Origin of the sequence: Pseudomonas sp. MWU16-30323 (assembly GCF_020515595.1) — a bacterium.
In the GTDB taxonomy this organism is placed as follows: Bacteria; Pseudomonadota; Gammaproteobacteria; order Pseudomonadales; family Pseudomonadaceae; genus Aquipseudomonas; species Aquipseudomonas yamanorum.
This window is the reverse complement of record NZ_JAIWYM010000005.1, coordinates 1-57671: the sequence shown is the minus strand read 5'-3', so window position 1 is coordinate 57671 and position 57671 is coordinate 1. Positions and strand designations below refer to the sequence as shown.

The following is a 57671-nucleotide window of genomic DNA, read 5'->3' as shown; positions in this document are numbered from 1 at the left end:
CGTGCCGCTGATCAAGCGCATCGTGTACATGGGCGGCGCCCTGGAGATTCCGGGCAACACCACGCCGGCGGCGGAGTTCAACTGGTGGTTCGACCCGGAGGCCGCGAAGATCGTGTTGCGCTCACCCATCGAACACGTGATTTTTCCCAACGATGTCTGTGAGAAAGTCACCTTCGACAAGTCGGTGTATGAGCGGGTGATTGCCCACAAAGGCCCGATTGCCGACCTGTACAAGCACGAGTTCGGGCCGCTGTTCGACAAGGACCCGGCCTACCACAGCTTCACCTGGGACAGCCTGCCGGCGCTGTTTCTCGTGAACCCCGGGATCGTCACCGAATCCCGCGAGCTGTGGGTGGACGTGGACGCCACCTTCGGCGCCGACTACGGTCGGGCACTGGGCTACAAGAAAGGCGCGCCGCTCGGCACGCAAAAGGCCAAGGTGGTGTTCGCGGTGGACCAGAAGCAGTTCTGGGACGGGTATGTAGGGTTGGTGACGCTGCCGACGCCGGTCAACATCTTCCGCTGACTGCGCCGGAACTTGAGGGGCTGTGGTTTAATTGCGCGCATTTGCCCAGCCCTTCAAGGAATCCGTTGTCGATGAATCAGCCCGCCACCAAAGTCCTGGTCATTGGCTACGTCTGGCCAGAGCCCCGCTCCTCGGCGGCCGGCGGGCACATGATGCAGATTCTGGAGAGTTTCCTGGCCCAAGGCTGGGACATCACCTTCAGCAGCCCGGCCGTCACCGGCGAACACAAGGCCGACCTGCCCGCCCTGGGCATTCGCGAATGCACGATCGAGTTGAATAACAGCAGTTTCGATGACTTCATCACGGAACTGGCCCCCGATATCGTGCTGTTCGACCGTTTCATGATGGAAGAACAGTTCGGCTGGCGCGTAGAGAAATGCTGCCCGAATGCCCTTCGCGTACTGGAAAGCTCGGACCTGCAAAGCCTGCGGGACGCCCGTCAACAGCGCCTCAAGGACTTCCTGAAGACGCAACCGGAGGCTGACGACTTCAGCCCTTTGTTCAGCCAGGACCTCGCCGCCGAATTCGCTTACATGGCCGACACCGACCTCGCCAAGCGGGAGCTCGCCGCGATCTACCGCTGCGACATCAGCCTGATGATCTCCGATGTGGAGATCCGGTTGCTGACCGAACACTTCAAGGTGCCCGCCGCCCTGCTCCACTGGTGCCCGTTGATGGTCGACCTGCCAACCGTCGACTTCGCCCCGTTTGAAGACCGAGCGCACTTTTTGAGTATCGGTAACTTCCGCCATGCGCCGAACTGGGATGCGGTGTTATGGATGAAAAACAGCGTTTGGCCGCGGATCCGCCAGCAACTGCCCGGCGCACAGTTGCATGTGTATGGCGCCTACACACCGCCCAAGGCCACGGCGCTGCATAATCCCGCGCAGGGTTTTCATGTGATGAACTGGGCCGAAGACGCTTTGCAGGTGATGACCGCCGCGCGCATTTGCCTGGCGCCTCTGCGCTTTGGTGCCGGTATCAAGGGCAAGCTGGTGGACGCCATGCTCTGCGGCACGCCAAGTGTCACCACGCCGGTGGGCGCCGAAGCCATGGGCGAACCCTGGCCCGGCGCGATTGAACAGAGCGCAAGCGCCCTGGCTGACGCAGCAGTGGCACTGTATCAGGACCGCGAACGCTGGACTCGCGCCCAGGAAGATGGCCGCCCATTACTCGCCCGGCGCTATGCCCGGCAAGTCCACGGCCCGGCCTTGACCCACTGCCTGGAACACTGCCGCAACCACCTGGCCGAACACCGCCGCCACAACTTTACCGGCAGCATGTTGCGCCACCATCTGCACAAAAGTACCCAGTACATGTCCCAGTGGATCGAGGCAAAAAACCGCAACCTTTAAACGCTTGACGCTGGCGAGGTTGCGTACAAGGGGGCATTATCTTGAGCGCAATCACAATAAAGCGACGGCAGCATGACCCGAGCAACGCGAATCACCGACCCTTCCTACGAGCTGATGGACGATCACAACGGTCTGTCCATCATCTATCGCCAACATGGCTTCCCGTGCCCGTTGGTGCGCTGGCATTTCCACAAGGAATACGAGCTGCACCTGATCGTCGCCAGCTCCGGCAAGGTGTTCATCGGCGACTACATCGGCAACTTCTACCCGGAAAGCCTGTTCCTCACCGGCCCCAACCTGCCTCACAACTGGATCAGCCAGGTGGCCGAGGACGAAGTGGTGCCCAAGCGCGACATGCTGGTGAACTTCACCGATGAACTGCTGGAAAACGGCAGCCACATCTTCACCGAACTCAAGACCCTCGCACCGCTGCTGGAGCGCGCGCAGTACGGCATCGAATTTCGCTGCAAGAAGACCATCGCCCAGGCCATGACCCTGATGCAGCGCATCGAAGACGCCCAGGGCATGGCGCGCCTGGGGCACTTCTTCATCCTGATGGAGGTGCTCAGTGCCTGCGAGGATTACCAACTGCTCTCCGGCGTGACCACCCCGCAACTGGCGGACGAACACAGCATCGACCGCACCAACCGCGCGGTGGACTACATCTTTGCCCACTACGCGCGGGAGTTGTCCCTGGAAGAAGTGGCCGAATACCTCGGGATGAAGCCCACCTACTTCTCCCGCGTATTCAAACAAGCCACCGGTCGCACCTTCATCGAATTCGTTAATCGGCTGCGCATCAGCAAGTCCTGTGAACTGTTGGCCGATGGCGACAAGGCCGTGACCGATGTGTGTTTTGAGTCGGGTTTCAACAACATTTCCAACTTCAACCGCCGCTTCCAGCAGCTCAAGGGCATGACCCCGTCCCACTACCGGCGTTTGGCCGTGCAGCGCCTGACTGAGCAGAACCTGGCTTGATGCCCCCCAGTACACGCTCTTACAACTAACCTCGCCCTTTCGCTCCGATACTGGAACGTCGCCAACTGCTCGGCCACACACTGAAGGTCCGCCCCGTACCCGGCCCTTCTCAATCCCTGAGCGTCGCGAAATCCCTATGATCACTGTCCAATCGTTACACGCCCCTTCCGCCATTACCACACCCGATCAGGCGCCGCCTACAACATCCCCGACGCCAGTGACTTCTCAAGTTATCGAGATCTTTCATAAACCTTCAACGCAGATTCAAAGTGAAATACCGTTGCAAGCCCGACAGCGCACCGAACAGTTGCTCCGGTACGCAGTGACAAAAGAACAGCCCAGTGTGGCCGAGCAAATTTCCCGGTTGATTGAAAACGCCCATGCGCCGCTCACAGACGCGACGCTGAGAGATGAAGTCAACCAACTGCTGGACCAGCCGAGCGCACTCAATCCGCAAAAGACCTATGCTCAGCTTGTTCAGGAAATACTCGACGATAGAGCCAGCACTCGCCCTGTCCTGTCTCGTGCTACCCGACATCTTCTTGAAAATGACACGGCAAGCACTTCACCCAATGCAGTGGTCGGTCAGTTTGCCGAGGGTTTGATCGACAATGGCGACCGACAATTGGCCATAGGTGTCGCCAACAGTTTGATCCGCCAGCGGCTGGCGGCCGAGCAAGGCAGTTCCCCTGTCAGCGAAGACAAGGTGCTCGTACCGCGTGACTCCACCTTCGGCCAGGCCTGGAACGAACTGGCTGACGCGCTGGACTCGGAACCCTTCAAGTCATTCGCTCAGGACCGTCTGATCGATACCTCCAAACTGTCCATCGACACCACCGGCATACTGACCGAACACAGAGATACCCGGCCCGTCACCTTCGACCCGAACCTGGATCCCCAGTGGGCGGCCGCTTCAGCAGCGATTATGGCAGCCGTCAAAAAAATCACTGCAGGCCGCCCGTACACCCTGATAGGACTCCAGGGCCGAGACCATGCGTCGGCTTCTGACATCGCGAGCTTCTACGGCCTGAATTTGGGCCGCATCGAAGATTCCGACACGCTGTTCACCATCGGACAACTGTTTCGCGACGGCAACTTCAGCGCACTCACCAGCGAGGACCCGCTCTACGCGACGCCGTACGCGCCGATCAAGCGACGACAAAAAGAAGCCATTGCGCGGGTCGTGAATTTACCGCCAGACCAACTGAAACAGCGCCTGGAAAACTTTGCACCTTCGACTGTGGCCCAGAAAGTTAAAGACGCCGACCAGACGCTGGCACAGCAATCGAGCCAGGCACTGATAAAACTGACAGGCGAGCCCCGAGCCAGAGACTATGAGTTCCCGGTGATGCTCAAGGAAGTTCCGGAGTATTCGACATTCAACCAGGTGCGCAAAAACCTGCTGACGGCATTGACTGGTAATACATTTTCAACGTTTGTCCGGAACAACAACATTGACCCCCGCAGCATCACCATAAATCCCGTTACCGGTGATTTAACCGCCAAGGTGAACGGCGTTGATACCGCCTTCAACGCGAACGACCTGTCGGGTTGGAGCGCTGTCTGGGATGAAATAAAGGATGCCGTCCAACAGATGAACAATAACTCGGGGGGCAGCGTTACCTTCCCGACGCCCCCTGCTGCAGAGCTGTATCAAGTCCTGAACTTTTATAACGAAGGGGTTCCCGAGCAACAAGACATACGCCAAGCCGACTATCAGCAACGCCGGCTTCAATCGTTGCTGGGCAAAAGTGCAGAGATGGCCAGTCACAACGGCTTCAAGGCGTTGATCAACCCAAACGCAAATGACCCCCGATCCGCCGCTGTACTCGCGCTACAGCAGGCCGTTACGCAGCAACTCAAGGATGCTCCCGTACCTCTCTCCAGCCTTGAAACCCTGGCGGCGGCTGTCAACGCCGGCCAGGGCGCGCCAGTGCAAAGCGTGGACTCGCCTCAGGACGAGCTGGCACGCGGCGACAGCGCGCTGGCCGCCACAGTGCACCGTGTGATGCTAGAGCTGAAAACCAACGCGACCCAGGCCTCCTCGAAAATCATCGAGCCCATACCGGCGAACAGCCTGTTCGGCCAGTGGTGGGACCTCCTGGGCAAAGCCCTGAAAGGGCGCGGCTTCACCGAATGGGCCCGACAGCAGAATGTCGACCTGACCTCTCTGCGCTTCGATCCGGCCGGCATGGTCTTGATCGCTAAGGTCAACGGCGTGGATCAGCGGTTTGAAGCCAAGGATTTCGCGCAAAAGTACCCCGAACACTTCGACGCACTCTCATTTGTCGTGAACGCGGCACAGGCGCTGGTTCCACACAACAAGTCGATCATGCTGTCCTACACCGCCGCCGACCGGGCGCCTTATGAGCTCGTTGCTCATTTTTATGGCATTGATAACGCCGACTACAGTAGCGAGCAATTCGCCAACACGGCCGCGCTGATGGGCCGCACACAGCGCTTTCCCGAGCAACCGGAAAATCCGACGCAACACGTGAACCGACTGACCCGCCACAAAACCGCTTTAGGCGACAGCAACGATCGTTACGCGTTAATCGACCAGCTCAAGCGCGGCATCATCAACAGGAACCTGTCGGAAAACTCCACACGCTTTGCCGTCGACCCGGATTCCTCTCACCAGCCTAAAGGCGTTACAAATGCCAATGCCTTCATCGCAGAAAACGGCTGGTACCCCGTAAAGTCGGCGGCGGACCATGACAACTTACAGTTGGCACTGAGCACCCCCGTGCCGCAAGCGCCTGCCCTCGGCAACAGGTGGGGGTTTCTTTCCACCGACCTCTCGCTGAGTCCCGCCCAACGTCGAGCGGTAACGTCTTACCTGGAAATGACCGGCTCCGCTAACAGACTCTTCAACATCATGAACGCCCGTGTCCCGCACCTCAGCTCGGATCCCGATCAAGCGCTGGAACAACTTCTGTCCAGTGCCAGGGGCCATGACATGGCCACGGATCTGCAGGAGCATATGAAAGGTGCAGCGACCCCATACAGTCTGAAGCAGTGGTTGCTGACCGCGATCGTGCTTGATCTGGATCCGGCAGCCGGTACGAAGCGTACCAGCGTGGCAGGTTATGACTTTACGAAACCGGGCAACTGGGGGCGCCCTGCCAGTGAAATATCACAGGACGTGACAGAACACCTCGTCGCCAGCAAAAAGATGTCGCCTGCACACGCAGCGATAGCCGCGCGGGTGCTTATGGCAGGCTTTGCACCGCAGTTTCTTGTAAAGGAGTTACCGACAAGCCTGCTTTACGGAACGCATCAATGGGCAGCCTTTCATACGGCAGTGAACCGTATTGAACAGATAGCGCCTGGGGCCGCCTCCAGCATGACTTACAAGCAGGTCATGGATTTCAATCAGGTCAAGCCTATCTCCAGGACTGAACAGCTGCATCTGATCAGGGCCCAGACAAACCCCGTGATCGATTGGGGGATCGCCAATCGCGTCATTGATAAAAACGAAACGGACAACTACTCCAACGAAGAAGTGGAGAAGTGTCGCCAGGCCCTGACCAGGCAGACCAATGAGGTGGGCACTGCCAACCGCTATTTGCGCTCGCACCCTATTCCCACTCGCACATCCCTGGCGCTTGAGAACCTCAGGGCACAGTTCGGAACAGAGATTCCTTATGAAGACAAGGTGCTTAGAAGGAAAGACAGAAAGTCGGTAAAACCCTATAGCGTGGTCGACCTCTATGTGGCCGGAGAACTGGGTAACCTTCACAACTACAACTTGAAACCTAGCTCGAGCGACTCTGCCTGGCCCAACGGCGACAGCGGTATTCCCGTCAAGACACTGCAGGAAGGAGCCGACAAATTACCCGACGTTAATGCTCAGTACGAGCGCGCCTTCGACGAAGACTATGCCCCGCGTCGAGAGCATTCCATCGTCAGAATCAGAGACATGTTGTCCAGACTTCCAGTCGAGGACCGTAACAGGCTGGCTTATGGCAGTGTGGAGTACTTCAGCGTCCGGGAAACAGACACCAGCTTTTGGACTCACTTGAAGGCCGAGAAAGGTACGAAAGGCCGACACGGCATCATCATTCGTGCAACCGGTGCCGATGGAAAAACCAGTGACATTGGCATCTTCCCCGATGCCGACACGGTAAAAAAACTGCCGGGGTTGCCCAACCCCATGCCCATCGGGGGCTCCAGGCCTTTTTTTGGCAAATTCACCGACAGAGGCGACGAAGGCCCGCGTTCATTACCCCTGGACTTTGCTGCCTTCAGTTCTTCGGCAGCCCCACGAACCGGGGTTCACTCCAACGTTATTGTCGATCGCATTACACCGGACACCATGATCGACGGGGAGTTGGTCAGCACCGGCATGGTCACGTTCGGCAACATCAACCCAAACAGCGCACCCGCCTACGCAAGTGAGCAACTTAAGAACATCGCTACAACCACCGTCGATTCTCTGTTCCTGCGTAAAGATGAGTTCAAGGCAATAAACCGTGGATATGACGGGTTGGAGCATTTGGATAAAGCGTCTACGCCCCTTGAAAAGCTCAACTTCCTGGCACGCATGGTCCCTGGCGTCTCGTCAATCGAAGACCTGTACCAAGGCCATTATGTGGAGGCCGGCAAGGACCTTTTCTTTGATGCGCTGGGCCTCGTCCTTCCTGGCGTACTGGGAAAGGTATGGTCATTCGAAGCGGAGGGTGTTGAGCGCGCGGCCGTAAGCATCGGGGAAGAGATCGCCGAATCGGGCGTTGAAAACGTGGCCCGCTCTGTAGCGGTCAATGATGTGACCAGTACCAGCACGTCAAAATCGCTCACTTCGCTCAATCGCATGCAAGGCGGCGCCCTGAGTGATCGGGTGGCTTTAGAACGTCCCCCGACCTCCGACATGGCTAATGGCATTATCCCGGGCTCCGCCGGTTCGGCCCCGTTCAGAGGCACAGCCGTGCGCCAGGGCGAAAACTGGTATGCCTACGACGCCAAGACCATGACGGCTTATGGTCCGCCGCTGGAAGGTTTTCGCTCGGAAACGTCCGTTGCATTAAAATCGCAGAGGCTGCCGGACGGCACCGACGTCGTGATGCCCGATCGGTTATTTGCAGAAGACGCTCAGGTCATCAATCGCGCCACCTACTCCGACGTGAAGATCGGCGACAAGGTATATCGCTATGACCCCAAGGAACCGGGTGTTCTAACTGATCTTGACTCGGCTGATCACTTCAAGAGCAGTGCAAAGGACCTCGAAGCCTTTTGCCCCCCCGCAGGGCCAAGGAAAAAACGCGCGACCGACGGCCTGTGCTTCACAAAGGTCGTAGCGGACCTCAACGGCAATACCGCGAAGTTGGTGCAAGGCCTGGAGCACATGCGGCTGCATCCTTCGCCCGAGGTTGCCGGAAAACCCCAAACCCTTATTTATGAGCGGCGCCTCTTCGATGTCGTCGAAAAAGACGGCGTTTACACAACAGTACAACGCAGCCAGCAGACGCCTATTGAATATCTTCCCACCACAACCGGCACCCTCATCAAAGACCCGAACTTTGGTTTATTTGATACGGAAACCTTTGCCAACCTTGAGCAAAATACCCGGATTGTCAAACTGGATGCTATCAGCGGCCTAAGCAACGACAAACGCGAGCTACGTGGCACAATAGCCCTGGTTCAAACATCCACGGGCGCAACCGAACGGTACCTTGTTGTGGAAGCCGATCCTTTAACGTTTTACTACAGCCGGTTCGAGGCAAACTCGACGGTACTCAACTTCAAGAAAGTCGAAGAGCTGGCTTCACCCTTTGAAGTCGCGCTGGTTAAGAAACACGTCGATGAAACCAAAGGTCTTCTTGAACTGGCGGGTGTGCCCTCGCGAAAAGAGTTCGTCTCGCTTCCCTCCATGGACTCAGCCTTCTCAAAACTTGAAGCCGCTGGATATACACCGACCGAAGTCAACAATCTGAAAGCCAGCATCGCGTCCTTCAGCAACGAGAAAAAGCGCGAGTTTGTTTATCAGTTGATGAACAAACTGAACAACTCAAATAATCAGCTTGTTCTCAAATCGGTGGACATCGAGGCGCTGGATAAGCCGGCGGATTTCGCGAGCTTGACCGCGGAGCAACAAAACAAATTCTACGCCGACGGCGCCAAGCAATCCGTTGACTCACAGGTCAAGGCTACAGGCGTAGGGGCCGTCAACAAGCTCGCCCCAAATGAAGCTGATGATTCTTACCGAATGGCAGTCGCTGAACAGATCGTCACGTGGATGAGAAGCTCAGCCGTACAGGTTAAAAACATCCTGAAATACGGCGCCGGCAATTGCGGGGAAATGGCAGAAGCCAGCGCTGAAATCATCAGAAAAAGTGGCGGAACAGCGAGGACGTGGTACGTCGACGGTGGAGACCATGTCTTTACAGTGGTCGGAGGGCCACCCGCCGTAGGCAAAAGTACCGTGGATTTTTCAGAGGCCGAGTGGAAAGACGCCTGGATCGTGGACCCTTGGGCGGATATTTCTTGCAAGGCGTCAGAGTACACCGGCGAGTTGAAGAAAAAGATGGCCGAGTGGGCCGCCAAGGGTCAACAGATCTACACCGCCGGAGACTGGCGTAGCCCTCTGTACCCGAGGTGGATAAGTGAGCTGACCACGCTGAAAAAAAGGCCCGATATCTAATAAAAAACACGGGCGGCCCAGCAACCGCTCTGCATCGGGCAATGCCGCACATTGATTGTGCGGCATTGCCTTTTTTATGACACGCCGATAAACCCTTTCATCGACCCTAGGTGCGAGTGCAAAAAAGTATCAGTAAGAGTGCTCCCAAGGATTTGTCAGCACGCCAATTGAAGGCTGTAATCAACGCACACTCTTCCAGCTGTCGTGGAAGACACAACAACAATAACTGTCCTTCTGTAGCCCCTGGGCGCAGAAATGGAGTGCGCGATGAAGTTCACAGCTAAAGCTCTGCTTGCCTGTACCTGCATGACCCTCAGCGCCGTCAGTCTTGGCGCGCAAACCCTGACCATTGCCACCGTCAACAACAGCGACATGATTCGCATGCAAAAGCTCTCGAAAACCTTCGAGACCGAGCATCCGGAGATCAAGCTGAACTGGGTGGTACTCGAAGAAAACGTCCTGCGCCAACGCCTCACTACCGACATCGCCACCCAGGGCGGGCAGTTCGACGTGTTGACCATCGGCATGTACGAAGCTGCACTCTGGGGCGCCAAAGGCTGGCTGGAACCGATGAAGGACCTGCCTGCTGCCTACGACCTGGACGACGTTTTCCCATCCGTGCGTGACGGCCTTTCCGTCAAGGGCTCGCTGTACGCCCTGCCGTTCTACGCCGAAAGCTCCATCACCTATTACCGCACCGACCTGTTCAAGGACGCCGGGCTGACCATGCCCGAGCGCCCCACCTGGACCCAGATCGGTGAATTCGCCGCGAAGCTCACCAACAGGGACAAGGAACAGTACGGCCTGTGCCTGCGGGGCAAAGCCGGTTGGGGCGAGAACATGGCCCTGATCACCACCCTGGCCAACGGCTACGGTGCACGCTGGTTCGATGAGAAGTGGCAGCCGGAATTCAACGGGCCTGAGTGGAAAGACGCGCTGAACTTCTACGTCGACAACATGAAGAAGTCCGGCCCGCCGGGCGCTTCCAGCAACGGTTTCAACGAAAACCTGGCGCTGTTCAACAGCGGCAAGTGTGCGATCTGGGTCGACGCCAGCGTCGCCGGCTCGTTCGTCACCGACAAGACCCAAAGCAAGGTGGCTGACCACGTCGGCTTCACCTTTGCCCCCCACGAAAAAACCGAGAAAGGGACTTCGTGGCTGTACTCCTGGTCCCTGGGGATTCCAACCAGTTCCAAAGCCAAGGACGCCGCCAAGGTCTTCACCACCTGGGCCACCTCCAAGGAATACAGCCAGTTGGTCGCCAAGACCGACGGGATTGCCAACGTACCGCCAGGTACCCGCAAGTCGACCTACAGCGACGAATACATGAAGGCCGCGCCGTTTGCCAAGGTGACGCTGGAATCGCTGAAAGTCGCCGACCCGAAAGACCCGTCGGCCAAGCCGGTGCCGTATGTGGGCATCCAGCTGGTGACCATTCCTGAATTCCAGGCGATTGGTACCCAGGTCGGCAAGTTCTTCTCCAGCGCACTGACCGGTGGCTCCACTGCCGAAAAAGCCCTGGCGGATGCACAGACCTTCACCGAACGCGAAATGAAGCGGGCTGGTTATCCCAAGTAAAGCGGGCACACCACCGTAAATGCTTTATGTGGAAGGCTCTTGGTGGGAGCTGGCTTGCCTGCGATGCAGACACCTCGGTCTGTCAGTTAAACCGGGGGGATGCCATCGCAGGCAAGCCAGCTCCCACACAAGCCAGCTCCCACATTGACCGCGCTTCGACTCTCGCTCTGCATGTACCTGACTGGTCCTGATCACCATGAATACCACCACTGCCCAAGTGCAAACCGCTTCGCCGGACAAGCCGCGTAAAAGCCGCTTGATCAACCCCGGCTGGTTCCTCGTCAGCCCCTCGGTGGCCTTGTTGCTGCTGTGGATGATCGTGCCGCTGGGCATGACCCTGTACTTCTCGCTGATTCGCTACAACCTGCTCTACCCCGGCGAAAACCAGTTCGTGGGGCTGGAGAACTTCACCTACTTCATCACCGACTCGGGCTTCTTGCCCGGCGCCACCAACACCTTGTTGCTGGTGGGCAGCGTCTTGCTGATCAGCGTGGTGTTTGGCGTACTGATCAGCGCCCTGCTGGAAGCCAGCGAGTTCTTCGGCCGCGGCCTGGTGCGGGTGTTGCTGATTTCACCGTTCTTCATCATGCCCACCGTCGGTGCGCTGATCTGGAAGAACCTGATTTTCCATCCGGTGTCGGGGATCCTCGCCTACGTGTGGAAGCTGTTCGGCGCCCAGCCGGTGGACTGGCTGGCCCATTACCCGCTGCTGTCGATCATTATCATCGTGTCCTGGCAGTGGCTGCCCTTCGCGATCCTGCTGCTGATGACCGCCATGCAGTCCCTCGACCAGGAACAAAAGGAGGCCGCGCGGCTGGACGGTGCCGGCGCCATCGCGATCTTCTGGCACCTGACCCTGCCGCACCTGGCGCGCCCGATTGCCGTGGTGGTGATGATCGAAACCATCTTCCTGCTCTCGGTGTTCGCGGAAATCTTCACCACCACCAACGGCGGCCCCGGCTACGCCTCGACCAACCTCGCCTACCTGATCTACAACCAGGCGCTGGTGCAGTTCGATGTGGGCATGGCCTCGGCCGGCGGCTTGATTGCCGTGGTCATCGCCAATATCGCGGCGATCATCCTGGTGCGGATGATCGGCAAAAACCTGACTGACAAGCCTTGAGGGCCGCGCCATGACGCTTCAACAATCCCGCCGCCTGCAAAGCGTGCTGCTCGGCACCCTGGCCTGGGCCATCGCGATCCTGATTTTCTTCCCGATCTTCTGGATGGTGCTGACCAGCTTCAAGACCGAAATCGACGCATTCGCCACGCCGCCGCAGTTCATCTTCACGCCGACGCTGGAGAACTACCTGCACATCAACGAGCGCAGCAACTACTTCAGCTACGCCTGGAACTCGGTGCTGATCTCCTTCAGCGCCACCGCCCTGTGCCTGCTGATCTCGGTACCGGCCGCCTACTCCATGGCGTTCTACGAGACCAAGCGCACCAAGGGCACGCTGCTGTGGATGCTCTCCACCAAGATGCTGCCGCCGGTGGGCGTACTGATGCCGATCTACCTGCTGGCCAAGAGCTTCGGCCTGCTGGACACGCGCATTGCGCTGATCATCATCTACACCCTGATCAACCTGCCGATTGTGGTCTGGATGGTTTACACCTACTTCAAGGACATCCCCAAGGACATCCTCGAAGCCGCCCGCCTGGACGGCGCCACCCTGTGGCAGGAAATGGTCCGGGTGCTGCTGCCGATCGCCAAGGGCGGCCTGGCCTCCACGGTGCTGCTGTCGCTGATCCTGTGCTGGAACGAGGCGTTCTGGTCGCTGAACCTGACCTCGTCCAACGCTGCGCCGCTCACCGCGCTGATCGCCTCCTACTCCAGCCCCGAAGGCTTGTTCTGGGCCAAATTGTCTGCCGTGTCGACCCTGGCCTGCGCGCCGATCCTGATCTTTGGCTGGATCAGCCAGAAACAGCTGGTCCGCGGTTTGTCCTTCGGCGCCGTGAAGTAACGGCTCCTTTAAACATATTTAGAAGCGGAGGCCCATCATGGCCAACCTGAAAATCAAGAATCTGCAAAAAGGCTTCGAAGGTTTCTCCATCATCAAGGGCATCGACCTCGAGGTGAACGACAAGGAATTCGTGGTGTTCGTCGGCCCGTCGGGCTGCGGCAAATCCACCCTGCTGCGCTTGATTGCGGGCCTGGAAGAAGTCACCGAAGGCACCATCGAACTGGATGGCCGCGACATCACTGAGGTCACCCCGGCCAAGCGCGACCTGGCGATGGTGTTCCAAACCTACGCCCTCTACCCGCACATGAGCGTGCGCAAAAACATGTCGTTTGCCCTGGACCTGGCCGGCGTCGACAAGAAGATTGTCGAGAGCAAGGTCAACGAAGCGGCGCGTATCCTGGAGTTGGGCCCTCTGCTTGAGCGCAAGCCCAAGCAGTTGTCCGGCGGCCAGCGTCAGCGTGTCGCCATCGGCCGTGCGATTGTGCGTAACCCGAAGATCTTCCTGTTTGACGAGCCGCTGTCCAACCTCGATGCCGCCCTGCGGGTGCAGATGCGCCTGGAGCTGTCGCGCCTGCATAAAGAACTGCAAGCCACCATGATCTACGTGACCCACGACCAGGTCGAAGCCATGACCCTGGCCGACAAGGTGGTGGTGCTCAACAGCGGCCGCGTGGAACAGGTGGGCTCGCCGCTGGAGCTGTATCACCAGCCGGCCAACCTGTTTGTCGCGGGCTTTTTGGGCACGCCGAAAATGGGCTTCCTCAAAGGCAAGGTCAGCCGCGTGGATGCCCAGAGCTGCGAAGTCGAACTGGACGCCGGCGGCCGCATCAGCCTGCCCCTGAGCAGCGCCACCTTGAGCGTTGGCAGCGCGGTGACCCTGGGCATTCGTCCGGAACACCTGGAAATCGCCGCCCCTGGCCAGGCCACCCTGACCGTCACCGCCGACGTCGGCGAGCGCCTGGGCAGCGACACTTTCTGCCACGTCATCACCGCCAGCAAGGAGCCGTTGACCCTGCGGATCCGTGGCGACATGGCCAGCCAGTATGGCGAAACCCTGCAGCTGTACCTGGACCCGACCCAATGCCATCTGTTCGACGCTGACGGTGTTGCCGTGGCCCGTCCACTGCGCGCCGCCGCCTGATTTCGCGAGAATTTCCCGATGAAACTGAACAAGCAAAACCTCACGCAACTGGCGCCTGAAGTGCAACTGCCAGCCTATGCGATTGCGAATACCTGCCAGGGCATCGCGCACATCGGCGTCGGCGGTTTCCACCGCGCGCACCAGGCGTATTACACCGACGCCTTGATGAATACCGGCGTGGGCCTGGACTGGAGCATTTGCGGCGTGGGCCTGCGCGCCGAAGACCGCAAGGCCCGGGACGACCTGGCCGGCCAGGACTACCTGTTTACCCTGTATGAACTGGGGGACACCGACGACACCGAAGTGCGCGTCATCGGTTCCATCAGCGACATGCTGCTGGCCGAAGACGGTGCCCAGGCGCTGATCGACAAGCTGGCCAGCCCACAGATTCGGATCGTCTCGCTGACCATCACCGAAGGCGGCTACTGCATCGACGACAGCAACGGCGAGTTCATGGCCCACCTGCCGCAGATCCAGCATGACCTGGCCAACCCGGGCGCGCCGAAAACCGTGTTTGGCTTTATCTGCGCGGCGTTGACCCAGCGCCGGGCAGCCGGGGTTCCGGCGTTTACCGTGATGTCCTGCGATAACCTGCCTCACAACGGCGCGGTGACCCGCAAGGCATTGCTGGCCTTCGCCGCGTTGCATGACGCTGACCTGCACGAGTGGATCAAGGCCAATGTCAGCTTCCCGAATGCCATGGTCGACCGCATCACGCCGATGACCAGCACTGCGCACCGCCTGCAGCTGCATGACGAGCACGGCATTGACGACGCCTGGCCGGTGGTCTGCGAGCCGTTTGTGCAGTGGGTGCTGGAAGACAAGTTCGTCAATGGCCGCCCGGCATGGGAAACGGTGGGCGTGCAGTTCACCGATGACGTGACGCCCTACGAAGAAATGAAGATCGGCCTGCTCAACGGCAGCCACCTGGCATTGACGTACCTGGGCTTCCTGAAGGGCTATCGCTTCGTCCACGAAACCATGAACGACCCGTTGTTTGTGGCCTATATGCGCGCCTACATGGACCTGGACGTCACGCCCAACCTGGCACCGGTGCCGGGTATCGACCTGACCGAATACAAACAGACCCTGGTGGACCGCTTCTCCAACCAGGCAATTGCCGACCAGTTGGAGCGCGTGTGTTCCGATGGCTCGTCGAAGTTTCCCAAGTTCACCGTACCGACCATCAACCGCCTGATTGCCGACGGGCGCGAGACCGAGCGTGCCGCATTGGTGGTGGCCGCGTGGGCGCTGTACTTGAAAGGCGTGGATGAGAATGGGGTGATCTACCGCATTCCGGACCCTCGCGCCGAGTTTTGCCAGGGGCTGGTGACGGAAGACACGTTGATCAGCAAGCGGCTGCTGGGGGTGGAAGAGATTTTTGGTACGGCTATTCCCAACTCGCCTGCGTTTGTGGCAGCGTTTGAGCGGTGTTTCGAGAGCCTGCAGGATGTGGGTGTGAGCAAAACGCTGGAGCGGCTGCTCGCCAATCTCAACTGACGGAACCGAATCAAAAATGTGGGAGCGGGCTTGCTCGCGAATACGGTGGATCAGTCAATATTTGCGTTGACTGACACACCGTATTCGCGAGCAAGCCCGCTCCCACATTGACCGAGTTCTCCATAACAATAGGCTGAGCGACCTACCATGACCCAGCAAAACCTCTATCTCGGCATCGACTGCGGCACCCAGGGCACCAAGGCCATCGTGCTGGACGCCAGCAGCGGCAAAGTCCTGGGCCTGGGCGCCGCCAGCCACACCCTGATCAGCGGCGCCAATGGCCGCCGCGAACAGCACACTCAGGAGTGGCTGGACGCCTTTACCGAAGCCACTCACCGCGCCTTGCAACAGGCCGGCGTGGACGGCCAGGACATCCTCGCCATCGGCGTTTCCGGCCAGCAGCACGGCCTGGTATTGCTGGATGACCAAGGCCAGGTGCTGCGCCCGGCCAAGCTGTGGTGCGACACCGAAACCGCACCGGAAAACGATCGCCTGTTGCAACACCTGGGCGGTGAAAGCGGCTCCCTGGAACGCCTCGGCGTGGCCATCGCGCCGGGTTACACCGTGTCCAAACTGCTGTGGACCCGCGAACAGCACCCGGAGGTGTTCGCGCGCATCGCGCATATCCTGTTGCCCCACGACTACCTCAACTACTGGCTCACCGGCCGCGCCTGCGCCGAATACGGCGATGCCTCCGGCACCGGTTATTTCAACGTGCGCACCCGTGAATGGGACCTGGCACTGTTGCGCCACATTGATCCCGATGGGCGACTGGAAGCGGCACTGCCCGAGTTGATCGAAGCGAATCAAGCCGTGGGCACCATCCTGCCCGCCATCGCCGAGCGCTTGGGCATCAACCCGAATGCGCAAGTCTCCAGCGGCGGCGGCGATAACATGATGGGCGCCATCGGCACCGGCAATATCGTCCCCGGTGTGATCACCATGAGCCTGGGCTCATCCGGCACTGTGTATGCCTTTGCCGATCAGGCCAACGTCAGCCCGCAGGCGTCGGTCGCGACCTTCTGTTCATCCAGCGGCGGCTGGCTGCCGCTGATCTGCACCATGAACCTGACCAACGCCACCGGGGTCATCCGCGAGCTGTTCGACCTGGATCTGGCGGCGTTCAACGGGTTGGTGGCCCAGGCACCGATTGGCGCCGACGGCGTGAGCATGCTGCCGTTCCTCAACGGCGAGCGAGTGCCCGCCCTGCCCCACGCCACCGGCAGCCTGCACGGTTTGACCATGACCAACCTGACCCGCGCCAACCTGTGCCGCGCCGTGGTCGAAGGCACCACCTTCGGCTTGCGCTACGGCCTGGACCTGTTGCGCCAGACCGGCCTGCAAAGCCAGAGCATCCGCCTGATCGGTGGCGGTTCGAAAAGTCCGGTGTGGCGGCAGATGGTCGCGGATATCATGAACACCGAAGTGGTCTGCACCGAACAAAGCGAAGCGGCGGCCCTGGGCGCGGCGATCCAGGCGGCGTGGTGCCAGTCCGGTGAGAGCCTGGCGCAGCTGTGCCAGCGTTGCGTGAGCGTCGACGCAGCCAGCCGCACGGTGCCGGATGCCGGCAGCGTCAGTGCCTACCAGCAGGCTTATGAGCGTTATCAACAGCACGTGGCATCCCTTTAAGAGCGAACGAATATGTATTTGGTATGTGGCGAAGCGCTGTTTGATTTTTTCAGCGAGGATGATGCCAGCGGCAAGGCATCCAGGGTCAATTACAAAGCGATTGCCGGCGGCTCGCCGTTCAACGTCGCAGTAGGTTTGCGTCGACTGGGAATCGATGCGGGCTTTTTTGCCGGCCTCTCCGACGACTACCTGGGTCGACGCCTGCTGCAGGTGCTCAAGGATGAAGGCGTGAGCGAGGAGTACCTCGTGGCGTTCGCCGCGCCGACCACCCTGGCAATGGTCGCCGTGGGTGCCAATGGCTCACCGCAATACAGCTTTCGCGGTGAAGGCTGCGCCGACCGCCAGTTGCAACTTGAGCATCTGCCGGCGTTGGGCGACGAAGTGCGTGGCGTACACATCGGCTCGTTCTCACTGGTGGTGCAGCCGATTGCCGACACGCTGCTGGCCCTGGTACGCCGGGAAAGTGGCAAGCGCCTGATCAGCCTCGACCCCAACGTACGCCTGAACCCCGAGCCGAACATCGAGCTGTGGCGCGCCCGCGTGGCCGAACTGGTCAAGCATGCCGACCTGATCAAGGTCAGTGACGAAGACCTGCACCTGCTCTACCCCGGCCAAACCCCGGAAAGTGTCCTGCAAGGCTGGTTGCAACACCGTTGCCAGCTGGTGTTCCTGACCCGTGGCGGCGACGGCGCGACGGTGTTCAGCCGCCAGCACGGCAGCTGGTCGGCGCCAGCGGTCAAGGTGGTCATGGCGGACACGGTCGGGGCTGGCGATACCTTCCAGGCCGCGCTGATTGCCTGGCTGACCGAGCAGCAACTGGACTCGGTGGAGGGCCTGCAACAGCTGTCCCGCGAACAGATCAGCCGCATGCTCACCTTCGCTATCCGCGCGGCGGCACTCACCTGCAGCAAGACCGGGCCGGACCTGCCCTATCGTCGTCAGTTGGACTGACAAATACGCGGCAAAAATCAATATGCCACTATGTAAGCCACGTATGACGTGGCTTACAGCCCTGCGGTTATCTGTCAGAAAATCCCGCACTGTGTCAAAAACTGTACTAAACCCAAAAAACAGGTGCAGTTTTTATAACAAAAACAGGGCAGATCAATGCGCAATAAACGGACGTTTCATCCTCGCGCCGTTTTGGCTGTCGGCATCCTCTCACTGCATTACCTGGCCCCCCAGCAAACCTTGGCGGCTTGCGTGCTCACCCCGGGCCCAGGCAACGATACCTATACCTGCGACAGCGGCAGCAGCCCCACCGGCCTGACCGACCTTACGGGCAATAACACCCTGACCCTGCCCGCAGGCGGCACCGGCACCATCAACGGCACTGTCACCTTCGGTGCCGGCGCCGACTCGGTACAAATCCACTCGGGCCTGATTACCGGCGCGGTGCAACAAGGCGCCGGCATCGATGACTTCGTGATGACGGGCGGGCAGATTCAATCCCTGGCCCAGGGTGATGGCCGCGACACTTTCTTCATGAGCGGCGGCACCATCGTCGGCGCGTTTGAAGACGGCGACGTGGCACAACAGACCGGTGGCACCATCGGCCGGGTGGACATGAAGCTGGACAACAACCTCTATGACATGTCCGGCGGCGCGATCCTCGGCAACCTGGTGACCGGTTTTGGCATTGACCGCATTACCGTCTCCGGCGGCACCATCGGCGGCAATATCAGCACCAGCGGCGGCGATGACAGCATTACCGTGAGTGGCGGCGTCATCAATGGCGAGATCCGCGCCAGTGTCGGTAATGACACCTTCAACTGGCTCAATGGCGGCCAGATCAAGTCCGCCGTGCTCATGGGCGACGGCGACGACACCGCCCTGATCAGCGGCCTCAATGAAACCCTGCTCAGCAGCACGCCATCGATTGACGGTGGCCTGGGCAATGACCAACTGACCTTCGACAACACCACTTCCAGCACCGCCGCCCGCTATATCGGCTGGGAAACGGTCAACCTCAACAACAACTCGCGTTTCGACCTGGCCGGCGACTTTTTCCTCGGCGACAGTGCCAGCAATACCGGCACCTTCAACATCGATGGCAACAGCACCCTGGGCGTGACGCAAGGCAGTATCCGCCCCTACACCGCAGGCGCACTGGCCACCCTGAATAATGCCGGCACCCTCGACATGACCAGCCGCAGCAACAGCGCCACCGATACGTTGACGGTGTACGGCAATTATGTGGGCAACAATGGGCAGCTTTGGCTGCAAACCGTACTGGGCGACGAGAACTCGGCCACCGACAAACTGGTGGTGTCTGACGGGACCATCAGCGGGCACACACAACTGACCGTGAGCAATCTCGGTGGCCTGGGCGGCCTCACGCAAAACAGCGGGATCGAAGTGGTGCAAGCCGTCAACGGTGCGACGAGCAGCACCGACGCGTTTGCCCTGAAAGGCTCGGTATCCGCTGGGGCTTATGAGTATCTGCTGTTCAAGGGTGGTGTCACCGCCGGCACGGAAAATAACTGGTACTTGCGTTCGTCGGTGGTCGCCGTGCAGCCACCGGCGGTTCCACCTGTCCCGCCGACGCCGCCGGTGGTGGTGCCCGTGCCGCCGATCCCGCCAGTGCCGCCTGTGGTCGCGCCGGATGAACCGCCCGTGGAGCCACCGACCGCGCAACCCGTCGCGCCGGTGGAGCCCCCTGCTCCGCCGCCCAGCCAGGTCGCGGCTGCCATGTCGCCGGAGTCGGCAGCGAGCAACCCGGTGTTGCCTGCCGCCATCGCCGGGGCCGAGCCGATTCCGTTGTATCGCCTGGAGGTGCCGGTGTACTCGGTGGTCGTCCCGGCCGCGCAGTTGATGACCCTGCAAGCCCTGGGCACCTTCCACGACCGCCAGGGCGAACAAAGCCTGCTCAGCGAAACCGGACCGGTTCCGGCGGGCTGGAGCCGTGCCTATGGCAGTGACTTCAACAAGAGCTGGTCGGGCACGGTATCACCGAGCTTCGACGGTTCCATCAAGGGCTATCAAGTGGGCCATGACCTCTACGCCTCCGAGACCAGCGGCGGGCAGATCCAGCGTTTCGGCCTGTTCATCGGCCAAAGCCGCCTGCAAGGCGACATCAAGGGCTTTTCAATGGGCTTCCAGGACAACCGCTCCGGGCGGGTCAAGCTGGAGGGCGATAACTTCGGCGCCTACTGGACCCTCACCGACCCCAAAGGCTGGTACGTGGACCTGGTGGCCATGGGCACGCGCTTCGACGGTGACAGCAAGTCCGACCGTGACGTGAAGATCGACAACAAGGGCCAAGCCCTGGCCCTCTCGGCAGAAGCCGGCTACCCGATTACCGTCTCCGAACACTGGGTGGTGGAACCCCAGGTGCAGGTGATCAACCAGCAGATTGACATGGACCACCAGCATGACGGTATCTCCAAGGTTTCCTTCGACTCCCAGGACTACTGGACCGGCCGCCTCGGAGCACGCCTGAAGGGGCGTTACCTGGTGCAGAACACCCCGATCGAACCGTATGTGCGGGCCAACGCCTGGCGCACGTTCGGTGGCAGTGACACGGTGACCTACGACGACGTGGACCGGATTAAAACCGATCACACGTCATCCACTGCCGACCTCGGTGTGGGCGTTGTCGCCAAGTTGTCGTCCACCATCAGCGTGTACCTGGCGGCGGACTACAACACCCAACTGGACAGCAATACGCTGGAGGGTTTCAGCGGTAACGCCGGGGTACGCATGAGCTGGTAGGCTCATGCCTCCCTGGGGCAGGTGACCGCGCGGGCAACGATGGCGCCCACCACCGCACCCGCTATCGGTGCCGCCCAGAATAACCACAACTGCATCAGGTATTCCCCGCCGGCAAACAATGCCGGCCCGGTGCTGCGCGCCGGGTTGACCGAGGTGTTGGTGACGGGGATGGCCACCAGGTGAATCAGCGTCAGGGTCAGGCCAATGGCAATCGGGGCAAACCCGACAGCCGAACCCGGGCCGGTGACACGCATGATGATGAACACAAAAAAGAACGTCGCCACCGCCTCGACCACCAACGCGGCCAGCAGGCTGTACTGCCCGGGGCTCAATTGGCCATAGCCGTTGGCGGCGAAAGCGCCCACTTCAAACCCCGGACGGCCACTGGCGATCAGCGCCAACACGGCGGCGGCGACAATCGCACCCGCCACCTGGGCAATGATGTACGGCACCACGTCAACCCCCGGCATCCGGCGCCCCACCCACAAACCGATGGTCACCGCCGGGTTGAAGTGCGCACCGGAAATACTGCCCACCGCGTAGGCCATGGTCAGCACCGTCAAGCCAAAGGCCAGGGCGACACCGGCGAAGCCTATCCCAAGCTCCGGAAACGCCGCGGCCAGTATCGCGCTGCCGCACCCGCCGAAGGTCAACCAGAACGTCCCAAGAAATTCTGCTGCGATTTTCTTTTGCAAACCCAACTCCATCCAATGTCAACGCCATCCGATTGATGGACCCGGCGCCGACGGTAGCAAGCGGGGTTACCGGCTCGTATCAGACTTTTCCGGTTAAAGAGCGCGAGATATTGACGGTGCTGAAGATGAAGCTTTTGTCAGTAAAGCCTCACTTAATCGATGGTTAATCCCCCGGGACGACAGTTGAATCGACCGCACTCGCATGGCACCCGCCATTGCCCAGGGCGGCCGCGGTTCATCACGTTGTTGAGCCTGCGAACGACTTGCGGAGAAACACCATGAAACTGCGTACGTTAATGCTCGGTGCTGCACTGGCCCTGACGGCTGTAACGGGGATGGCGCAGGCTGACACCGCACCCGTCATCACGCCTTATCACTACGGCGAGAAGATGGATGTGCAAAAGGTACTTGCCATGCACGAACCCGACACCAATGTCTGCAAAGTGATCAATGCCGATATCAAGTTCGTGGACAGTCAAGGGAAAGTCCAGGACGTGGGCTATCGCAAACTGTCAGACGCTTGCGACTGGCAGAATTGACCCAATGTACGATGTGATCACGGAAACGGCATAGGGCCTGGCATTGATCCAGGCCCGCTGGTGTGCGCTGAGTGAAACTCAGCCGTCCGTTTAATAGAAAGGACGCGCGCCGGCTCTCTTGAGGGCCGGCGCATGGGTGTGGGTGTGCTTGAGGTCTTCACGCAACTCGGTAATCAAGTTGCAGATCGCCCGACTGCTGTCGAGCTTGTTCGCGCAAATGCCGGTAACCACCAGGTCGACCCGGTCATGGTCGATCTCGTGATAGACCTTCACCGTCAGCGAGGCGTCTGGCGCCTTGGTGACTTCACAGCGCTTAGGCAGGAAACTTCCTTCAATAATGCCGCGTAATTCCAGATCCGAAAGCATGGCCGACCTCTCCTTTTATGAGATTGCCAATCGATTGTTATCAATATTCGTCATTCGTACGGCTGGCGAACGCAGTGACCCGCGCGCCGTTTGCGCCTGACCAGCCCTGGCAGACGGCTTTACTTACCCAGCCTACTAGGCTCGCTTGCAATGCGTTGGATCCTTTCCTCATAAGCGACCACATTACTTATATAAGTTACGTGGCAGACCGCCATTACCCCATCCGTTCGGGGTATTAACCGCTGTGTTTATTGCTCATTCAGAGTTGTAACAAGATCTTATAAAGCATTAAACGTGCCGCCAGACGCACCGCTGTGCGCCCCAGAAAAATCGGGGCTTTCGGAAAAAAATACGCCCGCAGTTTCATGCGTCTTGCAACGAGCCGCCGTTGGCGTCATGCAAATTGAAAGACGGCTCGTTATAAGTGCCCGCAAAAAACTTTTCCCACCTTAATAGCCGCTATCCAAACGGGTGAATGTAACTAAATTAAACATTCGTTAGATTAAACGTTTAACCTGCCTGGGCGGCCACTCGTTCAGCAACATGCCGCAAACTATCGAAGTTGATATTGGCCCCCGAGTTGATCGCCACCCATGTTTGCCCCTGAATGCCGGTCTTCGCCACATGCTTGCGGATACCCGCCACCGCCAGGGCACCTGAAGGCTCAGTAATTGATCGCGTATCGTCGTAGATCAGCTTGATGGCACCGCACAGTTCGTCATTGCTGACGGTGATCACTTCATCCACATGGTGCCGACAGATTTCAAAACCGTAGGCGCCGATCTGGGCCACGGCCGTGCCATCGGCAAAGCTGTCGACACTCGGCAGCACCACTCGATTCCCCGCGCGCAAGGCTGCCAGCAGGCAACTGGAGCCTTCGGGCTCGACGCCGATGATGCGCACTTCGGGGCGCAGGTATTTCACGTAGGCGGCGATACCGGCGATCAACCCGCCGCCGCCCACCGGGACGAAGATCGCGTCCAGCGGCCCTTGCTGTTGGCGCAGCACTTCCATCCCCACTGTACCCTGCCCGGCAATCACGTCCGGGTCGTCGAACGGCGAGACAAACGTGCTGCCGGTGGCCTCGGCCAGCTGCAACGCATGGGCCAGGGCGAACGGAAAGCTGGCCCCATGCAACACCGCCTCACCGCCTCGGGAGCGCACCCCCAACACCTTCAGCTCCGGGGTGCTGCAGGGCATGACAATCGTTGCCTTGATCCCCAACTCCCGCGCCGCCAATGCCACGCCCTGGGCATGATTGCCCGCCGACGCGGTAATCACGCCCCGGGCCTTTTGCTCCGCACTGAGCTGCACCAACTTGTTGTAGGCGCCACGGATCTTGAAGGAAAAGGTCGGTTGCAAGTCTTCGCGCTTGAGCAGGATCTGATTACCCAGCAGCGCCGAAAGCGCCGGCGCTGCCTGCAATGGCGTGCGCACCGCCAGGTCGTAGACCGGGGCGGCCAGGATTTTCTTCACGTAGTGCTCAAGCAATCCCGAATCTTGGGGCTGGCTCGCCGGGCGGGTACTCATGGATGTCTCCTGGGTGTTGACAAGGCCCTGGAGACGGAAAAACAAAACCCGCCTCTAGGGCGGGTTTGGGTGCAGCCGTGCGCTATCCCGCCAAATGAGGAATGGCGGTAATAATGCTTGGCTGGCAACGAAAGGTTTGAAATGTCATGAATCAAAATTAACCGGCGCCATCGGGCAAGTCAATGGCGAAACGCCAGGCTTTACGTGGAGCATACGAAACGTATACGCTTTGTATATCAAACCTGCACAGTGAAGCTCATGGGCATCGTCAAGATCACCGACCAATTGCACGAACAACTCCGTCTGGCCAGCGCCACCATGGACCGTTCCATCAACGCCCAGGCCGAGTTCTGGATCAAGATCGGCCTGCTCGCCGAGCTCAATCCACACCTGGCCTATAACGACCTGATCAACAAACTGTTGCTGGACAAACCCGACCTGATCCGGGGGCGCGCGCAATGATCAAGACGGCGGAACAACTCGAGGTGATGCGCGAATCCGGCCGTCTGTTGGCCCAGGTGTTTACCATGCTTGACGGCTTTGTCGCCGCCGGCCAGTCGACCCTGGAGATCGACAGCGCCGTCGAAGAATTCATCCGCAATGACCTGCAATCGCGCCCGGCGAGCCTGGGGCAATACGACTACCCCTTCTGCATCAACACCTCCATCAACGAGGTGGTGTGCCATGGCATGCCCAGCGCCAAGGACGTGCTCAAGGACGGCGACATCGTCAACATCGACATCACGCTGGAAAAAGGCGGCTATATCGCCGACTCCAGCAAGATGTACATGATCGGCAACGTCGCGCCCAAGGCCCGGCGCCTGGTGGAAATGACCTTTGAAGCCATGTGGGCCGGCATCCGCCAGGTCAAGCCCGGCGCGCGCCTGGGGGATATCGGCTACGCCATCCAGAGCCATGCCCAGAACAACGGCTACAGCGTGGTGCGTGAATATTGCGGGCACGGCATTGGCCGCGAGATGCACGAAGAGCCGCAGATCCTGCACTTCGGCCGCCCCGGTACCGGGCTGGAATTGCGCGAAGGCATGGTGTTCACCATTGAGCCGATGCTCAACCAGGGCAGCGCCAAGGTGCGCAGCTTGAAGGATGGCTGGACGGTGGTGACGCGGGATAACAGCCTGTCGGCGCAGTGGGAACATACCGTGGCGGTTACCCGGGATGGGTTTGAGGTGTTGACGTTGCAACACAGCACCGGCGAATGACCTGTGGCGAGGGAGCTTGCTCCCGCTGGGGTGCGCAGCAGCCCCAAAAAACGGGAGCGCTGCGCACTCCAGCGGGAGCAAGCTCCCTCGCCACAACAGGCTCCCTCGCCACAATAAGCCTCCCGAACATCGTCATACTGCCTTATCGCCACTCCCGGCAATCCGCTTCAACCCCAACACCATCAACCCCGCCCCCAGCCCCATCGCCGTCATGAACAACGGGTACGAAATCCACCACGGCGTGCCCGCCGTCATCATGCTGAATTCCGACATACCGCCCACGCTCGCAATCAGGTTCAGCGGCAGGAACACCACGTTGATCAACGTCAGCTTGCGCAGCAGGTTGTTCATGCTGTTGTTCATCAGGTTGCCCCGGGCATCGATCAGCCCGGAGAACACGTTGGAGTAAATCTCCGCCTGCTTGTAGCACTGGTTGTTCTCGATGATCAGGTCATCGATCAGGCCCAGGGTCTCGGCACTGAAATGCTCCTTTTCCCCATGGTTGCGCAGGCGCGTCAGCACCGCGCCGTTGCTGTGCAGGGCGTTGATGTAATAGATCAGGCTTTCGCTGAGGTTGAACATCTGCATCAGGTGGCGATTGCTCATCGATGCATTGAACTGCTGCTGCAATTCCCGGGCGACCATCTTGATCACCTTCAAGTGACCGAGGTAGTGATGGATGTTGTTGAGCAGCAGGTCCAGCAACACATCCAGTGGCGTGCGCAATGGCCGGCGGGCGCCCAGCCCGGAAAGCTGGCTGTCGTCGGTGGCGATCACCAACAGTTGGTCTCCGGAGAACAGCAGGCCGCAGGATGCCACTTCAAACACCAGGTTGCCGCCACCGGAATAGTTCTCCGGGCGCTTCCAGATCAGGAACAGGTTATCGGGGTGGAACTCGATGCGCGACACTTCGTCCGGGTCCAGCGCCGAGGCCAGGGCGTGTTCATCGAGCTTGTAGCAGTCGCGCAGGTACTTGCGCTCGTGGGGGTCAGGATTGCTGAACAGCAAGACATCCCCGCCGTCCCCCAGGCTGTTGTACAACTTGCCATCGGTCAATTCAAAGCGCTGGATCATCGCGCGTCACCACACCTGGCCTTGACGCTTCAACTCCAGGCGTCGTACGAACTCCTCCAGTACCAGGGAATACAAATCGTCTTGCAGGTAGGCATCTTCGATGCCGGCGTCCATATTGGGGTTGTCGTTGACCTCGATCACCACCACCTTGTCGCCGGACTGCTTGAGGTCGACGCCGTACAGGCCGTCGCCGATCAGGTTGGCGGTTTTTACCGCCAGTTCCACCACCGCCTTGGGGGCTTCGTGGACCGCCAGGGTGCGGCACTCGCCGTTGATGTCCTGGCCGATGGCCTTGTGGTTGTAGATCTGCCAATGGCCCTTGGACATGAAGTACTGGCAGGCAAAGATCGGTTTGCGGTTGAGGACGCCGATGCGCCAGTCGTACTCGGTGTAGAAAAATTCCTGGGCCAGCAGCAACACAGAATGCTCGAACAATTCGGCGGTGGCCGTCAGCAGCGCTTGCTGGCTCTCGACCTTGATCACGCCGCGGGAGAAACACCCGTCGGGGATCTTCAGCACCAGCGGGAAGCCAAGGCGCTCCCCCACCCGTTCGAAATCTTCGGGTCGCTCCTTGTAGAGAATTTCGGTGGCGGGCATGCCCAGTTGATGACTTTTCAGCAGGTCGGTGAGGTAGACCTTGTTGGTGCAGCGCAGGATCGACGCCGGGTCATCCATCACCACCAGCCCTTCGCTTTCGGCCTTTTTCGCGAAACGGTAGGTGTGGTTGTCGACGCTGGTGGTCTCGCGGATCAGCAAGGCGTCGTATTCGGCCAGGCGGGCGTAGTCCTTGCGCTCGATCAGCTCCACATCGATGCCCAGCCCCTTGCCCACCCGCACGAAATTGTCCAGGGCGCGGGCGTTGGACGGCGGCAATTGTTCCTGCGGGTCGTGCAGGATCGCCAGGTCATAGCGGGCCAACCGTCGGGAGCGTGGTTGACGCCAGATCTTGCGGCTGAAGTTATCCAGCGCATTGGCAAATTGATCTTCCTGGTCATCCCGCAACTTGTGCAATACCCCAGACTTGATGCCTTCGATGTGCCAACCGTTATTCTTGCGAAACTCAACTAACAGGATTGGACAAGGGAAGGCTTCAAACAACTGGCGCGCCAAATCCTGCAAGGGTTCAATATTGGTTCGGCCAAAGTAAAGTGTCAGGGTAAAGCCTTCGGTATTGCTGTAGAGATGGTGACTCAAGGCTTTGTCGAGGGTTTTATCCAGGTCATCCAGGGCCAGGCCGTACAGGGACTTTTTCGTCAGTTCGCTGATGGTGCGCACCGACGGAATCACCTTGTGGCCCCGCGCCTCGGCCAGCAGCGAGCAGTAGTAGCCGTGCCCCAGGTACTTGTAGCTGCGGCACAGGTTGATCACCTGCACCCGCTTGCCCGTGTCGTTTTCCCGGGTTTGCTCAAGGTATTCCTGGGCGGTGACGATGTCTTCGCTGGGGAAGTACGACGCCCAGTCTTCCTTGCGCTCGACAATAATCACGACTTGACTTGCACTCTTGGGAGGGCTGGAAAAATAACCGCTGGAAGTTATTGTCGCCGCCACTGTTTGCTCGGATACTTCACGCCAATGACCTTGTACCGCTGACATATTGATTGATCCGCTTTAGAGAACTAGACCTTTTCTATTAAGCACGATCTTTTAGAGAAGTCCCGTTTCGTTACGCAACTTTTACGGCGGTCACATGGCTCTTTCCTTTCGCGTTGCAACACCCGATGACGTGCCTGCATTGGTGGCATTGGAACAGCACTGTTTCACCACGGACCGGCTCTCCACCCGCAGCTTCCAGTGGATGGTCAGCCGCGCCCACGGGCAATTGCTGGTGGCGGAAAAAGGTGACGATTTGCTGGGCTACGCCCTGGTGCTGTTCCACCGTGGCACCTCCTTGGCGCGCCTGTATTCCATCGCCATCGCCGAGTCCTCCCGGGGCCTGGGCTTGGGCAAGCAACTGCTGACGCGCATCGAAGCCTGTGCGGTGGAACATGACTGCGCCTACCTGCGCCTGGAAGTGCGCACCGACAACCCCGGCGCCATCGCCCTGTACGAGCGCAACGGCTATCGTCGCTTTGCCCTGGTCAACGACTACTACGAAGACCACGCCCCCGCCCTGCGCCTGGAGAAACGCATCCTCCAGCATCAGGACGCGCGGGCCTTGAGCGTGCCCTATTACCAGCAGACCACCGACTTCACCTGTGGCGCCGCCAGCCTGCTGATGGCCATGGGCGCCCTGGAACCTGCGCGGGTGGCCCAGCGCCGGGAAGAGCTGCAGATCTGGCGCGAAGCAACCACCGTGTTCATGACCGCCGGCCATGGCGGTTGCAGCCCCCAAGGCCTGGCACTCGCCGCCTGGCGCCGGGGCTTTCGGGTGCGCATGCAGGTCAACGTCAGCGGGCCGTTGTTTCTCGACGGGGTGCGTGATCAGCATAAAAAAGACGTCATGCGTTTGGTGCATGACGCCTTCGAGGAAGAGTTGGCCTTGAGCGACGTAGAGCAAGTGCTCGGCGGCCCGCTGGATCTACCCCAGGTGCTGCGCGACGGCGGGCAGCCACTGGTGTTGATCAGCAGCTACCGGCTGACCCGCTCCAAATCGCCCCATTGGGTGATCGTCACCGATTGCGACGAAGACTTCGTGTACCTGCACGACCCGGACGTGGATCACAGCCAGCATCGCCAACCCATGGACTGCCAGCACCTGCCGGTCAGCCACGGGGAGTTCGAGCGAATGTGCCGGTTCGGCAATAACAAATTGCGGGCGGCGGTGGTGGTGTTCAGGCGACTTGCTTGATCCCGGCCTTGGCTTCCAGATCGCGCACCAGCGGCAGCACGCGCTGGCCGAAGTATTCGACTTCTTCCTGGAAGTGCAGGAAGCCCGCCAGCACCAGGTCCACGCCGACCGCTTTCAAGGCGACGATGCGCTCGGCGATCTGTTGCGGGGTGCCGATCAGGTTGGTCTTGAAGCCGTCGTTGTATTGCACCAGGTCCTCAAAGGTCGACTTGGCCCAGTTGCCCTCACCTTCCGGTGATGCCTTGCCCGCCTGCTTTGCCGCATCGCCAAATGCGTTGACGGCTTCCGGGTCGGCCTGCTCGATGATTTGCGCGAGCACGGCGCGGGCTTCTTCCTCGGTGTCACGGGCAATCACAAACGCGTTGACGCCGACTTTCACCGAGTGGTGGTTGGCAGCGGCCTTGGCACGAATATCGTCCACCTGAGCCTTGATGCCTTCCGGGGTGTTGCCGTTGGTGAAGTACCAGTCTGACACCCGTGCGGCCATGTCCCGCGCGGCCCGTGAACTGCCGCCCTGGAAGATTTCCGGGTGCGGCTCGCCCAGTGGCTTGGGCTTGAGGCTGTAATTGTCGAAGCGGTAGAAATCACCGCGGAAGGTGAAGTTGTCCTGGGTCCAGATGCCTTTCAAAGCGCGGATAAATTCCTCGGAGCGGCGATAACGCTCGTCGTGCTCCAGCCAGTGTTCGCCGATGGCCTGGAACTCACCCTTGAACCAGCCGCTGACAATGTTGACGGCCACGCGGCCGTTGGTGAGTTGGTCGATGGTCGCCAGTTGCTTGGCCGCCAGGGCTGGTTGCCATGGGCCGGGCAGGATCGCCGCAATCACCTTGAGTTTGGTGGTGGCCGCCAGCAACGCATGGCTGAACGCAACAGACTCATGCTGGTATTCGGCGCCATAGCCGGCGGTGAAGCGAATCTGGGTGAGGGCGTATTCGAAGCCGGCTTCCTCGGCCAACTGCGCCAGCTTGCGGTTGTAGTCGATGCCCCAGTGGGTGCGCTGTTCGATCTTGCTGACCACCAGCCCTCCGCTGACGTTGGGCACCCAGTAGGCAAATTTGACGGCTTGCTGACTCATCGGACTGTACCTCGCGGATTGACATGTGCAAGGTAGGGAGCAGCAAGTGTGCCAGTGCCGGTGAGAGGCCCGGACCAAGGGGCCTGGCGCGTTGAAATGGGCAAAAGGCGACTTGCGGGAAAGTGTCACGGATTACACTGGTTTGTCGTTTTGCTGTTGCCGCAGCAACAGTTGAATCTGCCCCGCGCCCGTAAACACGGCCATTGGCACCCGGCATGGACCGTGCAACAGCGCCACTGTCCAACTGCCCAGGAGCCGTCCCCATGACCGAACATCACGTGATCAATCCACTGTCCACCGGCGTCGATTATCACGCCCTGGCCGAACGCTTCCGGCCGATTTTCCAGCGCATCGCCGAGGGTGCCGTAGAACGCGAACAAACCCGCGCCCTGCCCTACGAGCCAATCCAGTGGCTCAAGCAAGCCGGCTTTGGCGCCGTGCGGGTGCCCGTGGAATACGGCGGTGGCGGCGCCTCCCTGCCCCAGCTGTTTGAACTGCTGATCGAGCTCGCCGAGGCCGACTCCAACGTGCCCCAGGCCCTGCGCGGGCACTTTGCGTTTGCCGAAGACCGCCTGAATGCCGCACCCGGCGCAGCGCGGGACATCTGGTTCAAACGTTTTGTCGACGGCGACATCGTCGGCTGCGCCTGGACCGAAATCGGCAGTGTGGCCATCGGCGATGTCGTCACTAAAGTCAGCCCTGACGGCGACAAATGGAAACTCAACGGTGAGAAGTTCTACAGCACCGGCAGCCTGTTTTCCGACTGGATCGACGTCTACGCCCAACGCAGCGACACCGGCGGCGACGTGATTGCCGCCACCCGCACCCGTCAGCCCGGGGTGGTGCAAAGCGATGACTGGGACGGCTTTGGCCAGCGCACCACCGGCAGCGGCACCTCGCGCTTTACCGACGCGGTGGTGGAGGCGGAAAACGTCATCGACTTTGCCACCCGTTTCAAATACCAGACCGCGTTCTACCAGTTGGTCCTGCTCGCCACCCTGGCCGGCATCGGCCGCGCGGCCCTCAAGGATGTGGCGCATCAGGTGCGCAGCCGCAAGCGGATCTACAGCCACGGCAATGCAGCCCATGTGAGCCAGGATTCGCAGATTCAGCAAGTGGTGGGCGAAGTCGCGGCACGGGTGTACGCCGCCGAAGCCAGTGCGCTGAAGGCAACCGTCCCGGCGCAGCGGGCTTACGTGGCAAGGTTCGGTGGGGATGATGCGGTGGAGCGCGAAGCCAATGTCGCCGCCGAAATCGAATCAGCCACGGCGCAGGTGGTGGTCTCGGAACTGATCCAACGTGCCACCACTGAACTGTTCAACGCGCTGGGGGCGTCGGATGTGCGCCAGGGCAAAGCCCTTGATCGGCACTGGCGCAATGCACGCACGGTGTCGTCCCACAACCCGGTGATCTACAAGGCGCGGATTGTCGGCGACTGGGTAATCAATGGCGCCGAGCCGCCTTTTGTGTGGCAGATCGGCAATGGGCCGGCGCGTTAAAACGTCAGTTTGAAGCCGATCATCACCAGCATGAACGCCAGGCAAGGCCGCAATATCCCGTCCGGGACCTTGCCGGCCATGTGGCTGCCGACATAAATCCCCGGCAGCGAGCCCAGCAACAGGAAGCCCAGCAGGGTCCAGTCCATGTTGCCCATGCTCGCGTGGCCGAGGCCGGCGACCAGGGTCAGCGGAACGGCGTGGGCGATTTCGGTGCCCACCAGGCGCTTGGTGGCCAGGAACGGGTACAGGATAAACAGCGCCACGGTGCCCAGGGCGCCGGCGCCGATGGAGGTCAGGGCCACCATGGTGCCGAGGATCGCGCCGGTGACGATGGTCAGCGCGTTGAGGTTGCGCGGCGCCATTTTGTAGTCGTCGCCGGCATGCCGCTGGGCGAAGGCCAGCAGCTTGTTCTTGAACAGGATCGCCGTTGCCGTCAGCAGCAACACCACGCCCAGGGACTGCTTGATCACCGCGTTCAAGGCGGCGGGATCGGTGTCCAGGTTCTTGAGGAACCACAAGGTCAGCAACACCGCAGGCACGCTGCCCAGGGTCAGCCAGCCGGTGATGGTCCAGTCGATGTTGCGATTCTTGCTGTGAACCAGCACCCCACCCGACTTGGTGATGGCGGCATACAACAGGTCGGTGCCCACGGCGGTGGCCGGATTGATGCCGAACCAGAGCAGGATCGGCGTCATCAACGAGCCACCGCCGACACCGGTCATTCCCACGATAAATCCAACAATCAGGCCAGCAATCGAGAAACCAAAATTACCTACATCCATTACCACTACCTGCGGCCTTATAAAATTCTGGCCGCAGCATAGCGATTTTTCTTATAACGACTTATATCAATACGATCTGACTTTATGCTTTTTTCGTCAGTCGCTGGCTGCGATAGGCCTGGGTCTGGTACGGGAACGCGACGGTCTCACGACCACGCAAGGCCGGGTGGGTGTTGATCAGCGACTGCAACTGCTCGGTGACCAGCGCCTTTTCCGCCTCCGGCAATGCCGCGATAAAGCTCACGGAGAGGAAGCGATCCATGATCACCTCCTGGGGGCTGCCCACGTGGCTGTAGGGGAAGCAGGTCATCTCGGGGGCGGAAAAATACTCGCCGGTGAACGCCTCGCGCCAACGTCCGGTGTGAAAGCGTGGGGTGTCACCCTCGTAAGGCGTGATGATTTCGGTGATCGCCGCGACCCAGTCCACCGACTCGTCCCGCACGTTCCAGATCAACCCCAGGCGACCGTCCGGCTTGAGCACCCGGTGAATTTCAGCCAGGGCCGCTTCCGTGGAAAACCAGTGGAACGCTTGGGCACACACCAGCGCATCGGCGGTTGCCGCCTCAAGCGGAATGGCTTCGGCGGTGCCCGACAGCAGGCGCACGCTCGGCAGCAGTTTTCTCAACTGCGCGCCCATCGCCTCCACCGGCTCGACCGCAATCAATGTCGGCGCCACGGTACTGAGCAAACGGGTGAACTTGCCGGTGCCGGCGCCCAGGTCGATGACTGTGGAGTGGGAATTGATCTGCAGGGCGTCGGTCAGCCAGCCCGTGAGTTGCCGTGGATAGTCCGGTCGGCCTTGGGCGTAGGTGACGGCCTGAGTAGAGAAACCCTGTTGAGCAGACGTGTGAACACCGGTCATTGCCAATCTCTCCTCTGGTAGTGCGGGGGCCATAGTGTGCGCCCTTGCCGATTTATTTTCTAATCGCTGCATCCGTTTGCACGTGCCGTGGGTAGTACAGGTAGCAGCGCCTTGCTGCCCTTAAGGAGAGACACCGATGAACGCCAAAGCCCTGTTCTGCGTGACCTGCCTGTTTGCCGCTGCACCGACCGCCTTTGCCCAGACCGGTTTACCCGACAGCATCAAGGTGCCGGACGGTCACAAGGTGGCGATGGAAACCACTGGAGTCGGCGAAATCACTTATGAATGCCGGGACAAGGCCAACGCTGCCGGCCAGACCGAATGGTTTTTTGTCGGGCCCAAGGCCGTGCTCAATGACCGCAATGGCCAGCAGGTCGGCAGCTACTTCGGCCCGCCGGCCACCTGGCAGGCCAAGGACGGTTCGAAAGTCACCGGCACCCAGTTGGCGGTGGCGCCGTCCAGCCCCGGCAACCTGCCCTATCAACTGGTCAAGGCCAACCCCGCCGAAGGCAAGGGCGCGATGAGTGGCGTCGCCTACATTCAGCGGGTCGCCCTCAAGGGTGGCGTGGCGCCCAGCACCGAATGCACTGCCGCCAACAAGGGCCAGCAGGCAGTGGTGAAGTACCAGGCCGACTACATCTTCTGGGCGGCCAATTAACCAAACTCGTCTACGCTGCTGCCAAAGCGCCCCGGGCTCACCGCCGGGGCCTCCACCTGGAAACCTGTCTTTGCCTGAAGCCGATTTTGACTATGAAGCCTGCCTGCTGGCCTGCGCCCGTGGCGAACAACCGGCCTTGCGCGGGCTGTACCAACAGGAAAGCTCCCGGCTGCTGGGAGTGGCCTTGCGCATCGTGCGCGACAAGGCCGTGGCCGAAGACATCGTGCATGACGCCTTTATCAAGATCTGGAAGGGTGCCGCCAGCTTTGACCCGCACAAAGGCTCGGCCCGCGGCTGGGTGTACAGCGTGACCCGGCATCTGGCGCTGAATGCTGTGCGCAGCAGTGGCCGCGAAGTGCCCCTCAGCGAAGAGCATGAACGTGCAGAACACACCGACACCTTCGACTATCAGGCGCGCTCGGGGCGCATCTACAGTTGCCTCGAACAACTCGACCCGGCCCGCCGCAATTGCATCCTGCATGCGTATGTAGACGGTTATTCCCACAGCGAAATCGCGCAAAAACTCGGTACCCCGCTGGGCACCGTGAAAGCGTGGATCAAACGCAGCCTCGCGGCATTGCGTGAGTGCATGGCATGAACAGCATCGACGAACTGGCCAGCGAATATGTGCTGGGCACCTTGCCCGCCGAGCAGCGTGCCGAGGTGGAACAGCGCCTGGCAACTGACACCGCGTTACGCGCAGCGGTGGACGCCTGGGAGCAGCGCCTGTTGCCATTGACCGAACAGGCCCCGCCCGCAACGCCTTCTGTGTATTTATGGCGACGCATCGAACGCAGCCTGGGGCATTCGGCCACTCACGGTTCGCCCGTCCCGTGGTGGAACCGGCTGGCCCTGTGGCGTGGGCTGGCCGGTGCCGGCATCGCGGCAAGCCTGGTATTGGCGACGCTGCTCCTGACCCGTACGGCGGTCATCCACCCGACCGCTTATGTGGTGGTGCTGGTGGCCCCGCAGAACCAGGCGCCGGGCTGGGTGATCCAGGCGAGCAATACTCAGGAAATCCAGCTGATTCCACTGGGCGTGATGGAAGTACCGGCAGACAAGACCTTGCAGTTCTGGACCAAGGGCGAAGACTGGCAAGGCCCGGTGTCGCTGGGCTTGGTCAAGCCAGGGCAGACGTTGTCAGTGCCGCTGGACAAACTCCCGCCACTGGCGCCGAACCAGCTGTTTGAGCTGACCCTGGAAAACCCGGGTGGCTCGAAAACCGGCAAGCCGACAGGTCCGATTCAGGCAATTGGCCGGGCGGTTAAAGTAATCTGAACGTAATGCAATGTTGTGGAAGGCCAGTTCGTGCACTGGCATTACATCTCGGGGCTATGGCGTCACCATTGCGCTATAGAATCGGGCTCGAAAACCCGGCTCCCTGGACCCTTCATGCCCGCAAAGACCCGTTCGCTGCTGATTCTCGCCCTCGTCGTCATCTTCACCGGCATCGGCGCCGGCCTGGGCGGCATGCTCCTGGCCTTGCTGTTGCACGGCATCCAGCATCTGGCTTACGGCTACAGCCTCGACAGCCTGATCAGCCATGAAACCTTTCTGCTCGGCGTCAGCGCCGCCGCCCCCGAACGCCGGGTGTTGGTGCTGATCACCTGCGGCCTGGTGGCCGGCGTGGGTTGGTGGTTGATCTACCGCTATGGCCGCCCGTTGGTGAGCATCAAGCAAGCGGTCTCGGCCGAGGCGCCGATCATGCCGCCCAAGACCACCCTCGCCCACGCCGTGCTGCAAATCATCACCGTGGCCCTCGGCTCGCCCTTGGGCCGTGAGGTGGCGCCACGGGAAGTCGGCGCGCTGGCGGCCACCTGGTTGTCACAACGGGCGCGGCTGGCGCCGGACCTGCATCGGCTGATCGTCGCCTGCGGCGCGGGTGCCGGGCTGGCGGCGGTGTACAACGTGCCGCTGGGTGGCGCGGTGTTTGTGCTCGAGGTGTTGGTGGGCGTATTCAGTTGGCCGGCGGCGGTGATCGCCCTGGCCACCTCGGCCATCGGCGCGTCAGTGGCCTGGATCGGCCTGGGGGCAGAGGCGCAATACGTGGTGCCGCACTTTGTGCTCAGCCCTGGCTTGATCGCCTGGGCGCTGGCCTGCGGGCCGGTGTTTGGGTTGGCCGCCTACGGGTTCACCCGCCTGACCGGCGCAGCCCGCAGCAACGCCGCCCGTGGCTGGCGGCTGCCGGTGCTGTCGTTGCTCAACTTCACCCTCATTGGCGGCCTGGCGATTTTCCTGCCGCAAATCCTCGGCAACGGCAAAGGCCCGGCGCAGTTGGGCTTCGACAACGAGCTGACCATCGCCCTGGCCGCCGTGCTGCTGGTGGTCAAGGTGCTGATCACCGCCAGCAGCCTGCGCGCCGGTGCCGAAGGCGGCCTGCTGACCCCGGCGCTGGCCAACGGCGCGTTGCTCGCAATCATCCTCGGTGGCGCCTGGAACCTGCTGTGGCCCGGCGTACCGCTGGGGGCGTTCGCGATCATCGGTGCGGCGGCGTTCCTGGCATCGAGCATGAGCATGCCGCTGACGGCAATTGTGCTGGTGGCGGAATTCACCCGCATCGACCATGACTTCCTGGTGCCGATCATTCTCGCGGTGGCGGGTTCGATGTGCATGAGCAAGCTGTGCGTCCTGTGGGAAAAGCGTTGAAGAAGCTGGATTAAAACCCCGACAAGCGCCATCCTCCGCGCTTTAAGCCGCCCCACCAGCGGCGTTCTACGCACAAAGGATATGCCCATGCACGACCAACCCCTCGCCCCCGCCGATTTCGAATTCATCGACGAAACCCTGCTCAAGTACGGCGACGACCATTCGGTGCTGAACCTGGCCGAACTCGACGGCTACTTCACCGCGCTGGTTTCAAGCCCCGCGCAGGTGGAGGTTGCCGAATGGTTTCCCGGTATCTTTGGTGGGCAGAACCCGGATTGGGAAAGCCCGGAAGAAGCCGGGCAGTTTCTTGAACTGTGCGTGCGCCATATGAACGCCATTGCCACGCAACTGGCGACCGATGCCCAAGGTTTCAAGGCGCGCTTCGAAGAAACCGAGCACCAGGAGCAGCCACTGACCCTGGCGGAAGAATGGTGCTTTGGCTATATCCGTGGCGCCGCCATTGGCAACTGGCCAGCGCTGCCCGCCGAACAGGCCGGGCAACTGGAGAAGATTTCCTGGTGCGCCGAGCAGGACAACTTCGAACTGCCGGCAGACCTGGATGTTGATGCCCATCAACAACGGGTCGCCGCTATCGAACCGGCCGCCCGCGCGTTGCACGACTACTGGTTGGCCCAGCGCTGATTGGGCGTGTGCTGAACGCAACACCTGTGGCGAGGGAGCTTGCTCCCGCTGGGGTGCGAAGCGCCCCTGATTTTCAGGGCTGCTCCGCAGCCCAGCGGGAGCAAGCTCCCTCGCCACATTTTGTTTTGCCTCCAGGTTCAGTTGTCGCTAGTTGAAATCGACGTCAAACGCCTGATAGAACGCATTGCCGGTGTTGGCCACGATCCACATCAACACCAGCACATGCCGGCCCTTCTTGCCCTTGGGCAATGTCACCTGATGTTCAACCTTGGCCTTCAGTTCAGCCGAGTGCTGGTAATACGGCACCTGGGTATAGAAGTCCTCGAAGAACGGTTTGGGCTCCAGTTGAGCGCGGCTGATGCGCTGTTTGGGGTCCCAACCGTCCTTGGTGATCAACCAGCGATAACCACGGGTTACGTGTGCGGCGGTGTAAGCCCACTGCACCTTGAACACCTGGCCGGCTTCAACATTCAGTAACGGCCAGTTAAACGGGGTGTTGAGCTTTTTACCCATTTCTTCGTCGGTGAAGTTCACGCAGTCGCGGGCATCGGTCTTGCCGCCGCTGAGGATGTGCCCGTCGGCGGGGGGCGTGACGCTCTGATCGTCGGTTTCGTAAGGCGCCGGAAACGGGCCGGCGTTGAGGGCCGGGAAGTTCTTGCCGCCTTCCATTTCGTTGACTTGCCAGCCTTCCAGCAGGCCGCGTTCTACCGCTACCGAGCCACGGCTGGCGGGTGTCACCACGCGACCATGCTTGAGTTGAGTCTGGGGTTTGTTCATTTCAGTCACTCCTTGATTGAAGACCTCCCGTCATGGGAAGCGCCCTGAACTTAGCCCACCCGGCCGGGTTGTCTACCGGACGGTTCTGTCAGACAAATCGCGTCACGCCCTTGTTTTGCGGAGTTTTCGCAGCGGTCCTGCACCGGGTCTGTCGTCGGTCCTACCCTGCAACAGGCGATCGGACTACAGCGGCCGTCCGTGAACACTGGGCTTCAGGCCGTCATCGTTCGCTCAATCGACATCAACGTCGGAAATGTCGACCAGTGTTGGTTTAACGATTGCGATGCCGGGTCGATTCTTGATATGACAGGCGCCTTCAACAGCAAAGCCCACCCAAAGGACTGACCCGCCATGACCGCCCACGCCAGCGCTTTCCACGCCTTGCACCACGCTCAATTGTTGATCCTGCCCAACGTCGCCGATGCCGGCGGTGCGCGCCTGGTGGCGCAACTGGGCAGCCAGGCCGTCGCCACCAGCAGCGCGGCCGTTGCCTGGACCCACGGCTACAAGGACGGCAATCAGCTGCCGCTGCCGCTGCTGGTCAGCACCGTGCAATCCATCGCCCGGGTGATTGACGTGCCGCTGAGCGTGGACATTGAGGCCGGTTATTCCGACGACCCGGAGCACGTGGGCCGGGTGATCAAGGCCGTGATCGACGCGGGCGCCGTCGGCGTCAATATCGAGGACGGTGCCGGCACCCCTGAACTGCTGGCGCGCAAGATCGAGGTTGCCCGTCGTGTGGCGGACAGCTGTGGTGTGAAGCTGTTTATCAACGCCCGCAGCGATGTGTATCTGAAAGGGTTGGCTCCAGAGCCACAGCGCTTTGAGGAAATGCTCAAGCGTGCGGCGCTTTATCAAAGTGCAGGCGCCGACGGGCTGTTCGCCGCCGGTATCCACCTGGAACAGGAGATCCGGCAGCTTTGCCAGGCGACCACCCTGCCCGTCAACGTACTGGCCTGGGCCGGGCTACCCGAACCGGAGACGCTGCAAGCCCTGGGCGTGCGTCGGCTGACGGCGGGCTCAAGTATCGCCGAGTTCCTGTATGGCGCCATGCACAGCCTGGCCGAAGGTTTCCTGCGAACCGGGAAGCTCGATACCCATGAACTGAAGGCGTTCACCTACGGCGACTTGAATGGTCGCATGGCGCCATAACTGTTGAGTCCCAACGATCCCTGCTCGACAACGGTGGCGTGTTTGGCCGATTATTCGTGTCCGCCAAACGCCACCCGCCTTGAAGCAGGAGCCTTGTACCTTGAGTTCGCAGAAAACCGTGACCGTTACACCGCCCAACTTTCCATTGAACGGCAAGGTAGCGCCCCCCGGCTCCAAATCCATTACCAACCGTGCCCTACTGCTGGCGGCCCTGGCCAAGGGCACCAGCCGCTTGAGCGGCGCGTTGAAAAGCGATGACACCCGCCACATGTCGGTGGCCCTGCGGCAGATGGGCGTGGTGATCGATGAACCGGATGACACCACGTTCGTTGTCACCAGTGCTGGCAAGCTGCAATTGCCGGCGCAGCCGCTGTTCCTCGGCAACGCCGGCACGGCGATGCGCTTTCTCACCGCCGCCGTGGCCACCGTGCAAGGCACCGTGGTGCTGGACGGCGACGCCTACATGCAAAAACGCCCGATCGGCCCGCTGCTGGCGACCCTCGGCCAGAATGGCATCAAGGTCGACAGCCCTACCGGTTGCCCACCCGTGACCGTCCACGGCACTGGTCGCGTGCAAGCCAAGCGTTTCGAGATCGACGGCGGCCTGTCGAGCCAGTACGTGTCGGCGCTGTTGATGCTCGCGGCGTGCGGCGAAGCGCCGATTGAAGTGGCCCTGACCGGCAAGGACATTGGCGCCCGTGGCTACGTCGACCTGACCCTGGACTGCATGCGCGCCTTCGGTGCCCAAGTGGACATCGTCGATGAAAGCACCTGGCGCGTGGCCGCGACCGGCTACACCGCCCACGACTACCTGATCGAGCCTGACGCTTCCGCCGCCACCTATTTGTGGGCCGCCGAAGTGCTGACCAGTGGCCGCATCGACCTCGGTGTCGCCCCACAGGATTTCACCCAGCCCGATGCCAAGGCCCAGGCCGTGATCGCGCAGTTCCCGCACATGCAGCCGGTGGTCATCGGTTCGCAGATGCAGGACGCAATCCCCACCCTCGCCGTGCTCGCCGCGTTCAATAACACACCTGTACGCTTCACAGAGCTGGCCAACCTGCGGGTCAAGGAATGTGATCGGGTGCAGGCACTGCATGACGGCCTGAATGAAATCCGTCCGGGCCTGGCGACCATTGAAGGTGATGATTTGCTGGTGGCCAGCGATCCGGCCCTGGCGGGCACCACGTGCAACGCGCTGATCGACACCCACGCCGACCACCGCATTGCCATGTGCTTTGCCCTGGCGGGCCTGAAAGTTTCAGGCATCAGAATTCAGGACCCGGACTGCGTCGGCAAGACCTATCCTGAGTACTGGAAAGAGCTGGAAAGCCTTGGGGTCCATCTGACCTGGTAAGCCGTCGGCGCCGATAACGGCAGGGAGTATTGATGACGATTCGCCAACCCTGCCCACCCGGCGTCTGCGACTGCAATCGCGAGCAACTGCTCGACCTTCCCGGCGCCGATGCGCGCATCCTGCACCTGACGCGCCAGGAAGAAAAACGCCTGCTCGAACGCCTCGAAAACCTGCAAAGCCTGCCCGACCTGGAACGCATGCAACAGCTGATGCACCAGCAACTGGGCATTCGCGTGCATGTCGCGCCGGGTCATACCGAAGTGAAGACGATGCGCGGGATTCAGATCGTTATCGATGACTTGCCTGGGTTGTGTCGCAAGACCCGGCAGTCGATCCCGGCGGCGATTCGCAAGGGCATGGAGAAACGGCCGGAGATTGCGTATCGGTTGCTGGATGCCCATGACTTGTTTCGCGAAGGTTGAGGGCGGCGTTCCATTTGCGACGATTTTCACGCTTCAGTCTGCGAGCCTGCTGGTATTCGAGGCGAGCCTGGGCCATCTCCTGAGTACGCGGGGGCCGAAAGCCGGCTTTGTAGCGCTTGCGTTCGTGACGAAGTAGAACGAGTTCTGCGCGCATTTGGCGGTGGCGGTGGGTATTGAGCAGGTAGAGGCTCAGCAGCGGGAACAGCAGCCCCGTTATGTAGATAAAAGGATGGGGCTGATAGCTGTAGGTGAACAGCACAATGAAAAAGCTCATCACACAACTGCCTGCCAGTATCCAGATGCCCCAGGCGCGACCTCGGAGGATAAGAAAGTTGCCCGCTGACAAGATAATGGAAGCGATGCCCACATCCAGTCCCGTGTAACTACGATAAGCAGGCACACCTCGCATGTAGGTACTGTCCATCGACGCCCCCGCGGCCGCGAGAGCAAAAAGCGCAAACATAAAAGCACAGATGAAAACCGGAAAATAGTGAGCCATAAAAGCTCTAGGGGAATTTCTCAGTTCCATTATTCAAACTCTTCATATAGGCCGATGGCCAGTGTCCGGATATTCCCGGAGACGCCGCTGCCTATGACACTCATGGTTGCACCCACCGCGTCCTGAATCTGCGTGATCGTGGCGTGATTAATCTGGGTTGGTGAATAGCTCTTTGGCAGCGCCGCTGTGCGTTGTCGAAACTTGCGTAAAGCGATGCTCATATGAGGGTCCCTAAGCCTCAATAGCTCGTTGGTCAGCGCTTTTCTTTGCTGACGAGTAAGGCCTCTGGAAAGCTCGGACCAACTTCTGCCCGTCGAGACTTTTCTGGCCTGTAACAACCTCAGCGTGGTCAAGCCGGAAGTCCCCGCGCCCAGCAAGGAAACGCCGTCCAGCACTGGCATTACGTAGTGATACCAGTCCCGTTCGCTCATCTCGTCATTAGCGGTGGGGTCGCTGATTTCGTTGTAGGTCCTGATCGCTGCCACGCCACATTGAAATGAACTTGCTGTTGCTGCCGCCGCACCTATGCCAGCCACCACAGTACTAACGCCTGCCGTGAACGGAATCGCCACAGTCCCACTGGTGGCCACAAACCACCCTAATATCGCGCCGCTAAACGACGCCCCCATCCCGACGGCCTCAAGTACCACCTGCGACTCCCTCGGCTCCTGCTGCAGCTCCCGTATAAAATCCAGCCGCGCCATGTACCTCGGCGCCTCACGCAAAACCAGCCGTTTGGGCAACACACTGCAAATCGGCTGAAACTCACGCAACGTCACCGGCCACAGTTGATCATCGAGGTACACCACTCCTGCCCCCGCAATCGCCGGATCGGCATCGATCGCGGCAAACAACCGGCCGAGGTCGATACTGCCTTCGATTCGTTCGCGGGTGGTGCGATGGGCCGCGGGAAAACCGTCTTTCAATACGCTGGAAGTCATTCCTTTACTCCTGGATTGCACAAGAACGCAGAGAGTAAGAGTGATCCGCTTAAAAAATTGTCGGAAAACTCCTCTTTTCCAGACAGGCACTTCCCGATCACATCTCAGCGTCTTGTGGGCAATCATTCCAATTGGAAAAGTACGCCCCGCGCCATTACCGGCGACAGTTACGACAAGGAGCAACAATGGCGACTGATATGTTTTTGAAGCTGGGCGATATCAAGGGTGAGTCCAACGACCAGGCACACCGTGATGAAATCGAGATCAGTAGTTGGGGCTGGGGGATGAAACAGTCAGGATCAATGCATTCTGGTACGGGTGGCGGTGCTGGCAAGGTCAATATAAGAAACCTGTCGATTACCAAGACTCTGGACAAGTCCACGCCCAACTTGATGATGGCGTGTTCCACCGGCAAACATTATCCCGAAGCCCGGCTGGTGGTTCGTAAAGCGGGCGGTGCCAGCGCCGTGGAGTACCTGGTCATTACGCTCAAGGAAGTCATGGTGACGTCCTACGAAACCGGGGCAGTGACAACCAGCGATGTGCTGACCGAAGAAGTCAGCCTGAACTTCGCCAAAGTCGAGGTCAGTTACCAGCCGCAGAAATCCGATGGCGGCAAGGATGGAGGGGCGCTCAAGTACGGTTGGAATATCCGAGAGAACGTCAAAATCTGATATTTGAAACGGGCGCAAACTCACTTGAGTCGAGGGTGCGCCCCTCGAGCAACGGATGGCTCAGGCGGTTTCGCAAGGTTCCAGGGTGACGAACAGTTGTCGCCCCAACTTCGCCACCGTCTCAAGATGCTGTTCTGCGGCGCCACTCTCAGAGTCCAGCAGCAGCTCGGACGTCAGCACCTTCGCCCCGCAGTAATCAAAGATCCCATGGTCGATTTGCGTACGCATCGCGTTGGCATAGCCGTGGCGTTCAAACACGCCTTCATCCGCCCCGCCGACGCCCAGCAAGTGCACCTGAAGATGGCCAAGTTTTTTCACCACCTTGGTTTCAAGGCTGTAGTCGATCGCCCAGCCGTTGACGAACACTCGGTCGATCCAGCCCTTGAGCAAGGCCGGCATCGACCACCAGAAGATCGGGAACACCAGCACCAAGGCGTCGGCGCGGTCGAGTCGCGCCTGTTCGGCCTGTACGTCGGCCGGCGGCGTGGCGCGGGTGCGGTGCACTTTATGGTCGGCGGCGTTGTAGCGCGGGTCGAAACCTTCGGCGGCAAGGTCGGCGATTTCATAGGTGTGGCCGGCGGCGATTATGCCGGCAGCGGCCTGTTTGGCGAGGCTGTGGGTCAGGGAGTGTGAGTCATGATGAGCAACAACGATCAGCGCGTGCATAGCGGTGACTCCTTCGGGGGGTGGCGATTAGAAGGCAAATTGAGTAGGCTTGAGCTAAGTTACCGTTGGTAAGTTACTTTTGGTATATAAGCATGTCAAGCGATCAATCCCCTGCCCCTCGCCGCCGCCTGTCCCGGGATGACCGGTTACGCCAGTTGCTCGACGTCGCCTGGCAACTGGTGCGTGAAGAAGGCACCGACGCCCTGACACTGGGGCATCTGGCTGAGTTGGCCGGCGTTACCAAGCCGGTGGTGTATGACCATTTTGGCGATCGCGCGGGGCTGTTGGCCGCGCTGTATGAAGATTTCGATGCCCGACAGAACCAGGTGTTTGCCGCCGCAATCGAGGCCAGCGAACCCACCCTGGACGACCGCGCCTGGGTGATCGCCTCGTGCTATGTCGACTGTGTGTTGCTGCAGGGACGTGAAATTCCGGGCGTGATTTCCGCCTTGGCTGGCAGCCCGGAGCTGGAGAGCATCAAGCGTGAGTACGACGCGATTTTCCTCGGCAAGTGCCGCGATGCCCTCGCCCCCTTTGCCGTGGACGGTGTGATAAGCCAGGCCGGTTTAAGGGGAATGTTGGGCGCAGCGCAAGCCTTGTCCCATGCCGCAGCGAGCGGGGAAATCAGCGCGCTGGAGGCACAGGAGGAGCTGTTTGCGAGCATCAAGTCGATGGTGAGTCGAGGCGTCCGTTAGCCCAGCCTTGCGTGCACAAACATCCGGGCCTTGTGGGTCATCTGGTCGAAGTGTCGATCACGCTGTTTCTCCGCATCGATCATCGCCCGCTTGCCGTGTTTTTGCAGGAGATAAGTGTGGATCTGCCGCACCTCCAGCGAGCTGTAGATCGACGCCACATCCAGCAGGCCCATCAAGCCGTCAGTGCTGTAGTCGCGGGTGTTCATCAGCACCTGGGTACCGCGCACGCCGCGCAGTTGAAAGCCCATGGACTCGAACGCCGGCACCTTCTCCACCGCGCAGGTCAGTTCGGCATGGGGGTAGCGGCCCAGCATGTCGTGCATCATCGCCCGCGCCACGCCTTGGCGCCGATGGCTGGCGTGCACCGCCATGTACGCCACGCCGCACGCCTCGGGATCGTCCTTCACCGGCAGGTACAGCAGGAAGCCGATCACCTGCTCCTGCGCGTCCAGGGCAACGATCAATTCCACCGCAATGCCTTTGGAGCCGCCCAGCGCTTCCAGGTACAGGTGCACTTCGTAGCCAATGGCGTACTGGTAGACGTTGTACAGCAGGTTGCTCGGCGGGATGGCGACCATGCTGATGTCCGTCAGGTAGTCGACCACCATCTGCAGGATCTGCGCGTTGATCGGCTCGGGGCATGGGGTTTCATAATGGGTAAGGCTGAACATTCGAATTCCTGGTGTTTCATTTTAAGGCCCGGCGGATTGTACCTGCTGAAGGGCCGCCGTGGTCCCGGAAACACCCATTGTGGCGAGGGAGCTTGCTCCCGCTGGGCTGCGTAGCAGCCCCATTAAGCGCACCGCGTTCTTTCAGCTGGAAACAGAATGCAGGGTTTGGGGCTGCTTCGCAGCCCAGCGGGAGCAAGCTCCCTCTCCACAGGGGGGGCGGTGCTTTCGAAATGGGTGTCCAGGCTCGGCTCATTGCGCACAGACCTCCCGCAGGCAACCGCGCAGCCAGCGATGGGCCAGGTCGGCGTCCAGGCGCGGGTGCCAGAGCATCGACACAGTGAAGTCCGGGAAGGCAAACGGCAGCGCAAAGCGGTGGAGGTCGCTGTGCAGGTTGGCCGTATGGCGCTCCGGCACGCTGGCGATCAGGTCGGTGCTGCGGGCCAGTGCCAGAGCGGTGGAGAAGCCGGCGACGATGGTTACCACGTCCCGGGTCAGCCCCAGCGCTTCAAGGGCTTGATGGATCTGGCCCTGATCACGACCGCGCCGGGACACGTAGATGTGCTGGCCTTCGGCGAAGCGTTGCGGTGTGACGACGCCTTCGCTCAGCAGGTGCCCTTTGCGCACCACACCGATAAATCTGTCGCGGAACAGCGCCTGGGTCAGCACCTCGGGGCTGGCACTGCTGTCGACCACGCCGGTTTCCAGGTCGACGCTGCCATCGCGCAGCGGCGTACTGCCTTTGTCCGGCTTGTGCACGAAGCGCAACCTCACACCCGGCGCCTCCCGGGCGATCCGCGCCAACAGCGCCGGGCCGAAGTTTTCGACAAATCCGTCGCTGGTACGCAAGGTGAAGGTGCGTTCCAGTTGGCTCAGGTCCAACGTCGCCGCCGGTCGCAACACCGCTTCGGCGTCCTGCACCAACTGGCTGACCTGTTCGCGCAACGCCAGGGCGCGTGGCGTGGGGACAAGGCCGCGCCCGGCGCGCACCAATAACGGATCGCCCGTGGTTGCCCGCAGTCTTGCCAAGGCCCGGCTCATCGCCGACGGGCTCAGGCGCAAGCGTTGAGCGGCACGGGCGACGCTGCCTTCGGCGAGCAACACATCCAGGGTGACCAACAAATTCAGATCGGGTGTCGACACGGCAAACCTCACAGGGCGTTTGGCGCACGTATAAAGTGCAAATGCTGCGCCTTCCGCCATGTTAGGCGACGGCGTAGATTTCCGACAGCGGTCAAATCCAGGAGCCTCTTGATGAAATCACCTGCACCCCGTGGCGCCCTCGCCGCCCTGTCACTGTCCATGTTGCTGGCGTCGTTGGGCACCAGCATCGCCAACGTCGGCCTGCCAAGCCTGGTGCAGGCGTTTGATGCCTCCTTTCAGGCGGCGCAGTGGGTGGTGCTTGCGTACTTGCTGGCAATCACCGCGGTGATCGTCAGCGTCGGGCGACTGGGGGACCTGATGGGCCGCAGCCGTTTGCTGCTGGCGGGGTTACTGCTCTTCACCGTGGCCTCGGCCTTGTGCGGCCTGGCCCCGTCCCTCGGGCTGTTGATTGCGGCCCGCGCCGTGCAAGGCCTGGGCGCGGCAATCATGATGGCCATGACGATGGCGCTGGTGGGCGAGACCGTCCCCAAGGAGCGTACCGGCCGTGCCATGGGTTTGCTGGGCACGATGTCGGCCATGGGCACCGCGCTGGGGCCAAGCCTTGGCGGGATGCTGATCGCCGGGTTTGGCTGGCGCGCGCTGTTCTTCATCACCGTGCCACTGGGATTGCTGACCTTTGCCCTCGCCCGGCGCTATCTGCGTGTCGAGCGCCGCGAACAACAGCCTGCGCATTCCGGGTTCAGTTTCTTGTCGACGCTACGGGATTCGACCCTGAGTGCTGGCCTGGCCATGAGCGCCCTGGTGTCGGCGGTGATGATGGCGACACTCGTCGTCGGGCCCTTCTACCTGACCCACGGTGCGGGCCTTGCCTCCGCCTGGATGGGCCTGACCATGGCAGTCGGGCCCTGCGTTTCGGCATTAATGGGCGTACCTGCCGGGCGTTTGACCGACCGTTTCGGCAGCGGCCCGATGACCATCGCCGGGCGGCTTGCGATGCTGGCCGGCAGCCTGTTGCTCTCACTGACGCCGCTGAACATCGGCATTGCCGGGTACATCGGCCCGCTGATTATCCTCACCCTCGGCTACGCCCAGTTTCAGGCCGCCAACAACACCGCAGTGATGAGCAACGTACTGCCAGACCGTCGAGGCGTGGTCGCCGGCCTGCTCAATCTGTCGCGCAATCTGGGGCTGATCGCCGGCGCTTCGGCCTTGGGCGCGGTGTTTGCGCGGGTTTCAGGTGACCTCGCCACGGCTACTCCCGACGACGTGGGAAGTGGCATGCAAGCCACGTTCGGCGTGGCATTGGCACTGATTGGTGTAGGCCTTTTCCTGGCCCTACGCAGCCGGTTCCGCGTTACACCTGTCTTGACAAGGTAAAATCGTAACGACTATTGTCTGACAACCTGATTACCAAGGTTTTCCCATGCTTGAGCTCCAGCGCCCTGATTCGCTCGTGATGCGCGTTGTCAGCGCCATTCGTGCAGAAATCGATTCCGGCCAACTGGCGCCCGAAGCGCGCCTGCCCACCGAACAGCAACTGGCTGAACAGCTCAACGTCAGCCGTTCGGTGGTGCGTGAAGCAATTGCCCAGCTCAAGGCCGACGGCGTACTGACTGCACGGCGTGGCCTGGGCTCATTTATCTCCCAGACTCCCGCCGGCACCGTGTTCCGCTTTCCGGAAAAAAACGGCCGCCGCCCGGACCTCGCGCAGATGTTCGAAGTACGCCTGTGGATCGAAACCCAGGCCGCCTCGATTGCCGCCCGGCGCCGCGATGCCGCTGACCTGCACCGCATGAAAACCGCCCTGCAGGAAATGCACGACAAACGCGCTGACTTCGAAGCCGCCGCCCTGGCCGATGTGGAATTCCATCGCGCCATCGCCGAGGCCAGCAAGAACGACTATTTCGTGGCCTTCCATGACTTCCTCCGCAGCCAACTGGCCAGTGCGCGCAAGACCGCCTGGGAAAACTCTGCCAGCCGTTTTGTCAGTGGTTCAGCCGACGCCACCCAGGAACACACCGCGCTGTACCAGGCCATCGTCGACGGTGACGCCCAAGGCGCCGCTGCCTGTGCCGAGGCGCACTTGCGCGCGGCAGCACGGCGTTTGCACCTGGAATTGCCCGACATCAACTGATCGATTCAAATCCGTTTAAAGCGTGCCGGTGGCGCGCCGTTTTTTAACAAAACCATTAGTCTGACAACCTGATAAGCAGACTGAAATGCGTAGGTACCTAAAACAATGATTTATGACTTTTGCATCATCGGCGGCGGCATCGTTGGCTTGGCCACCGCGATGGAGTTGCTCAAGCGCCAGCCCAACGCGTCCTTGGTGATCCTGGAAAAGGAAACCCTCCTGGCCAAGCACCAGACCGGCCACAACAGCGGCGTGATCCATGCCGGTATCTATTACGCGCCGGGCAGCCTCAAGGCCGAGTTGTGCAAACGCGGCGCCGAAGCCACCAAGCAGTTCTGCACCGAGCACGGGATCAAGTTCGAGGTGTGCGGCAAGTTGCTCGTGGCCTCCACCCCGCTGGAAGTGCAGCGAATGGAAGCCCTTTACGCCCGCTCGCAGCTCAACGGCATGAAAGTCGAACGCCTGGACGCCGATCAGCTGCGCCAGCGCGAACCGAACATCGTCGGACTGGGCGGATTGTTTCTCGACGCCACCGGCATCGTCGATTACCGCGAAGTCTGCGAAACCATGGCCCGGGTCATCCGCCGCGCCGGCGGGGAAATCTGCCTGGAACGCACTGTGACCTCCATCGTCGAGGACACCGACAAAGTCACCGTCAGCACCCGGGGTGAAAGCTGGCAGGCCAAGCACCTGGTGGTGTGCGCAGGTTTGCAGTCGGACCGTCTGGCGGTAATGGCCGGGGTCAAGATCGACCACCAGATCATCCCGTTTCGCGGCGAATACTTCCGCCTGCCGGAATCGAAGAACAACATCGTCAACCACCTGATCTACCCGATTCCTGATCCGGAGCTGCCGTTCCTCGGCGTGCACCTGACCCGCATGATCGACGGCAGCGTCACCGTCGGCCCGAATGCCGTACTCGGCCTGGGCCGCGAAAACTATCGCAAGTTCTCGGTGAACTGGCGTGATGTGGCGCAGTACGCGAGCTTCCCGGGCTTCTGGAAAACCCTCTGGCAGAACCTCGGTTCCGGCAGCCTCGAGATGAAGAACTCGCTGTTCAAATCCGGCTACCTGGAGCAGTGCCGCAAGTACTGCCCTTCGCTCAACATCGAAGACCTGCTGCCCTATGAAGCCGGCATCCGCGCCCAGGCCGTGATGCGCGACGGCACCCTGGTGCACGACTTCCTGTTCGCCCAGACCCCGCGAATGCTCCACGTGTGCAACGCGCCTTCACCCGCTGCCACCTCTGCAATCCCCATCGGCGCGATGATCGCCGACCGCATGTTCAAGCCCGACTGACACCCGCGACACGCCTCACTTTGACAATAAATATAATGACTCATAAGGACGTACAGAATGACGGCAACAGCCCGCACCCCGGACTTTGAAACCCCCGAGCAAACCCAGAAACGCCTGCGCAAAGTCGCGGCCGCGACGATCTTCGGCTCGATGCTGGAGTGGTATGACTTTTACCTGTACGCCACCATGGCGGCGATTGTGTTCTCGAAGATTTTCTTCGATAACAGCGACCCGAAAGCCGCCACGCTGATGGCGTTTTCCACCTTTGCCATCGGCTTCATCGCCCGCCCGTTCGGCGGCATTCTGTTCGGCTACCTGGGGGACAAGTTCGGGCGTAAACAAGTGCTGGTGCTGACCTTCTGCATGATGGGCGTGTGCACCACGCTGATCGGCCTGATCCCCAGCTACGCCTCCATCGGCATCTGGGCGCCGATCGTGCTGGTGTTTATCCGCATCATCCAGGGCCTGGGCGCCGGTGCCGAATTGTCCGGCGCGGCGGTCACCTCCTACGAGCACGCCTCGGAAGGCAAGCGCGGCAGCCAGGGTGCATGGCCGGCACTGGGTTTGAACCTGGGCTTGCTGCTGTCGTCGCTGACCGTGTACCTGCTGACCATCAACGGCAACGAGTTCCTGCTGGCCGGCGGCTGGCGGATTCCGTTCATTTGCAGCATCGCACTGGTAGGTGTGGGCCTGTGGGTGCGCAACAGCATCCCGGAAACCCCGGAGTTCAAGGAGTTGAGCAAGGAAACCGCGAAGGCCAAGGCCTCGCCGCTCAAGGCGCTGTTCAAGAACGACCTCAAGGGTTTGGCGGTGGTGTTCTTCGTGGCGATTGGCTACAACGCCCTGAGCTACATCTTCAAGACCTTTTCCCTGGCGTACCTGACCCAGTTCAAGGGCGTTGATGTGCACGTGACGTCGCTGTCGGTGACCATCGCCAGCCTGATCGCCATCGTCGCCGTGCCGTGCTTCGGCTGGTTGTGCGACAAGTGGAGCAGCAAGACCGTGCTGATGCTCGGCGGCCTGCTGTCGCTGCTGTTTGCCTACCCGTTCCTGGCGCTGCTCAACACGGGTGAGAGCCTGATGATCTACATCGCCATCGGCGTGGGCACCGGCCTCCTCGCCCCGATGATGTTTGCGCCCCAGGGTTCGTTCCTGAGCCGCCAGTTCCCGACCCAGACCCGCTCTTCAGGCTTTGGCACCGGGCGCGAAATCGGCACCGCAATCGCAGGTGGCCTCGCGCCATTAGGCGCCTTGTCGATGGTCGCGGCGTCGGCCACCCACTCCACTGATGGCGTTGTGATAATCCTCGCCATCTCATCGCTACTGGTGGTGGTGTTCGCCCTGTGCGATCAGGGCCGTAAACACTCGGCATTCAAGAACTGAGGCAAAAAGTTCGGACCAACGGGTGCATGGAAGCCCCTTCATCGCGCATCATGGGCACTTTCAAGCTCAAGGGAAACGTCCATGCGCGTTCTGTCATTGATGATGGGTCTTACGACGCTGGCCGCCAGTCTGGTGTTTAGCGCCCAGGCGCAGGCGGGTGAAGAAAGCCTGTTGGTCGACTCGATCAATCAATACCGCAGCCAGGTTCAGCGCTGCGGCACTCAGGGTTCCCAGGAATTGCCGCCGCTGGCCAGCGACACGCGTCTGGTGCTGCCGGTCAACAGCGTCGGCGATCTGCAGCAGGCGTTGGCGCGGGCGGCGTACCCGATGGTCAACGTCCAGGCCATCAGCCTGTCGGGGCCAAAGAACGCTGAAGCGGCGATGAAGGCCGTGCGCGAAAGTTTTTGCCGGGTGGTGCTCGACCCGCAATTCATTGATATCGGCGTAAGCAACAGCGGCCAGGACTGGCGCATTGTGCTGGCCCGTCCGCTATTGACCAGTGGCCTGGGCGAGAGCCAGACCGAAGGCAGGAAGGTCCTCGACCTCATCAACGCCGCCCGCCAGCTACCCCGCCAGTGTGGCGGCCAGGCCTTTGCCGCCACCACACCCCTGAGCTGGAACGAACAACTCGCCACCGCCGCCGCCGGCCACGCGCGCAACATGGCCAACGGCAACTTCTTCGATCACCTCGACCATGACGGCCGCACCCCGGGTGACCGGGCTGAACTGGCGGGCTACATCGGCCAGCAGATCGGCGAGAACATCGCCGCCGGCATGGACACCCCGCGCAAGGTGGTCGACGGCTGGCTCGCCAGCCCCGGGCATTGCGCCAACCTGATGAACCCGCAATTCCGCGAAATGGGCGCCGCCTACGCCATGGACCCGAAAAGTGATGCCGGCATCTACTGGACGGGGTTGTTTGGCGTGCAGCAATAGCGGTTTGTATCCCAACGTATCTTCGCGCCGCGGCGACACACTGCGAGGCGCGGTGCCACTGGCGATGACACATTGCGGATACGCCAGCACGGTTTCCTGTGCACACCGGCCCACCCCGGGCCACTCACCAGGAAACCGTCATGTCCCAGAACAGCACCGTGCTCTACACCGGCAAAACCCACACCACTGGCGGCCGTGAAGGCGCCTCCCACAGCGATGACCTGCAACTGGACATCAAGCTGTCGCCGCCCGGTTCCAAGGCACCGGGCACCAACCCTGAGCAACTGTTTGGTGCCGGTTGGTCCGCTTGCTTTATCGGCGCGATGGGCAAAGCTGCACAAACCCTGCAAATCCGCCTGCCGGCCGATACCGCTGTGAGCGCCGAAGTGGACCTGGTGAACAGCCCGGAACGCGGCTATTACCTGCAAGCGCGCCTGCGTGTCAGCCTGCCGGGTATTGAACATTCGGCCGCCCAGGCACTGGTGGACCTGGCCCACCAGACGTGCCCGTACTCCAAGGCCACTCGCGGCAATATCGAGGTGGCGATCAGCGTGGCCTGAAGGCGGTTTGGCGGGTCATTGTCCAACGCAGGCATTAAAATGCCATCTAGTGGATAATCCCGCTGAACCGGCTGGGTCCAGGGGTGTCTGTTGCTTGGCATCCCTACTCAGCAAACCGTGGCAAAGAAGGCGTTCACCGAATGACAAACTGGCTGCAAGGCGGCGGCGAAATGGCCGAAAGGGTCCGGCATCACGATTGGGCCAATACCCCACTGGGGCCGCTGGACCAATGGCCAGACGTACTGAAGACCACCGTCGCGCTGTGCCTTGCCTCCAGTTTCCCTCAAGCGATCATCTGGGGGCCTTCGCTGATCACGCTGTACAACGACGGCTTTATCCCGATTCTTGGCGACAAACCCGATGCCCTTGGGCGGCCTTTCAGCGAGATCTGGCAGGAAGCCTGGCCCCAAATCAGCCCCTTCGCCGACGCCGCCTTCGCGGGTGAAGCCACCTTTATCGAAAACTTCCCGTTGATCGTCGAACGCGGCGGCGCGCCGGAGCAGGCGTACTTCACCTTCTGCTACAGCCCGATCCGCGATGTGCAAGGCAAAGTCGTCGGCATGCTCGACACCGTCACCGAAACCACCGCCACCGTTGTCCTGTCCCGCCGACTGACCGAGTTGAATGCGAGCCTGGAGCAGCGCGTCAACGAAAGAACCGCCCTGCTGATCCAGACTGAAGCCGCCTTGCGCCAATCGCAAAAGCTCGAAGCCATCGGCCAGTTGACCGGGGGCGTGGCCCATGACTTCAACAACCTGCTGACCATCATTCGTTCATCCGTGGACTTCCTGCGCCTGCCGAGCCTGTCCGAAGAACGTCGCCAACGCTACATGAGCGCCGTCACCGACACCGTGGAGCGGGCCGGTAAATTGACCAGTCAGTTGCTCGCGTTCGCCCGCCGCCAGCCGCTCAACCCGGAAGTGTTCGATGCGGCCCAGCGGGTCAAGAACATCGGCGAGATGCTCGAGACGGTCACTGGCGCGCGGATTCAGGTGCGCGTCGAACTGCCGGCGCAGCCGTGCTACATCCGCGCCGACTCCAGTCAGTTTGAAACCGCACTGATCAACGTCGCCCTCAACGCCCGGGACGCCATGAACGGCCAGGGCACCCTGACCCTGCGCCTGGATGCCGATCAAGCACTGCCGAGCATCCGTGGTGACGCCGGCTCACAGCAGGCGTTTATTGCGATCTCCCTCACCGACACCGGCAGCGGGATTCCCGGTGAGACGTTCGAGCGCATCTTCGAACCGTTTTTCACTACCAAGGAAGTTGGCAAGGGCACCGGCCTCGGGCTGTCCCAGGTGTTCGGCTTCGCCAAGCAGTCAGGCGGCAACGTCGATGTGGCCAGCCAAGTCGGCCAAGGCACGGTGTTTACCCTGTACCTGCCGCAAGTGGTGCCCGAAGAGGGCGTTGAACGCTGCACACCCGAAACGTGTGGCCTGATCGCGGACTGCGCCCAGCGCCATATTCTGGTGGTGGAAGACAACCTGGAAGTGGGCCGCTTTGCCAATCAGATCCTCCAGGACCTGGGCTACCAGACCACCTGGGCGACCAATGCCGAACAGGCCCTGGAGCTGGCCGGTACAGAGGTAAAGGGATTCGATGCGGTGTTTTCCGATGTGGTGATGCCCGGCATCACCGGCGTGGCGCTGGCCAGGGAATTGCGGCGGCGCAGGCCTGGCTTGCCGGTGGTGCTGACCTCGGGCTACAGCGAGGAGCTGGCAGAAAGCGGCTACGAAGGCCTGGCCTTCCTGCCCAAGCCCTACTCCGCCGACCAGGTCTCACAGGTGCTGGCCAAGGCGTTGCTCAAGGGCTAAGCCCTATTCCGCCACCGCCACCTGGTTACGCCCGAGGGCCTTGGCGCGGTACAGCGCCTTGTCTGCGGTGTTCATCAAGCCGTGCAGGTCCTGGTCCACCGCCCTGGCCCAGGCCACGCCGAGGCTCGCGGTCAACCCATGGACCGGCTCACTGGTCAACCCCGCGATGGCCTTGATCAACTGCTCGGCAATGTGCCGGCCGGTCTCCAGCGACGTATCCGGCAGCAGCACCGCAAACTCCTCGCCCCCCAACCGCCCGTAGACATCGGCCTGGCGAAACGACGCGCTGATCACCCCGCCGATCTGCCGCAGCACCTGGTCCCCGGCCTGGTGGCCGTAGGTGTCATTGATGTTTTTGAAATGGTCCATGTCCATCATCAGCGCACACAACGGCTGCTGGTTATGCCGACATTGTTCGTAGAGCAACTGCGCGTGCTCGAAGAACGCCCGGCGGTTCATCAGCCCGGTGAGCTCGTCGGTTTGTGCGGCGCGGGTGGAAATATTGTGGGCACGTTCCATTTGCCGGGTCAGGCGAAAGGCTTTCTCCAAGGCATCCGACAGCTTGCGCGTGGCGCCACCGACAAACGAGGAAAACACCAGCACCGCCAGCGCCATGCCGACTTGCATCGAGGACGGTTGAAACAGCAGCCACAGGGTGCATGGCAGCAGAACCAGGCCCATCGAGACCAGGGTCATGTAGCGATAGGCCGAATAACAGGAGACGGCGCTGACCGACATGCCCACGGTGAACAACATCACCAGGGCCTGGGAGAGTCGGTCGTCAGTGGGCATCAGCGCGAGCGCACCGAGCCCCCACACCCCGGCGGACAACATCAGCGTCACCCAGTAACGCCGTTCCCAGCGTGCGGGGGTGCGATCACTGATGGGGCAGCGAAACCAGGCCATGAACATCGACACTCGCAGCAGCGACGTGCCCGCCAGCACCACCAGCCACACCAGCATTACCGAGTGATCAAACCGCTCCCAGCACAGCCAGCAGAGCATCGCGGCGGCCATGTAACTGCCGAACACCGCAGAAAATGATTGGCGAAACAGCTGGTGCAATCGATCTGTTCGTACCTGCTCCTCGATGAAGCAATCCTGGTCCTGCCCACGCCCAAGGCCATTCATTTGGTCCGCCTGATCTTACTGCCGCGACAAAGTGCCATTGTGGCATCCTGCCAGTAGCCCTAACAACTGAATCAAGCGTGCTAGAGCGCCGAAAGCAGGATAAATATAGGTGAACACCTTCTCTCTCGCTTCCAGGATCAGAGCCCATCCATGCCTGACTACCCGATAACCACCCAACGATTGATGCTAAGGCCCCCAACGGTCGACGATGCGGCCAGTGTATTCGCCATTTATGGCGATCCCGAGACGAACCGCTACAACCCGGCAGGCCCCTTGACCGACCTGGATCAAGCAAAAGCCGTGCTGGATCGCTGGCTGGAGCACTGGGCAGAACATGGCTTTGGCCAATGGGCGATCGTGACCCAAGAGACGCCACAACGCGTGATCGGCTTTGGGGGCATCACGCTGTACCACTACAACGAGGTTGAGCGGATCAACCTGGGTTACCGCTTCGCGGTCAGCGCCTGGGGCCAAGGCTATGCGACGGAGCTTGCCAGGGCGGCGTTGCAGTTTGGCTTTGTCGAACTGGACCAGCCGCAGGTGTACGGCGTGGTGCGTCCGGCGCATCAGGCGTCGATCAACGTGCTGGAAAAAATCGGCATGCAACGCATCGATGAGCTGGACGATGTGCCCGGGCAAGCGCCTAGCCTGGTGTACAGGGCGATCCGGCCTCTCTGAACTATGTATCGCAGTGTGTCCAGACCACCCTGCGATACAAAACGTTTAACCCGATGGTTTTCTCGAAACAGGCCGGATACACCACTGCGTTCAACTGTGAGCCAGGCACACAACCCGCCGCTGGAGACTCACCATGCACCCACCGTTGAACACCCCGCCCGGTTTCACGCCCCGCCGCCTGATGGGCGCGTCGTTGCTGGCCCTTACGCTGTTGCAGTTCGGTGGCGTCGGCGTAGCCAGTGCACAGGACACACCAGCGCTTGCAGTTGCCAGCGCCAGTGCCCACACCACGCTTGGCCCGTTGAAACATGTGAAGGCCGGCTTGCTGGACGTGGCCTACGCTGAAGTCGGCCCGGCCGAAGGGCCGGTGGTGATCCTGCTGCATGGCTGGCCCTACGACATTGACAGCTACTCCGAAGTAGCGCCGCTGCTGGCCGCCCAGGGCTACCGGGTGCTGGTGCCTTACGCCCGCGGCTACGGCGACACGCACTTCCTGTCGGCAAAGACCCTGCGCAACGGCCAGCCCGCCGCACTCGCGGTCGATCTGATCGACTTCATGGATGCACTGAAAATCAAACACGCCGTGCTCGGCGGCTACGACTGGGGCGCACGCACCGCCGACATCGTCTCGGCACTGTGGCCGGAGCGGGTCAAGGCGCTGGTATCGGTCAGCGGCTACCTGATCGGCAACCAGGCTGCCGGCAAGAACCCGCTGCCGCCCAAGGCCGAGCTGCAATGGTGGTACCAGTTCTACTTCGCCACCGATCGCGGCGCCGCCGGCTACGCAAAAAACACCCACGACTTCGCCAAACTGATCTGGCAGATCGCCTCGCCGAAATGGGCGTTTGACGACGCCACCTTCGACCGCAGCGCCAAAGGCCTGGACAACCCCGATCATGTCGCCGTGTCGATCTTCAACTACCGCTGGCGCCTGGGGCTGGTGCAGGGTGAAAAGAAATACGCAGCGCTGGAGCAGAAACTCGCCACCGCCCCGTCCATCGGCGTACCCACCATCACCCTGGAAGGCGACGCCAACGGCGCGCCACACCCGGCAGCGGAAGACTACGCCAAGCGCTTTACCGGCAAGTACGAATACCGGTTGATCAGCGGCGGCATCGGCCACAACCTGCCGCAGGAAGCACCGCAAGCGTTTGCCAAGGCTGTAATTGATGCGGATCACCTGTGATGAAGCGCCTGCATCTTGCTGCACTCGTCGCTGCAACCGCCGCCGTGGTGGCCACGGCTACCGGTGGACCAGGCGAAGCATGAGACGTGCTTTGCCTGCCATCAGGCGTTGGTGAAGAACCACGATTATGTGTTCACCCGGCTGGCGCCTTGAGACGAACCTCTGGGCCAAATGAAGAAGGCAGCCCGTAG

Annotated in this window: 50 protein-coding genes and 1 pseudogene (1 of these 51 running past the window's edge); 37 read left to right on the top strand and 14 right to left on the bottom strand. The window is 60.9% G+C overall.

Annotated elements, in window-relative coordinates:
- The 12 genes from LIY45_RS08205 to LIY45_RS08150 form a co-directional block, all read left to right on the top strand.
- Positions 1–526, top strand: the 3' portion of a protein-coding gene (locus tag LIY45_RS08205) for a nucleoside hydrolase (RefSeq protein WP_226475932.1). 557 nt of this gene lie to the left of the window's left edge; only the last 526 of its 1083 coding nucleotides appear in the window; its start codon lies off the left edge, out of view; its stop codon occupies positions 524–526.
- 71 nt (positions 527–597) lie between these two features.
- Positions 598–1881 carry a glycosyltransferase gene (locus LIY45_RS08200; protein ID WP_226475931.1) on the top strand — a complete coding sequence of 428 codons (1284 nt, stop codon included), beginning with the start codon at positions 598–600 and terminating at the stop codon, positions 1879–1881.
- Positions 1882–1953: 72 nt separating this feature from the next.
- Complete coding sequence (locus LIY45_RS08195; protein WP_017475598.1) at positions 1954–2859, top strand: AraC family transcriptional regulator; 906 nt, start codon at positions 1954–1956, stop codon at positions 2857–2859.
- Positions 2860–2995: 136 nt separating this feature from the next.
- Positions 2996–9499 carry a hypothetical protein gene (locus LIY45_RS08190; protein ID WP_226475930.1) on the top strand — a complete coding sequence of 2168 codons (6504 nt, stop codon included), beginning with the start codon at positions 2996–2998 and terminating at the stop codon, positions 9497–9499.
- A 267-nt stretch (positions 9500–9766) separates the two neighbouring features.
- On the top strand, positions 9767–11077 hold the full coding sequence (locus tag LIY45_RS08185; RefSeq protein ID WP_226475929.1) for a sugar ABC transporter substrate-binding protein: 1311 nt from the start codon (positions 9767–9769) through the stop codon (positions 11075–11077).
- Between the two features lie 196 nt (positions 11078–11273).
- Positions 11274–12200 (top strand): sugar ABC transporter permease, encoded by a 927-nt coding sequence (locus LIY45_RS08180; protein WP_017475596.1) that lies wholly within the window; start codon positions 11274–11276, stop codon positions 12198–12200.
- Between the two features lie 10 nt (positions 12201–12210).
- Positions 12211–13041 carry a carbohydrate ABC transporter permease gene (locus LIY45_RS08175; protein ID WP_003215312.1) on the top strand — a complete coding sequence of 277 codons (831 nt, stop codon included), beginning with the start codon at positions 12211–12213 and terminating at the stop codon, positions 13039–13041.
- A gap of 37 nt (positions 13042–13078) precedes the next feature.
- Complete coding sequence (gene ugpC / locus LIY45_RS08170) at positions 13079–14182, top strand: sn-glycerol-3-phosphate ABC transporter ATP-binding protein UgpC (protein ID WP_017475595.1); 1104 nt, start codon at positions 13079–13081, stop codon at positions 14180–14182.
- An 18-nt stretch (positions 14183–14200) separates the two neighbouring features.
- Positions 14201–15682 carry a mannitol dehydrogenase family protein gene (locus tag LIY45_RS08165; protein WP_226475928.1) on the top strand — a complete coding sequence of 494 codons (1482 nt, stop codon included), beginning with the start codon at positions 14201–14203 and terminating at the stop codon, positions 15680–15682.
- Between the two features lie 147 nt (positions 15683–15829).
- Positions 15830–17311: a xylulokinase gene (gene xylB, locus LIY45_RS08160; protein ID WP_226475927.1), complete on the top strand. Its 1482-nt coding sequence runs from the start codon at positions 15830–15832 to the stop codon at positions 17309–17311.
- A 12-nt stretch (positions 17312–17323) separates the two neighbouring features.
- Positions 17324–18262: a carbohydrate kinase gene (locus LIY45_RS08155; protein ID WP_226475926.1), complete on the top strand. Its 939-nt coding sequence runs from the start codon at positions 17324–17326 to the stop codon at positions 18260–18262.
- A 156-nt stretch (positions 18263–18418) separates the two neighbouring features.
- On the top strand, positions 18419–21025 hold the full coding sequence (locus LIY45_RS08150; RefSeq protein ID WP_226475925.1) for an autotransporter outer membrane beta-barrel domain-containing protein: 2607 nt from the start codon (positions 18419–18421) through the stop codon (positions 21023–21025).
- 2 nt (positions 21026–21027) lie between these two features.
- Here LIY45_RS08150 and aqpZ read toward each other — a convergent pair whose 3' ends face one another.
- The gene (aqpZ, locus tag LIY45_RS08145) at positions 21028–21720 is read right to left on the bottom strand and encodes an aquaporin Z (RefSeq protein ID WP_260525266.1); all 693 of its coding nucleotides are present in this window, start codon (positions 21718–21720) and stop codon (positions 21028–21030) included.
- Between the two features lie 278 nt (positions 21721–21998).
- Between aqpZ and LIY45_RS08140 the strand changes: the two genes are divergently transcribed.
- Entirely contained in the window at positions 21999–22259 is a 261-nt protein-coding gene (locus LIY45_RS08140; protein ID WP_226475923.1) for a DUF2790 domain-containing protein, read from the top strand.
- Between the two features lie 90 nt (positions 22260–22349).
- On the opposite strand, the gene LIY45_RS08135 is transcribed toward LIY45_RS08140, so the two are convergent.
- Positions 22350–22625, bottom strand: coding sequence for a DUF1652 domain-containing protein (locus LIY45_RS08135; protein ID WP_063029815.1), 276 nt, complete (start codon positions 22623–22625; stop codon positions 22350–22352).
- 510 nt (positions 22626–23135) lie between these two features.
- Entirely contained in the window at positions 23136–24155 is a 1020-nt protein-coding gene (gene ilvA / locus LIY45_RS08130; protein ID WP_226475922.1) for a threonine ammonia-lyase, biosynthetic, read from the bottom strand.
- 258 nt (positions 24156–24413) lie between these two features.
- Between ilvA and LIY45_RS08125 the strand changes: the two genes are divergently transcribed.
- Both LIY45_RS08125 and map read left to right on the top strand, forming a co-directional pair.
- Entirely contained in the window at positions 24414–24617 is a 204-nt protein-coding gene (locus LIY45_RS08125) for a ParD-like family protein (RefSeq protein ID WP_017475587.1), read from the top strand.
- On the top strand, positions 24614–25375 hold the full coding sequence (gene map / locus LIY45_RS08120) for a type I methionyl aminopeptidase (protein WP_226475921.1): 762 nt from the start codon (positions 24614–24616) through the stop codon (positions 25373–25375). Before LIY45_RS08125 ends, map begins: the two co-directional genes overlap by 4 nt.
- Before the next feature lie 132 nt (positions 25376–25507).
- On the opposite strand, the gene LIY45_RS08115 is transcribed toward map, so the two are convergent.
- The gene (locus tag LIY45_RS08115) at positions 25508–26449 is read right to left on the bottom strand and encodes a magnesium transporter CorA family protein (RefSeq protein WP_218262772.1); all 942 of its coding nucleotides are present in this window, start codon (positions 26447–26449) and stop codon (positions 25508–25510) included.
- A gap of 6 nt (positions 26450–26455) precedes the next feature.
- A complete protein-coding gene (locus LIY45_RS08110) occupies positions 26456–28042 on the bottom strand; it encodes a RimK family protein (protein WP_026077745.1) in 1587 nt (528 codons plus the stop codon).
- Between the two features lie 94 nt (positions 28043–28136).
- Between LIY45_RS08110 and LIY45_RS08105 the strand changes: the two genes are divergently transcribed.
- Positions 28137–29237, top strand: coding sequence for a GNAT family N-acetyltransferase/peptidase C39 family protein (locus LIY45_RS08105; protein WP_026077744.1), 1101 nt, complete (start codon positions 28137–28139; stop codon positions 29235–29237).
- Here the strand turns inward: LIY45_RS08105 and sfnG are convergent.
- A complete protein-coding gene (sfnG, locus tag LIY45_RS08100) occupies positions 29221–30312 on the bottom strand; it encodes a dimethylsulfone monooxygenase SfnG (protein WP_226475920.1) in 1092 nt (363 codons plus the stop codon). The genes LIY45_RS08105 and sfnG overlap by 17 nt on opposite strands.
- A gap of 263 nt (positions 30313–30575) precedes the next feature.
- On the opposite strand from sfnG, the gene LIY45_RS08095 reads away from it, so the two are divergent.
- Positions 30576–31811 carry an acyl-CoA dehydrogenase family protein gene (locus tag LIY45_RS08095; RefSeq protein WP_226475919.1) on the top strand — a complete coding sequence of 412 codons (1236 nt, stop codon included), beginning with the start codon at positions 30576–30578 and terminating at the stop codon, positions 31809–31811.
- On the opposite strand, the gene LIY45_RS08090 is transcribed toward LIY45_RS08095, so the two are convergent.
- Together LIY45_RS08090 and LIY45_RS08085 are read right to left on the bottom strand one after the other, a co-directional pair.
- Entirely contained in the window at positions 31808–32593 is a 786-nt protein-coding gene (locus LIY45_RS08090) for a sulfite exporter TauE/SafE family protein (protein WP_017475580.1), read from the bottom strand. The two genes, LIY45_RS08095 and LIY45_RS08090, sit on opposite strands and share 4 nt — an antisense overlap.
- Before the next feature lie 82 nt (positions 32594–32675).
- On the bottom strand, positions 32676–33455 hold the full coding sequence (locus tag LIY45_RS08085; RefSeq protein WP_226475918.1) for a class I SAM-dependent methyltransferase: 780 nt from the start codon (positions 33453–33455) through the stop codon (positions 32676–32678).
- Positions 33456–33591: 136 nt separating this feature from the next.
- Between LIY45_RS08085 and LIY45_RS08080 the strand changes: the two genes are divergently transcribed.
- From LIY45_RS08080 to LIY45_RS08060, 5 genes are all read left to right on the top strand, one after another.
- Positions 33592–34113 (top strand): DUF3455 domain-containing protein, encoded by a 522-nt coding sequence (locus LIY45_RS08080; protein WP_226475917.1) that lies wholly within the window; start codon positions 33592–33594, stop codon positions 34111–34113.
- Between the two features lie 70 nt (positions 34114–34183).
- Complete coding sequence (locus tag LIY45_RS08075) at positions 34184–34711, top strand: sigma-70 family RNA polymerase sigma factor (RefSeq protein ID WP_226475916.1); 528 nt, start codon at positions 34184–34186, stop codon at positions 34709–34711.
- Positions 34708–35391: an anti-sigma factor gene (locus LIY45_RS08070; protein ID WP_226475915.1), complete on the top strand. Its 684-nt coding sequence runs from the start codon at positions 34708–34710 to the stop codon at positions 35389–35391. The genes LIY45_RS08075 and LIY45_RS08070 overlap by 4 nt, the downstream gene beginning before the upstream one ends.
- A gap of 114 nt (positions 35392–35505) precedes the next feature.
- Positions 35506–36759: a chloride channel protein gene (locus tag LIY45_RS08065; RefSeq protein WP_226475914.1), complete on the top strand. Its 1254-nt coding sequence runs from the start codon at positions 35506–35508 to the stop codon at positions 36757–36759.
- An 87-nt stretch (positions 36760–36846) separates the two neighbouring features.
- Positions 36847–37401, top strand: a complete 555-nt coding sequence (locus tag LIY45_RS08060; RefSeq protein ID WP_226475913.1) for a UPF0149 family protein — start codon at positions 36847–36849, stop codon at positions 37399–37401.
- Between the two features lie 147 nt (positions 37402–37548).
- On the opposite strand, the gene LIY45_RS08055 is transcribed toward LIY45_RS08060, so the two are convergent.
- Positions 37549–38178, bottom strand: a complete 630-nt coding sequence (locus LIY45_RS08055) for a lytic polysaccharide monooxygenase auxiliary activity family 9 protein (protein WP_017475573.1) — start codon at positions 38176–38178, stop codon at positions 37549–37551.
- Positions 38179–38529: 351 nt separating this feature from the next.
- Here LIY45_RS08055 and LIY45_RS08050 point away from each other — a divergent pair, with 351 nt between their 5' ends.
- From LIY45_RS08050 to LIY45_RS08040, 3 genes are all read left to right on the top strand, one after another.
- Positions 38530–39330 (top strand): isocitrate lyase/phosphoenolpyruvate mutase family protein, encoded by an 801-nt coding sequence (locus LIY45_RS08050; protein WP_226475912.1) that lies wholly within the window; start codon positions 38530–38532, stop codon positions 39328–39330.
- Between the two features lie 100 nt (positions 39331–39430).
- Complete coding sequence (gene aroA, locus LIY45_RS08045; RefSeq protein ID WP_226475911.1) at positions 39431–40687, top strand: 3-phosphoshikimate 1-carboxyvinyltransferase; 1257 nt, start codon at positions 39431–39433, stop codon at positions 40685–40687.
- A gap of 32 nt (positions 40688–40719) precedes the next feature.
- Positions 40720–41109, top strand: a complete 390-nt coding sequence (locus LIY45_RS08040; protein WP_017475570.1) for a hypothetical protein — start codon at positions 40720–40722, stop codon at positions 41107–41109.
- Between the two features lie 528 nt (positions 41110–41637).
- Here the strand turns inward: LIY45_RS08040 and LIY45_RS08035 are convergent.
- A complete protein-coding gene (locus LIY45_RS08035) occupies positions 41638–42549 on the bottom strand; it encodes an NAD synthetase (protein ID WP_226475910.1) in 912 nt (303 codons plus the stop codon).
- A 185-nt stretch (positions 42550–42734) separates the two neighbouring features.
- Between LIY45_RS08035 and LIY45_RS08030 the strand changes: the two genes are divergently transcribed.
- On the top strand, positions 42735–43223 hold the full coding sequence (locus tag LIY45_RS08030) for a type VI secretion system tube protein Hcp (protein ID WP_226475909.1): 489 nt from the start codon (positions 42735–42737) through the stop codon (positions 43221–43223).
- Positions 43224–43283: 60 nt separating this feature from the next.
- Here the strand turns inward: LIY45_RS08030 and LIY45_RS08025 are convergent, their stop codons facing one another.
- Entirely contained in the window at positions 43284–43889 is a 606-nt protein-coding gene (locus LIY45_RS08025) for an NAD(P)H-dependent oxidoreductase (protein ID WP_226475908.1), read from the bottom strand.
- 92 nt (positions 43890–43981) lie between these two features.
- Here LIY45_RS08025 and LIY45_RS08020 point away from each other — a divergent pair, with 92 nt between their 5' ends.
- Complete coding sequence (locus LIY45_RS08020) at positions 43982–44584, top strand: TetR/AcrR family transcriptional regulator (RefSeq protein ID WP_017475564.1); 603 nt, start codon at positions 43982–43984, stop codon at positions 44582–44584.
- Here LIY45_RS08020 and LIY45_RS08015 read toward each other — a convergent pair.
- Together LIY45_RS08015 and LIY45_RS08010 are read right to left on the bottom strand one after the other, a co-directional pair.
- Positions 44581–45255 (bottom strand): GNAT family N-acetyltransferase, encoded by a 675-nt coding sequence (locus LIY45_RS08015; RefSeq protein ID WP_226475907.1) that lies wholly within the window; start codon positions 45253–45255, stop codon positions 44581–44583. The two genes, LIY45_RS08020 and LIY45_RS08015, sit on opposite strands and share 4 nt — an antisense overlap.
- Positions 45256–45504: 249 nt before the next feature.
- Positions 45505–46395, bottom strand: coding sequence for a LysR family transcriptional regulator (locus tag LIY45_RS08010; RefSeq protein ID WP_226475906.1), 891 nt, complete (start codon positions 46393–46395; stop codon positions 45505–45507).
- A gap of 111 nt (positions 46396–46506) precedes the next feature.
- Between LIY45_RS08010 and LIY45_RS08005 the strand changes: the two genes are divergently transcribed.
- From LIY45_RS08005 to LIY45_RS07975, 7 genes are all read left to right on the top strand, one after another.
- Positions 46507–47733: an MFS transporter gene (locus LIY45_RS08005; protein ID WP_226475905.1), complete on the top strand. Its 1227-nt coding sequence runs from the start codon at positions 46507–46509 to the stop codon at positions 47731–47733.
- 46 nt (positions 47734–47779) lie between these two features.
- On the top strand, positions 47780–48490 hold the full coding sequence (locus tag LIY45_RS08000; RefSeq protein WP_017475560.1) for a FadR/GntR family transcriptional regulator: 711 nt from the start codon (positions 47780–47782) through the stop codon (positions 48488–48490).
- A 105-nt stretch (positions 48491–48595) separates the two neighbouring features.
- A complete protein-coding gene (gene lhgO / locus LIY45_RS07995; RefSeq protein ID WP_226475904.1) occupies positions 48596–49789 on the top strand; it encodes an L-2-hydroxyglutarate oxidase in 1194 nt (397 codons plus the stop codon).
- A 57-nt stretch (positions 49790–49846) separates the two neighbouring features.
- Complete coding sequence (locus LIY45_RS07990; RefSeq protein ID WP_226475903.1) at positions 49847–51172, top strand: MFS transporter; 1326 nt, start codon at positions 49847–49849, stop codon at positions 51170–51172.
- 81 nt (positions 51173–51253) lie between these two features.
- Positions 51254–52108, top strand: coding sequence for a CAP domain-containing protein (locus LIY45_RS07985; protein ID WP_226475902.1), 855 nt, complete (start codon positions 51254–51256; stop codon positions 52106–52108).
- 140 nt (positions 52109–52248) lie between these two features.
- On the top strand, positions 52249–52668 hold the full coding sequence (locus LIY45_RS07980; RefSeq protein WP_226475901.1) for an organic hydroperoxide resistance protein: 420 nt from the start codon (positions 52249–52251) through the stop codon (positions 52666–52668).
- Positions 52669–52808: 140 nt separating this feature from the next.
- Entirely contained in the window at positions 52809–54485 is a 1677-nt protein-coding gene (locus tag LIY45_RS07975; RefSeq protein ID WP_226475900.1) for an ATP-binding protein, read from the top strand.
- 3 nt (positions 54486–54488) lie between these two features.
- Here LIY45_RS07975 and LIY45_RS07970 read toward each other — a convergent pair whose 3' ends face one another.
- Positions 54489–55616 carry a GGDEF domain-containing protein gene (locus tag LIY45_RS07970; RefSeq protein ID WP_226475899.1) on the bottom strand — a complete coding sequence of 376 codons (1128 nt, stop codon included), beginning with the start codon at positions 55614–55616 and terminating at the stop codon, positions 54489–54491.
- 150 nt (positions 55617–55766) lie between these two features.
- On the opposite strand from LIY45_RS07970, the gene LIY45_RS07965 reads away from it, so the two are divergent.
- The 3 genes and pseudogenes from LIY45_RS07965 to LIY45_RS07955 all read left to right on the top strand — a co-directional run.
- Positions 55767–56294 carry a GNAT family N-acetyltransferase gene (locus tag LIY45_RS07965; RefSeq protein ID WP_226475898.1) on the top strand — a complete coding sequence of 176 codons (528 nt, stop codon included), beginning with the start codon at positions 55767–55769 and terminating at the stop codon, positions 56292–56294.
- 133 nt (positions 56295–56427) lie between these two features.
- Positions 56428–57480, top strand: a complete 1053-nt coding sequence (locus tag LIY45_RS07960) for an alpha/beta hydrolase (RefSeq protein ID WP_226475897.1) — start codon at positions 56428–56430, stop codon at positions 57478–57480.
- A gap of 60 nt (positions 57481–57540) precedes the next feature.
- Positions 57541–57633, top strand: a pseudogene (locus LIY45_RS07955) (cytochrome C oxidase subunit III); the annotation flags it as partial.
- Positions 57634–57671: the final 38 nt, after the last annotated feature.

Coding starts and splice junctions, on each gene's coding strand:
- LIY45_RS08005 (WP_226475905.1), top strand. CDS start 46,507: ATGAAATCACCTGCACCCCGTGGCGCCCTCGCCGCCCTGTCACTGTCC.
- LIY45_RS08200 (WP_226475931.1), top strand. CDS start 598: ATGAATCAGCCCGCCACCAAAGTCCTGGTCATTGGCTACGTCTGGCCA.
- LIY45_RS08015 (WP_226475907.1), bottom strand. CDS start 45,255: ATGTTCAGCCTTACCCATTATGAAACCCCATGCCCCGAGCCGATCAAC.
- LIY45_RS08195 (WP_017475598.1), top strand. CDS start 1,954: ATGACCCGAGCAACGCGAATCACCGACCCTTCCTACGAGCTGATGGAC.
- LIY45_RS08180 (WP_017475596.1), top strand. CDS start 11,274: ATGAATACCACCACTGCCCAAGTGCAAACCGCTTCGCCGGACAAGCCG.
- LIY45_RS08080 (WP_226475917.1), top strand. CDS start 33,592: ATGAACGCCAAAGCCCTGTTCTGCGTGACCTGCCTGTTTGCCGCTGCA.
- LIY45_RS08175 (WP_003215312.1), top strand. CDS start 12,211: ATGACGCTTCAACAATCCCGCCGCCTGCAAAGCGTGCTGCTCGGCACC.
- ilvA (WP_226475922.1), bottom strand. CDS start 24,155: ATGAGTACCCGCCCGGCGAGCCAGCCCCAAGATTCGGGATTGCTTGAG.
- LIY45_RS08140 (WP_226475923.1), top strand. CDS start 21,999: ATGAAACTGCGTACGTTAATGCTCGGTGCTGCACTGGCCCTGACGGCT.
- LIY45_RS07960 (WP_226475897.1), top strand. CDS start 56,428: ATGCACCCACCGTTGAACACCCCGCCCGGTTTCACGCCCCGCCGCCTG.
- ugpC (WP_017475595.1), top strand. CDS start 13,079: ATGGCCAACCTGAAAATCAAGAATCTGCAAAAAGGCTTCGAAGGTTTC.
- LIY45_RS08110 (WP_026077745.1), bottom strand. CDS start 28,042: ATGTCAGCGGTACAAGGTCATTGGCGTGAAGTATCCGAGCAAACAGTG.
- LIY45_RS07970 (WP_226475899.1), bottom strand. CDS start 55,616: ATGAATGGCCTTGGGCGTGGGCAGGACCAGGATTGCTTCATCGAGGAG.
- LIY45_RS08185 (WP_226475929.1), top strand. CDS start 9,767: ATGAAGTTCACAGCTAAAGCTCTGCTTGCCTGTACCTGCATGACCCTC.
- lhgO (WP_226475904.1), top strand. CDS start 48,596: ATGATTTATGACTTTTGCATCATCGGCGGCGGCATCGTTGGCTTGGCC.
- LIY45_RS08135 (WP_063029815.1), bottom strand. CDS start 22,625: ATGCTTTCGGATCTGGAATTACGCGGCATTATTGAAGGAAGTTTCCTG.
- LIY45_RS08190 (WP_226475930.1), top strand. CDS start 2,996: ATGATCACTGTCCAATCGTTACACGCCCCTTCCGCCATTACCACACCC.
- map (WP_226475921.1), top strand. CDS start 24,614: ATGATCAAGACGGCGGAACAACTCGAGGTGATGCGCGAATCCGGCCGT.
- LIY45_RS07965 (WP_226475898.1), top strand. CDS start 55,767: ATGCCTGACTACCCGATAACCACCCAACGATTGATGCTAAGGCCCCCA.
- LIY45_RS08070 (WP_226475915.1), top strand. CDS start 34,708: ATGAACAGCATCGACGAACTGGCCAGCGAATATGTGCTGGGCACCTTG.
- LIY45_RS08050 (WP_226475912.1), top strand. CDS start 38,530: ATGACCGCCCACGCCAGCGCTTTCCACGCCTTGCACCACGCTCAATTG.
- LIY45_RS08150 (WP_226475925.1), top strand. CDS start 18,419: ATGCGCAATAAACGGACGTTTCATCCTCGCGCCGTTTTGGCTGTCGGC.
- xylB (WP_226475927.1), top strand. CDS start 15,830: ATGACCCAGCAAAACCTCTATCTCGGCATCGACTGCGGCACCCAGGGC.
- LIY45_RS07975 (WP_226475900.1), top strand. CDS start 52,809: ATGACAAACTGGCTGCAAGGCGGCGGCGAAATGGCCGAAAGGGTCCGG.
- LIY45_RS08055 (WP_017475573.1), bottom strand. CDS start 38,178: ATGAACAAACCCCAGACTCAACTCAAGCATGGTCGCGTGGTGACACCC.
- LIY45_RS07990 (WP_226475903.1), top strand. CDS start 49,847: ATGACGGCAACAGCCCGCACCCCGGACTTTGAAACCCCCGAGCAAACC.
- LIY45_RS07980 (WP_226475901.1), top strand. CDS start 52,249: ATGTCCCAGAACAGCACCGTGCTCTACACCGGCAAAACCCACACCACT.
- LIY45_RS08155 (WP_226475926.1), top strand. CDS start 17,324: ATGTATTTGGTATGTGGCGAAGCGCTGTTTGATTTTTTCAGCGAGGAT.
- LIY45_RS08090 (WP_017475580.1), bottom strand. CDS start 32,593: ATGGATGTAGGTAATTTTGGTTTCTCGATTGCTGGCCTGATTGTTGGA.
- LIY45_RS08095 (WP_226475919.1), top strand. CDS start 30,576: ATGACCGAACATCACGTGATCAATCCACTGTCCACCGGCGTCGATTAT.
- LIY45_RS08060 (WP_226475913.1), top strand. CDS start 36,847: ATGCACGACCAACCCCTCGCCCCCGCCGATTTCGAATTCATCGACGAA.
- LIY45_RS08035 (WP_226475910.1), bottom strand. CDS start 42,549: ATGACTTCCAGCGTATTGAAAGACGGTTTTCCCGCGGCCCATCGCACC.
- LIY45_RS08065 (WP_226475914.1), top strand. CDS start 35,506: ATGCCCGCAAAGACCCGTTCGCTGCTGATTCTCGCCCTCGTCGTCATC.
- LIY45_RS08125 (WP_017475587.1), top strand. CDS start 24,414: ATGGGCATCGTCAAGATCACCGACCAATTGCACGAACAACTCCGTCTG.
- LIY45_RS08030 (WP_226475909.1), top strand. CDS start 42,735: ATGGCGACTGATATGTTTTTGAAGCTGGGCGATATCAAGGGTGAGTCC.
- LIY45_RS08040 (WP_017475570.1), top strand. CDS start 40,720: ATGACGATTCGCCAACCCTGCCCACCCGGCGTCTGCGACTGCAATCGC.
- LIY45_RS08105 (WP_026077744.1), top strand. CDS start 28,137: ATGGCTCTTTCCTTTCGCGTTGCAACACCCGATGACGTGCCTGCATTG.
- LIY45_RS08085 (WP_226475918.1), bottom strand. CDS start 33,455: ATGACCGGTGTTCACACGTCTGCTCAACAGGGTTTCTCTACTCAGGCC.
- LIY45_RS08025 (WP_226475908.1), bottom strand. CDS start 43,889: ATGCACGCGCTGATCGTTGTTGCTCATCATGACTCACACTCCCTGACC.
- LIY45_RS08000 (WP_017475560.1), top strand. CDS start 47,780: ATGCTTGAGCTCCAGCGCCCTGATTCGCTCGTGATGCGCGTTGTCAGC.
- sfnG (WP_226475920.1), bottom strand. CDS start 30,312: ATGAGTCAGCAAGCCGTCAAATTTGCCTACTGGGTGCCCAACGTCAGC.
- LIY45_RS08020 (WP_017475564.1), top strand. CDS start 43,982: ATGTCAAGCGATCAATCCCCTGCCCCTCGCCGCCGCCTGTCCCGGGAT.
- LIY45_RS08165 (WP_226475928.1), top strand. CDS start 14,201: ATGAAACTGAACAAGCAAAACCTCACGCAACTGGCGCCTGAAGTGCAA.
- LIY45_RS08115 (WP_218262772.1), bottom strand. CDS start 26,449: ATGATCCAGCGCTTTGAATTGACCGATGGCAAGTTGTACAACAGCCTG.
- LIY45_RS07985 (WP_226475902.1), top strand. CDS start 51,254: ATGCGCGTTCTGTCATTGATGATGGGTCTTACGACGCTGGCCGCCAGT.